Here is a 54,603-nt window from a genome sequence, read left to right as displayed (position 1 = left end):
TACCTTGTTTCAAAGGCCCGCACGCAGCCTTGCTAAAGCTGATTCGATGCTTTCGACAAGCGACGACCGGCCTCTTTGTGAAAGGCCGGCCGCGATTCACCCCGGAAAATAAGGCTAGATCGTCGTGATGCGGCGATCGCGGGTACTTTCTCTCCCTTCTTTCTAAGGAGCGCGACGAGCTTCGCTCGCGCTAGACGCGCTCGATGATGACGGCCGGGGCCATGCCACCGGCCGCGCACATGGTGACGAGACCGCGCTTCAAGTCGCGCCGTTCGAGCTCGTCGAGCAGGGTGCCGATCAGGATCGAGCCGGTGGCGCCGATGGGATGGCCGAGCGCGATCGAGCCGCCATTGACGTTGACCTTGGAGCGGTCGAGCTTGAGGTCGCGGATGTATTTTTCCGCAACCACGGCAAAGGCCTCGTTGATCTCGAACAGGTCAATGTCGTCGATGGTCAGCCCGGCCTTCGCCAACACCTTGCGCGTCGCCGGCACCGGCGCGTTCAGCATCAGCGTCGGCGAGTCCCCCATGTTGGCCATCGCAACGACGCGGGCGCGCGGTTTCAGGCCGTGCGCCCTGGCGTAAGCGGGCGAAGCCAGAAGGATCGCGGCGGCGCCGTCGACGACGCCGGACGAATTGCCGGCGTGGTGCATGAAGTCGATCTCGAGGTCGGGGTACTTCTGCAGGATGAGGCCGCGATAGGTCGTGCCCTTGTCATCGAGCGCATGGTCGGCGACCGCGGGGAATGCGGGCTTCAATGCGCTCAGCCCTTCCATCGTGGTCTGCGGCCGCGGATATTCTTCATGGTCGAGCGCGAGGCTGCCGTCCTCGCGATGCACCGGCACGAGGCTCTTTTTGAAGTGGCCGTTCGCAATCGCATTCGCGGCACGCTTCTGGCTTTCGAGGCCGAGCGCGTCGACATCCCTTCGCGTGATGCCTTCCAGCGTCGCGATCGCGTCGGCGCAGACGCCCTGATGCGACTGCGGATGCTGCGCACGCAGGCGCAGATTGCCGTTGTCCATCATCATCGGGCCGCCGCCGCGGCGTCCTTCCATTGACATCATCTCGCAGCCGCCGGCGACGACGAGGTCTTCCGCGCCCGCCATGATCGAGCTTGCGGCCATGTTGACGCTGGTGATGCCGGAGCCGCAGAAGCGGTCGAGCGTCACGGCACTAGCGCGCACGTCGTAGCCGGCGTCCAGCGCCGACATGCGGCCGAGATCGCCGCCTTGCGTTGCGACCTGTGCGCTGCAGCCCCAGATGATGTCGTCGACGTCGGCGGTGTCGATGCCGGTGCGCGTCGCGAGCGCACGCAGCACGGTTGCTCCCAGCTGCTGCGGATGAATGCTCGAGAGCGCGCCCTTGCCGGCCTTGCCAACGCCCCGCGGGGTCCGGCAGGCATCGATGATAAGTGCGTCGGTCATTGGCGTTATCCTCTTTTTGAATGGTTAGAGGCGTTTTGAATCAGGCGGCGAAGGGAGTCAATGCGCGCTGGCGGAACCCCTCACCCTGTCCCCTCAGCGCGAGCCAAGCTCGTCGCGCCTCCGCAAGAACGGGGCGAGAGAGAGCAATCACACCCCCGCCGCGTTCTTCGCGATCACATTGCGATAGAAGCTGGCGCTGAGTTTCGGCGTACGCACCTGCGTGTCGAAATTGACGTGGTAGAGCCCAAAGCGCTTGTTGAGCCCGAACACCCATTCAAAATTGTCCATCAGGCTCCAGAGGAAGTAGCCGCGCACCGGCACGCCTTCGGCGGTGGCGCGCTGGAGCTGGGCGAGGTAGTTGCGCAAATACATGATGCGGTCGGTGTCGTAGATCTTGCCGTCGGGCGTCACGACGTCTTCGCCGGAGGTGCCGTTTTCGCTGATATAGATCGCATCCGTCTTCCAGATTTTCGCCGCCAGCTTGGGCACCCAGTAGATCGTCTCGGGACCGACGCGCAGCCAGTCCGAATTCATGTGCGGGAACGATTTCGGGATCGGCAGCGGCATGAAGCCCGCGCCCTGGTCGGAGGCCACCACGTAGTTCTGTGGCGCGTAGATGTTGAGGCCGAGGAAATCGACCGGCGAAGAGATGATCTTCAGCTCCGCATCGGTGTATTTCGGCGCATCGCGCCCGGCGAACTTCAGGAAGGCGTCGGTGTACTGCCCCGTCATGATGACGTTGAGGTAGCCGGCGTTCATCTCGCGCAGCGCGATCTCGGCGGCGCGGACGTTCTCGGGCGTGTCGATCGCGGGGGCGCAGGCATCGATGTTCTCGGCCGGCCCCACCCTGGTGCCGCGGCGGCCATGGGCGCGTACCGCCTGGACCGCGAGCCCGTGCGCGAGCGCGCTGTTGTGCCTGATCTGGTTGACCTCGGCTTGCGGCAGCGTCACGCCCGGCGCGTCGATGCCGATGCCATAGCCGAAATAGACGAAGCGGCCGCTCTCGTTCAGTGTGAACACGTTTTTGACGCGATCAGTCAGGTGCGCGGCGACATAGGCCGCGTAGTCGCCGAAGATCTTGCAGGTCTCCGTCGAGCGCCAGCCGCCAAACCGGTCCTGGAGCGATTGCGGCAGGTCCCAATGATAAAGCGTCAGCCACGGCTCGATGCCGTTCTTGAGGAGCTCATCGATCAGACGGTTGTAGAAGTCGAGCCCCTTCGGGTTCGGCTTGCCGTCGCCGTCCGGAAACAGCCGCGGCCAGGCCACCGAGAAGCGATAGGCCTTGCAGCCGAGCTCCCTGATGAGCGCGATGTCCTCCTTGTAGCGGTGATAGTGCTCGTTGGCGCGGTCGCCGGTAGTACCGTCCTCGATCTTGCCGGGGATGCGGACGAACTTGTCCCAGATCGAGGCCCCTCGGCCGTCCTCGTTGACCGCGCCCTCGATCTGATAGGACGAGGTCGCCGTGCCCCAAACGAAGCCCGTCGGAAAGCCGTCCACGCTCCGCGGCGGCGATGCGGGCTTGGCGTCCGCGACCTCAAGAGGATTGGCGATTCCGGCTGCGGACAGTCCCGCCAGCGTGGCGAACTGGCGACGCGAAACCTCGTCCGACATTGATTATGCTCCGGGGCGATGCTCTTGCGGCGGCACCATGGCGAATCGCGGGTCGTTTGAGAAGCGGGCGACCCGAGGGCTGAGGATGCAGAATCGCCGAATGCGACGAAGTGGTCCGAAAGGGGCCACGGCGATCGTCGGCCGAGGTACCCCAAAGCCGAAATACCAGTCCCACCGTTATTCGAAGTCCCAGCCCAATTCGGCGAGGAAGCGTCAGTTCCCCTCGAGACGCTGGCCCGCTTACTTGCAGAATGCCCTAAACCGCTCGGAAATTACGACCAAAGTTCGCAAATATGGCGTATGGTGCGCCATCGCCGCTCCGCTCTGGGCGATTGTCTGTCTGCACCGGTCAACCAAGGGAACGACTGACTTATGACGCGATTTGACCGCATGAGACCGTGGTAACTCTTCCGCTTGACCAAGCGCCTGTCCTGCCAGGGATACAACGACTGACCCCACGTCAGAGCCACTGTGAAGTTCGAGGTAGATATATGTCGTATGCCTACAAGCTGAATGAAGACGTTCGCCACCAGCCGCAAGGCCCGCAAGGACGTGCCGCAACTGAGCCACCGATGATTTACACCATCGTCCAGCATATGCCCATCGAGGCCGATGGACGTCTCCGATACCGCATCAAGTGCAAGTCGGAGAAAATCGAGCGAGTCGTCACGGAAGATCAGCTTTCGTATTCGCAGTGATCTGCTTGATGACGGTGGCACTCCAGCGCGGATGAATTGGCTCGGAGTTGCCATGATCAACGGCGGGACCGTTCTCGTTGCTTGGCGAACCTCAATTCCGGAATGTCTGCCTGGGTCAGGAGCAGACATGAGGTCCTTCCGCCCCACTGGCGCGCGGGCTTCCGCGATCAGCGCGAGCGCTTCGGCGATTTTGGCAGCTTGTCGGGATTGAACGGCGGCATCTGCCGGCTTCGTTCAGGTGCGGGCGTCGGCTGTTCCGTCAGAATCAGCGTACCCTGGAGGACCATTCCCGGCACCTGCACTGCCGTCGCCGTGTAGGTCGCGACCTTGCCCGGGCAGTTTCCCTCGATGTCCAGCGTGAGCTCATCGTCGACGCCGAACACCGTTGCGCGTCCGTCGGTATGGCGCTTCGTCGACACCGTGGCGGTGAAGCGATCTCCGTCGATGTTGCAAGAGCCGTGATAGGTCATCAGGCTGTCGCAGCCCCAGATCTGTCCGTCTGCGACATGGACGATCCCGGTCCCCTGATCGAGCGGCGTCTTGTACCAGGCGGCGTAGGTGCCGTCTTTCAACATGGGAGCAGTCTCCCCGGTATTCCCTCGCACCATCCACACGATCAGCGCTAACAAAGCGTTAATCGCGCGGCCCGTGCCAATCCGGGCTATCCCTGCGCAGCTCGGCTTCCAAGTCCTCGATGATGCTGTGAAGCAGACACGCGGCAAGTGGATCGGTCACTTCGCGCTCCAAACGTCGGTAACGCGCGATCTGGAATTCCTGCTCTCTCAACTGGTGCTCTGTCATCGGACGGGCCCTCCGACAAACCGACGCAGAGACAGCCAAGTCGTTTCGTTACAATTTTAGGATCATTCGCTATGGTTTCCGATCGGTAAAAACAACGCGACGCCAGGCTTCGCCGGCGCGCGGGATCATCGGAGGAGTCACAAGGTCGATACGCTGACAAGCGCGCTGTCACGGCACCTCGCCGGTGTTGCGACTCCCGCCGATGCTGTGCGGCTTGTTGAGGAAGAACTCCCGGTTGCCGAGAGCTGCCTCCGCGTACTGGTCGATCGCGACCTGGATGGCCTCGATGTGCATGCGGCACCAGCCCTCGAGGCAGGACAGGCGCCGCGCATGATGGAGAGCCTTCAGAAATTCCGGGGGCTCCGGCATATCGGAGAAGTAGGTCGGCCTCTCCCCCTTCATGCCCGTGCCATCTCTCGCGGCGGAACAAGGCGGCGCTTCTCAACACCGACGCGCGATGGCATCGGCCGCCGGCGGGGAACGAAGAGGCTGGCGACGACGATCGGGTCAGTGTCACCGAGGGCGGCCCGCTCCTGAACGAGCCCACTCATCACCGTGCGCATCTTCATGACTTCGCCTGCGACGAAGCTGCAGTCCTCGTCCCTGTTGATCTGCTCATGCATGATCGCCTCGGCCTCACGCATGCTGACGCGTAACGCCCTGATGATCCTGCGGATTTCGTTGATGCGGTTGTCCACGGCTCGCTCCCTTTGGCTGGAGAGCAGCATAAGAACAAAACATGAACAATGAGTCAATCGGCTTTAGGTAGAACACACCCGTGCCGGCACGCCGCGTCGGCGCGAACCGGCCTCCTCGTCATCCCACATGCGCCGGGGCTTGCGAGCCGGATCAGAACGTCACCCGCATCCCCGCATAGAATGCACGCGGCCTTGCCGGGCTGAGCGAGCGCGGGTCGGTGAACTCGGCGCCGCCGTTGGTAAAGTTGGGCACGGCTCCGGTGTCGAAGAACTGTCCGTAGGTCGCGAAGCGCTTGTCGAAGATGTTGTCGATCTTGCCGTAGAGCTGGAAGTTCTTGGTCACCTGGTAGGACGTGTGCAGGTTGAACACGGTGTAGGACGGCAGCTTCGCATATTGGTTGGACTCGTCGCCGACCAGATATTGGCTGGAGACGAACAGCGCATTGCCGCCGACCTTCCAGACGTCGGTGACGGCATAGTCGACGCCGACCTTGACGCGGTGGCGCGGGATGGCGGGGAGCTGGTTGCCGGGCGAGACCTGGATGTTGCCGTCACCATCGGCGAACGGGCTGTTGGAGCCGATGGACAACGCGTCGAGGAAGCGCGCGTCGACGAAAGCGTAGCTCGCCTGGAATTGAACCGTCGGCGATTTGATGTTGATTTCGGCCTCGAGGCCTTGCCGCCGGGTGCGGCCGACATTGGAGAAATAGCCAAAGCCGGTGCGGCCGGGAACGGGGATCGCGACGATGTCGTCGTAATTGGTGGCGCGGAAGCCGCCGAGCTTCCAGCCGAGCGTGCCGATGTTCAGCTCCCTGCTGCCACGCAAGCCCGCTTCCACGGTCTTGGACACGACCTGTTTCAGCGGCGGATCGGAGACGAGGAACGCGGCAATGAGACAGGGACGGGCGGGATCGGAGCAGCCGAGCTCGAGCGGCGTTGGAACGCGGTTGGCCTCGGAATAGCCGGCATAGGCCGTCAACCCCGGCGTGATCTTGTAGGTGCCGCCGATCACCGGATTGAAACGGGTGAAGGTGTGATCGCCGTTGAGATCGGCCCCGAGCTGATCCTCCAGCGAGATGCGCGCCACGTTGAATCGACCGCCGCCGGTGACGGCAAAGGCGTCGGTGATATTGAACGTGTCCATCGCATAGAGACCGTTATATTGGTTGACGGTCCGCAGCGAGACAGGGCCGGCAACCGTATCAGGTACGCCGGTTGGCCCCAGGAAGAGGCCGCTGCCGCTGACGACGTAGTTTTCTCCGATCGTGCCGATTTCGGCGGTGGCGTTATAGCGCGTGACGCTGGCGTCATAGGTCGCGCCCATCACGAAGCGGTTGTCGTGGCCGAACAATTGATCGGTGTTGGTGGCCTGCCCCGACACGCCGAAGGTGGTCGAGCGTATCGAGCTGCGGTCGATCTCGCCGAGGATGGTCCCGGACGCGAAAGGATTGGCAAGCGGCAGGCCGTTCACGCCGTTTGCCGGTGTGGCGCCGTCGCCGAAGCAAAGAAGGCCGGCGAGCCCCGGATCGGTGCATTCCTGCGCGTCGGTCGGATTGCCGTCGACCAGCTTCTGCTCGTACCTGCGCACATGCGCGGTGCCTTCGAGCGTCCAGGTCGGCGTCGCATCGACCTTGCCTGTCAGGTTGAGATAGCCGACGCGATTGGAGGTGGTCTGCGGTGTCGTGTAGGTCGCGCCCCAATATCTGTCGAGCAGCTCGGCCGGAACGGTGGCGCTGGCGCCGAAATCGTTCTTGGCGACGCCCATGTTGGCGTGGAATTCGCTGTCGCCGGCCTTGTAGCCGACATCGCCGTAGAAGCGCCGCACGTCCGATTGGGAGAAATTGCGGAAGCCGTTGTCGTGCAGGCCTTCGAGCGCGGCATAGACGGCGTAGTTCTTGTCGACCGTCTTGCCCCATTGCGCCGAGCCCTGGATACGGCCGAACGAGCCGCCCATGAGATCAAGCTCCGCGCCCTGGTAGGTGAAACCGTCCTTCATTTGCAAATTGATCGCGCCGCCCAGCGCGTTGAGGCCGAAGGCGGGATTGTTGGTCACGAGCGTCACCGACCGGATCGCCGCGGTCGGGATCAGGTCCCAGTTGACGGCGTCGGAGAAGGCCTCGTTGATGCGAACGCCGTTCTGATACACAGCCAGGCCTTGCGGCGTGCCCGTCACCGGAGATGCAACGAAGCCGCGGAATTCGACATCCGGCTGAAACGGATTGCCGGTGACCTCGCTGATGTTGACGCCGGCGATGTTGTCGCGAAGCGCATCGGTAATGTTCAGCGAGCCGGTGCGCTTGATCTGGCTGGCGTCGACGGCGTTGATCGCCGACGGGACCTTGTCGACGTCAAGACCTCGGCCGGTACCCGGCGCGGTCGGGTAGACGTAGAGGCGCGTCTTGGGGCTAGCGGATGACGGTGCCCCGATGCGCGCGACCGGACGCGATGACGCGGTGCGCCGCGCCGTTGACGGCGGCGCCGTCACCTCGACCGGCGGCAGGTTCTGGACGTTGGTTTCCTCGTCCGGCGCGGCCCTCGCGGGGAGCGCTAAGACCAATCCCGACACCAGCCCGGTCGACATGGAGGCCATCACCAAACGACGCTTGAACCAAATAGCCTTGAACCAATGAGCCTTGCCCATCCCCTGCCTTCCCATCCGTAACCGCCAGCTGTTTTAATCTTCGCCGGTTGGTTGAGACGAGTGTAATCGGCGGCAATGAGTGCGCCAGCCACAAAAGGTCGGACCATATCCGCACCCGTTTTCCCGACAAAATCGGGAATTTTTCCCGACGCGATCAGGCCGCCGCCGTCGGAACGAGGGCCTCGACGGTCAGACCGCCATCGCCGGACACGACGTTGAGCGTGCCGCCCAACGCCAGGATCCGCTCGCGCATGCCGACGAGCCCGAAGCCGAGCTTCTGGCCCGGCTCCATGCCGCGGCCATTGTCGCTGACCCGCACCCGGGCACAGCCGCGGCCGTCGCTTGCCGCCTGCGCCACCGGCTCGATGACGACGTTGACCGAGGTCGCGCCGGCGTGGCGGAACACGTTGGTGAGCGCCTCCTGCACGATGCGGTAGATGGTGAGGTCGGCGGTCTCCCCCGTGACGCCAAGCGCCGGCGAGATCACGGTCTCGATGGCGACATCGGGATGCGACTCTCGCCACAGCCGCGACAGCGATTCCAGCGCCTGGCGCAGGCCGAGCTCGGCCAGGCCGACGGGCCGGAGGCGCTCCAGCACGCGGCGGTTGAACTGCTGCAGCGCGTTGATCTGCTCCAGCATGGCGCTGCCGTGTTTTCGCACGGCCTCCGCACTCGGGGCGCCTCCGTCCGCCTGCTTCGCCAGCGCGCTGGCATGCGCGCGTAGCGAGAACAGGTATGGCCCGAACTCGTCATGGAGCTCGCGCGCGATCTCCTTGCGCTCGACGTCCTGGAGCGACACCGTTCGCTCGGCGAGGCGCCGCTTGTCCTCGATGGCGTCACTGAGCGTCGCCGCAAGATGGTTGAGCTTGCTGCAGATCGCGGCGAGCTCCGGCGCGCCGCCCGGCGCGACGCGCGCCTGATAGCGCCCGTCTTCGAGCTCGGCCATCACGTCCGCCAGGGACTGGAGCGGCGCCAGTGCCCGGCCGACCACATTCATCATCACCAGGAACAGCGCCAGCGCGATCGCCGAGCCGACCTCGAGCTGGGTCACGATGGCGTCCCAGATCTCGGCGATCTCGTCATCGGGATGGGAGGTGATAAGCAGCGAACCCGGCTTGCCATGGATCGAGACGGGTACGCTCACCGCGGTCTGATCGGGATGAACCAAGCTGACGAACCAGGCCGGCGGCGCGCGGGTGTCATCATCGGCGTCGGTCCGCGGCTGCGTCAGCGGATGGCCGCCTTCGTCCCGCAGCGCGATGCTGACATGGCGCAAGCGGCTGAGGTCGCGTGCGATCTGGTTCAGCCTGGCATCCGGATCGGGCGCCTCGTTGAGGTCCGCAACGATCATTTCGATGAATTCGCGCGCGAGCCGGATCACGCTCTGGTCCTCGGCCTGCACGCGCGGCCCGGCTTCCGCGACCTGGCGGCCGATATTGACGGCGAGCCCCAGCGCCAGCAACAGCGCCAGCAGCAGGTTGATGCGCCCGCGCAAGGATAGATTTTGCCACATTGGTCTCGCCCGTGCCCTTGCGAAGGATTGGCCTGCGCCTGTCCGATGACGTTGACAGAGGCGAAGCGCCCGATATCTAATCGAAAGCGTACAGCAATCCCGGCCGGGCGCGAAACAGGCCAAGACGCTGTCGCGAGGAACGCCTATGCGCATTTTGATCGTCGACGATCATCCCATCGTCGCCTCCGGCTGCCGTGCCGTGCTGGCCGACGAGGGCGAGATCGAGATTTTGGAAGCCGCCGACGCCGAAGACGGCGAGTGCGTCTTCATCGTCGAGCGCCCCGACCTTTCGATCATCGACATCAACCTGCCGACCGTGTCCGGCTTCGAGCTCGCGCGCCGCATCCTCGAGCGCGCGCCCGAGGCCCGGATCATCATGTTCAGCATGAACGACGACCCTGCTTTCGCCGCGCGCGCAATCGAGTGCGGCGCCAAGGGCTACGTCTCCAAGACCGGTGACCCCGACGATCTCGTCGAGGCGATCCGCACCGTCGGCGGCGGCGGCACCTATCTGCCGAGCGCGATCGCGCGCAGCATCGCCTTTGCGGGGCCCGCGCTGGCGCAAAGCCCGCTGTCGAAGCTGAACGCGCGCGAGATGGAGATTTTGCGGTTGCTCAGCGCCGGAAAGAGCCTTTCCGAGATCGCCTGGCTGGTGCAGTCGTCCTACAAGACTGTCGCCAACACCTCGTCCATCATGCGCCAGAAGCTCGGGGTCAAAACCTCTGTCGAGCTGGTGCGGCTGGCGATCGACAGCGGCGTGGCCTGACGGCCGCCACGAATTCGGTCACACAAGCGTTGCAATCCTGATGTGGTTTGATGCCACGGAGCATATGGCATGACGATCCAGACTGTCTCAACCAACACATCCTATGGCGGCGTGCAGGGCGTCTATCGCCATGCCAGCCAGGCGACCGGAACCGACATGACGTTCTCGGTCTATGTTCCCCCGCACGCGCAGGGCGCCAAGCTGCCCGTGGTCTGGTATCTCTCCGGCCTCACCTGCACGCACGCTAACGTCACCGAGAAAGGCGAATTCCGCAAAGCCTGCGCCGAGCTCGGCCTGATCTTCGTCGCGCCCGACACCAGCCCGCGCGGCCCCGACGTGCCGGGCGATGCCAATAATGCCTATGATTTCGGTCTTGGCGCCGGCTTCTATGTCGACGCGACGGAAGCGCCGTTTTCACGCAATTATCGCATGTGGAGCTACGTCACCGACGAGCTGCCGAAACTCGTGGCGGAGAATTTTCCGGTCGATGCGAAGCGCCAATCGGTGATGGGCCATTCGATGGGCGGCCATGGCGCGCTGACGGTCGCGCTGCGCAACCCGCACCGTTTTCGCGCGGCCAGCGCCTTTGCGCCGATCGTGGCGCCATCGCTCGTGCCCTGGGGCATCAAGGCGCTGACCGGCTATCTCGGACCGAACAAGGATACCTGGCGCAGCCACGACACGGTGGCGCTGATCGAGGACGGCGCGAAGTTTTCGGGCTTCCTCGTCGACGTCGGCGAGGCCGATAATTTCCTGAAGGAGCAGCTTCGTCCTGAATTGCTGCAGGCGGCCTGTGCCAAGGCCAACATCCCGCTGACGCTGCGACGGCAGGCGGGCTACGACCACAGCTATTATTTCATCTCGACCTTCATGGGCGACCATCTGCACTGGCATGCGGAGAGATTGAAGGGGTAATGGCTTCTTCTTCTCTCTTGGAAGAACCTACTCCGGCTTGCCGTAATTCGGTGCCAGCAACCGGTTGCGGATCAGATAGCTCATCGTGCGCGTCCAGGATTCATCCGTGTTGCCGCGCATGTCGGCGCTGGCGGCCGTGATCATGTTGCCGGTCTTCACGTCTCGCAGGTAGATGTTCAGATTGATGATCAGGTTCGAGACCTTCTGCACCATGCCGGTGATCTCGAGGTCGGCACCCAACTGCCCGGCAAGCTGGAGATCGCAATTGCCGCAGGCCTGCAAATTGCTGTGTCGGGCCGCGTCCCGGATCGGCGCGATATCGAGCAGCTGGAACCTGCCTGACTCAACCAGTGCCTTGCGCAACTGCTCGCTGATGAGGTCGAGCCTCGCTTCCTCCGGCTTGGAGCCATAGAACTCTCCGGGCAGGCTGGTGTCGATCAGTTCGAAATCGAACACCGCGAGTTTCGGCGGATCGGCGAATGCGACCGAGCCCGTCAACAGCAAAGCGGCGAAACACATCAGCGCTCGCATGATCGTGATTCCCGGCCTCACGCGCGCGAGGACGAAATGCGGGGTTGCATGCCCTGACAAATCGGTCATGCTTTAGCATGAGACAATTCTCCATCGGCGGTCAAGCCGGGGAGTTGTGCGGAGGAAACATGATCCGATGGTTGGTCGGCCTGATCGGCTTGGGACTTGCTGCGACGAGTGCGCTCGCGGGCGACCCTGTCATGATCGGCGTCGGCTATCTCGGAATCGCCGGCGCCAGATCGACGCTGTCGCTGGTCGAGCAGCCCGCGGAGAATGATGGGGTCGCCGGCGCACGCCTCGCCATCGAGGACAACAACACCACCGGCAAATTCCTGGGCCAGCGATTTGCGCTGGAGGAGCGGCGTATCAAGGAGGGCGAGGATGCCGTGCAGGCCGCGACCGATCTCGCCGCACGCAACGGCTTCATCATCGCCGACCTGCCGGCCGACGCGCTGCTGAAAGTCGCCGACGCCCTGCGCGAGCGCGGCACGCTGCTGTTTAACGCCGGCGCGATCGACGAGCGACTGCGCGAGGCCGATTGCCGTGCCAACGTCATCCACACCGCGCCGACGCGCGCAATGCTGGCCGATGCACTCGGTCAATATCTGGTGTGGAAGCAGTGGAAGCGCTGGCTGCTCGTGGTCGGCTCGCATGACGAGGACAGACTGTTCGCCGATGCGCTCCGCCGCAGCGCGACGCGGTTCGGCGCCAAGATCGTGCAGGAGCGCAGCTTCGAAGACAAAGGCGGCGCGCGCCGCACCGACTCGGGCGTGACGCTGATCCAGCGCCAGATGCCGGTGTTCACGCAACAGGCACCGGCCTATGACGTGCTGGTCGCCGCCGACGAAAGCGAGGTGTTCGGCGCCTATTTGCCCTATCGCACCTGGGATCCGCGGCCTGTCGCGGGCTCGGCCGGGCTGGTGCCGCGGAGCTGGGACGCCGCGCAGGATCAATGGGGCGCGATCCAGATGCAGAACCGCTTCGTCAAGCTGAACGCACGGCGGATGACCGCGCTCGACATGCAGGCCTGGACGGCCGTACGCATGATCGGAGAGGCCACCTCGCGCACCAATTCCGGCGACATCAAGAAGGTCACCGATTTCATCAAGGGTCCGGAGTTCTCGGTCGCCGCCTTCAAGGGGACAAAGCTGACCTTGCGCGATTGGAACCTGCAGCTGCGCCAGCCGATCCTGCTGGTCGACGGCCGCATGGTGGTGTCGGTGTCGCCGCAGGAAGGCTTCCTGCATCAGGTCTCCGAGCTCGACACGCTCGGCTATGACCGCCCGGAGAGCAAATGCAAGCTGAAGTGAGGACATTAAAGTGAGGACTTGGACGTTGCGCGCGTGGCGTGTTGGGTTGCTGTCCGGGCTGGCGCTGGCGGCGGCGCCCGCGCATCCGTTCATCGCCTATGTCTCGAACGAGAAGAGCAACACGGTGTCGGTGATCGACACCGAGAGCTGGACGGTGACCAAGACCATCAAGGTCGGCCAGCGCCCGCGCGGCATCGACTTCACGCGCGACGGCAAGTTCGTGATGGTCGCGGTCGGCGACGACGACACCATCCAGATGATCGACGCCAAGACGCAAAGCGTGGTGGACAGCCTGCCCTCCGGGCCCGACCCGGAATTGTTCGCCCAGGATGCCGCCGGCAAGATCCTCTATGTCGCCAACGAGAACGACAACACGGTGACCGTGATCGACCTCGAGAAGCGCGCCCGCCTTGGCGACATCCAGGTCGGCGTCGAGCCCGAGGGCATGACCATCAGCCCGGACGGCAAGACGCTGATCAACACGTCCGAGACCACCAACATGGCGCATTTCATCGACACGTCGTCGCGCCAGATCGTCGCCAACGTGCTGGTCGACGCGCGGCCGCGCTTTGCCGAATTCAAGCACGACGCTTCCGAATTGTGGGTGTCCTCGGAGATCGGCGGCACCGTCTCGATCATCGATCCCGGCAAACACGAGGTGACCGGCAAGATCAATTTCGAGATCCCGGGGTTGAGGAAAGAGGCGATCCAGCCTGTTGGCATCGGCATGACCCGGGACGACAAGACCGCTTTCATCGCGCTCGGACCCGCCAACCGCATCGCCGTGGTCGACGTCGCAACGCGCAAGGTGACGAAATATCTGCTGGTCGGACAGCGGGTCTGGCACATGGCATTCACGCCGGACGAGAAATTTCTGCTTACCACCAATGGCGTGTCGAATGACGTCTCCGTCATCGACGTCGCCGCGCAAAAGGTGATCAAGACCATTCAGGTGGGCGAGCTGCCCTGGGGTATCACGATCGCGCCATGACCAGCCCTGCTCCCATCGCCGAACAACGCGAAACACCAAGGCCCGATCCGGCGGCCGTGCCCGCGCTGTCGATCGACAGCGTCAGCCACGCCTATGGCCCGCGCCGCGCGCTGATGGACGTGTCCTTCAACGTACAGCCCGCGAGCTTCACGGCCCTGCTCGGCCTCAACGGCGCAGGCAAGAGCACGCTGTTCTCGCTGATCACGCGGCTGTTCGGCATCCAATCCGGCCGCGTCGGCATTTTCGGCCACGACATCAGCAGAAGCCCCAGCGAAGCGCTGCGGTTGCTCGGCGTCGTGTTCCAGCCGCGCACGCTCGATCTCGATCTGTCGCTGACGCAGAACCTGCTCTATCACGCCGCACTCCACGGTATCAGCCGCCGCGAGGCCCGGGCGCGAGCCGCCGAGTTGCTTAGCCGCATCGGGCTTACCGAGCGTGGCGGCAGCAAGGTGCGCGATCTCTCGGGCGGGCAGATGCGGCGGCTGGAGATCGCCCGGGCGCTACTGCACCGGCCGCGCCTGCTATTGCTGGACGAGCCCACCGTCGGCCTCGACGTCAAGGCGCGCGCCGACATCATCAGCCATGTGCGCCAGCTCGTGAGCGAGCAAGGCATCGGCGTGCTCTGGGCCACGCATCTGTTCGACGAAATCATGGCCGGTGACGATCTCGTGGTGCTGCACCAGGGCAAGGTGCTGGCGCAGGGGCCGATGAGCCGCGTCGTCGCGGAAGCCGGCGCGCAGGACGTCAACACCGCCTTCATGCGCCTGACCGGCGCGCAGTCCCTGCCGGGCGGCGGCGCATGAGCAGCATCACCACCCGCGAGGCGCCGCGCGGCTTCTCGGCCGCCGAATACATGACCTGCCTCACGGGCATCGTCTGGCGCGAGGGACTGCGCTTCCTGCACCAGCGCGAGCGTTTCGTCTCGGCGCTGGTGCGGCCGCTGGTCTGGCTGTTCATCTTCGCCGCCGGATTCCGCCAGGTGCTCGGCATCTCCATCATCCCGCCTTACGAGACCTACATCCTCTACGAGGTCTTCATCGCGCCCGGGCTGATGGCCATGATCCAGCTCTTCAACGGCATGCAGTCCTCGCTCTCGATGGTCTATGACCGCGAGATGGGGAACATGCGCACGCTGCTGGTAAGCCCGCTGCCGCGCGGCTACCTGTTGTTCTGCAAGCTGCTCGCAGGCACCGCGGTGTCGCTGCTCCAAGTCTACGCGTTCCTGCTGATCGCCTGGTTCTGGGACATCACTCCTCCTCTATCAGGCTATCTCACCGTGCTGCCGGCACTGATCCTGTCCGGACTGATGCTGGGCTCGCTCGGCATGCTGATCTCCTCCGGCATCAAGCAGCTGGAGAACTTTGCCGGCGTGATGAATTTTGTCATTTTCCCGATGTTCTTCGCTTCATCGGCACTCTACCCGCTCTGGCGGGTGCAGGAAGGCAGCCCCTATCTCTACTATGTCTGCGAGGCCAATCCGTTCACCCATGCGGTCGAGCTGATCCGCTTCGCGCTGTACGGACAGATCAACTGGATCTCGCTGGCGGTGGTCGCGACTTGCACAATCGTCTTCATGATCGGCGCGATCTATGCCTATGATCCCTCGCGCGGGCTGGCGCGACGGGGTCCTGCGGGAGGCGAAGGATGACGGTTCGGGTGCTGGCCATGGCCGCTCTGATGCTCGCAGCCGCGAGCACGGCGGCACGCGCGGCCGATCCGCGCTATCCGGATTGGCCCTGCACGCAGGCCAAAGTGCCGGAAATTTCGCTCGCCGCGGTATGGGCTGGCCCTTCACTCGACGACGTGCAGAACAAGTGGAAGGACGACGCCAAAGTCAGCGCGCTGGTCGCCAAACTGTCGGCACGCAAGACGCCGCTGGACGAGGCCGAGAAGCTGGTGAAGGAGTTTTTGGCGGGCTCCGCGGCCGACAAGACTGCGAATGCGAAACTGCTGTTCGCAGGCCTGTTCGACACGCTCAACGCTCAGCGCTCGCAGGTCATGAGCGGGCTCGAACGCGTCAGCCGCAAGCAGCGCGAAGCCGCCGACAAGATCCGTGAGGAGAGTGTCCAACTCCAGGCGCTCCAGGGCGCCACGCCGCGCGACGAGCCCAGGGTCGATGCGCTCAGCAACGAGCTGATCTGGAAGACCCGCATTTTCGAGGACCGCTACAAGGTAGTGCGGTTCGTCTGCGAGGTTCCCACCACAATCGACCAGCGGCTGTTTGCGCTCGGACGCGTGATCCAACAGGAAATGGAATAGCGTCAGCCTCGTTGACCGCTTGCGGCAGGTTCCCGCGCCTCCATTGCGATGATTAACCTGCCGCCGCGCTATATGCCGGAACCAAATCGATCTAGGATGTCTTGTCGATAGGTAATCCAAGGCATCGGGAGGCCTCGATGGGAACCACGAAATTCATCCTCGCAGGCGCTGCGGCCATCAGCATGCTCGCAAGCAGCGCATTCGCTGACGATCTGACCGGAATGGTCACCCGGATCGATCGGCTCAACAGCACGATTTCGATCCAGCAGACACAGAAGGGCACAGTCGGCGGCAGCGCAGGCGGCGCCGGCGCGCTCCAGGAGTACAAGGCCAAGGATGCCGCGATGCTCGATGCCGTCCACGCCGGCGACAGGGTGAGCTACTCTGCGACCGACAATAACGGCACGGGCACGCTGACGAAGTTGCAGAAGCAGTAGGCTTTCCTCGCCTCTTCCCACGTGCGACAGGGCGTCATGGCCGGGCTTGTCCCGGCCATCCACGCATAGCCACGCGGCACGAAGAACGTGGATGCCGGGACAAGCCCGGGCATAACGATCTCTTGCCTACTGCTCCGGCCGCGGCTCCGGCTGCGCCTCCTCGGTCGGAAGCTTGGCGCGCTCCCAGCCGTCGGTGCCATCGGGATACCAGGCGATGTTGGAATAGCCGTACGCGAGCGCGCGCTTGGCGGCGTTCCAGGACATCCAGCAATCGGCCAGGCAATAGATCACGAGCAGCGCGGTCTTGTCGCCGTGTGATGCACGCGCGAGGCCACGCTGAAAGTAGTCGTCCATGGCTTGCGGCAGCGTGCCGTAGCCGGTATCCGGCAGCCAGATGCTGCCCGGAATGTTTTTGCGCGGCGCCTCGCGCCAGACGGTACCCGCGGGAAGGTTCTTCGGCTTCGGCGCGCGCGGCAGCACGTCGATGAAGGCGCCGCTCTTCGCTTGCCAGATCGCCTCGGCTTCTGGCGTCGACAGGACGCGCGCCCCGCCGAGCGTCGCCGGCACAGGCGCGCGGTAGTTATCGGTGCGATAGCCCTCGGGCTCGAACGGCTCCTGCTGCTGCGCAACGACCGGCGCCACCAGCATGGCGGCTACCAGCGCAGCGGCAAGATGCCGCCTCATGGCGTCTGCCTCATGGTGCCTTCTTGGCCGTCTCCGCGCCGAGCGGCCGATTGTTCTCGTCCAGCAGCGGCACGCCGAAGTCGAGCAGGATCTTGTTGATCTCGCCTTGGTTCTCCTGGATCAGCTTGTTGAGTTGCCGCTTCCAGTTCTGGTCGGCGCCACGCACGCCCATGCCGATGCGATACACCAGTTTTGGCCCGGTGGTTTCCTTCACCAGCGGCGTGACATGAAGCGATCCCGCCTTCTTTGCGTAGAACCCCGCCATCGGTCCCCACAGCACGCCGGCGTCGATCTTGCCCGCCGTGAGATCATTGATCATTGCCTGCGCTGAATTGTCGTAGCGCGTGTCGATCATCAGCGGATACGGCTTTGCATCACCCATCAGTCCCGCGATGGCCATGTTGGTCGCAGGCGGCGTGCCGGCGACGATGCCGACATGCTTGCCCTTCAGCCTGGTATCCTCGAGCGTGTCGACCTCCTCGAGCCCGCTTCCTGCTTTCGCGACCAGCGCATAGCTCGTGCGGTAATAGGGATTGGTGCCTTGTACGAGGTCATCCCCTTGGGGGAAGCCCATGATGACGTCGCAGCGATGCGCGCCAAGCGTCATGCGCACGAAGCCGGTGGCCTGCGGAAAAAAGACATAGTCGAGCTTCTTCTGGAGCTTGTCCGCAAACAGCTCGGCAAGCTTGTTCTCGAACCCCTCGCCCTTCTCGTTCGAGAACGGCAGATTGCGCGGGTCGGAACAGACGCGCAGCACCTTGGGATCGACCAATTCGAAGGAGAGGTCGCCGGCGTCGTTGGTCTGCGCGATGGCGACGTCGCCGAACGCGCAAGACGCAACCAGGATACTCAGTGAAAACAACCAGCGACGATGTCGTCCGGCCTCCGTCATCGCGCTTCCTCCTAGGCTTGTTTGAATGCTAGCCATGCAACGCATGACGCGCCATGTTTTGCCAGACTGTGTGCTGGCTTTTTTTGTTGCAGTGCAATGCGCGCAACCCTTTGAACTGAGGCGGAAAAGTGTCTCGCATCGCCCTCGTGATCGCAGCCTTGTCCCTGCTGGTGACAGCGACGCTAGCATGCGCCGCAGCGGCCGAATTGCCTGTGAGCGAAGTCGCTCCGGGAATCTTCGTACACTCCGGGACCATCGCCTTGATGACCCGCGAGAACGAGGGCGACATCGCCAATGTCGGATTCATCGTGGGCGAGGATGCTGTGGCGGTGATTGATACCGGCGGTAGCGTTCGCGAGGGCGAGGCGCTGCTGGCGGCGGTACGGGCCAACACCAGCAAGCCGATCCGCTACGTCATCAACACCCACGGCCATCCGGACCATGTTTTCGGCAATGCGGCCTTCGCCGTCGGGGACGCCATTTTCGTCGGTCACAGCAGGCTGCCGCGGGCGCTCGCTGCGCGCGGGCCGTACTATCTCGACAATTTTAAGCGCATCATGGGCGACGAATTGATATCTCCCGTGAAAATCGTGCCCCCCACAATGCTTGTCACGGACACAATGACGCTCGATCTGGGCGCGCGCCGCCTGACCTTGCGGGCCTGGCCGGCCGGGCACAGCGACAATGACCTGACCGTGTTCGATGAGATGACGAAGACGCTGTTCACTGGCGACCTCGTCTTCCTCCGCCATATTCCGGTGATGGACGGCAGCATTCGCGGCTGGCTCGGCACCCTCGGGGAACTCGAGAGCATTCCGGCGCAGCGCGTCGTTCCCGGTCACGGGCCCGTGAGCGAATGGCCTGCGGCGCTGACCGATGAACGGCGCTATCTGACGGTACTGCTGGCGGACGTCCGGGCATCGAACAAGAAGGGCGAGCCGATCCGAACCGCCGCAGACAAGGCCGCCGCCTCGGAACGGCCGCACTGGGAGCTGTTCGACGACTACAATGCCCGCAACGCAACCGCAGCATTTTCGGAAATTGAATGGGAGTAGCGGACGCGCTACGATGCGCGAAACGTTGCTTCGTCCGCGGGACCATGACCATGACGGGATGCACGCGCCGACTGCCTCTGATCGCCCTGCTCCTCGGCATTGCATTCGCCGTGCCGGTGCAGGCTGAAGAATCTTACGATCCCTGGCCGGGACTGGTGCAGGACATCTTCAGCAACCGTCCGATGAATGACGGCCGCAATGTCATTGGCATCGAGATGCCGTATCGCGCCGAGGACGCGGCCATCGTGCCCGTGACCCTGCGCAGCAAGCTCTCGCCCGGCGATGCCCGCCGAATCCGTTCGATCACGCTGGTGATCGATCGTAATCCAGCGCCGATGGCAGCGAAGTTCGAGCTCGGACCGGATGCCAACGTCACCGAAATCTCGACGCGCGTGCGCGTCAACAACTACACCGACGTCCATGCGGTGGCCGAGCTCAGCGACGGCCAGCTCTATGTCTCGAAGGTCTATGTAAAGGCCTCCGGCGGCTGCTCGGCACCTGCGGGGAAGAATGCCGAGGAAGCCCAAAACCGGCTCGGGCAGATGCGCTACCGGCAATTCGCGCGCGAGGAGGCCCCGGCGAGCCGCATGCGGGAGGCGCAGATCATGGTCGGCCATCCCAACAATTCCGGGCTGCAGATGGACCAGGTCACGCAGCTCTACATTCCCGCCTTGTTCGTCAACCAGCTCAAGCTGACGCAGGACGACAGCCCCGTGCTTTCGATGGAAGGCGGCATCTCGATCTCGGAAGATCCCAATCTGCGCTTCACCTACGTGTCCAACGGCGCCAGGCGTTTCCGCGCGGAAGCCAAGGATACGGACGGACACGTCTTCCGCAACGAGTGGGATGTGGAGAAGCCGGGGACGTGAGGGCGTCCATCATCCTCCCTCAATATCCTTCGCCCCAACGATACTGCCATGCGATACCAACGGCTGTCAGTTCGCTTCCCGTACGGCTGGTGAGGCCGGTGCTGGCAGAGAGCTTGACTGAGTTTTGCCGATCGATCGGAAACGCAACCGTCACGCCCGCGCGCGAAATGGCCTGCTCGTTGTCGTTTTTGATGCCGTTGAGGGTCGTGCTGCCGCCGGCGAAATACAGTCCGTCCAGCGCCATCCATATGCCGGACTGGAACGTATAGATGACATGTCCCTGCACCGCATAGATCGGAGCCTGCGAGAACGTCTTGCCACCGAAGAAGTCGGTGTTGTCGCTGAAGAAGGTCACGCTGGGGGCGAGCTCGATCGTCCATGGTCCCCATGCCTTTGAAATTCCGAGCTCGGGCCGGAACGACCAACGGTTGCCGCCGAGGTTGAGCAGCTTGGTGCTGTCATATTGCCCGAGGGGCGCGGAGACCTGAAGGCTTACGCCCACGATCAGATCCTGATGGTAGCTGGCGAAGTCCTTCGCCGAGAGCGCGGGAGCCCCAAACAGGTTGACCGAGACACGAAATCGCGGATCGCCCAGACCGGACATCTCCCGTTCGCGCGGCTCGCCGTTGACGAGCCCATGCGCGGCAAACGACGATGTCGGCACGATCGCGTCGAACTTGGCCGACTGGCCGGCTACGTCGAAGGACCGAACATAGGCCACCACGCCGGTATCGGAGCGGAATGTGGCATCGGCGATCGCGGTGCTGGGATCGAACGCGAGCTTTCCTTGGGCGTAAACGTAGCCCGAGATCAGGAAATTCAACCCGACAGGCGTATTCGAATACGATCGCGGCTCGGCCTCCTGCGCGCTCGCATTCGAGACCGCCGACAATGCGGCGATCATTCCCAATGCCGGGCCGAGCGGGAGCCGTCTTGCGCGACGCACTAGAGGCGCATCGGCGTTTGCATCATCGATGATGGGCGCATCATCAACCGCCCGGTGCACTCCAACGCCGTGCCGGTCCATCGAGATATCCTACCAAGCAAGCCCGTCGGATCATACCATCGAAGCTCCGCCGGCGACCTTGATGAGGGAAGCAAAGCAGCGCGGCAACGGTCAAAAACACCTCACCTCGGCTTCCGCCTGCGCGCGCCTGAGATCGTTCACCGCGGAATTCGCCTGCTCTGACGTGCGGAACTGAACGCCGAGATTGCCGCGGACCTGGGACATGCTGAGGGCGGTTTCTGCAGTGACGTAGCGCTCATAGGACACAATCGAGGCCACCACGTCGATCGAGCAGGAACATTGTTCAATCGCCTGCCGGCTCTCGCCATTGGCCTTCATGCAGCCATAGACATACTCGGCACGCGCCGACGTCGGATAATCATTGGCCTCTTCAGCCTGCGCAGCGAGCGCGGTCGCAGCCCACACCGCCAATGCGGCGACAATCGGTCGTAGCTGTCCGGCCAGATTCATGAGCGTCCTCCCGCTGGTTGCGACGGAAGCTATGCTATGCGTATTGTCCTGAAAAGCACTCTATCAGAGGAAACGGCTCACAAGGTGATGAGAGCATTTGGTCGATCATTGGCGCTCGCGGTGACGCTGGCGCTGACACTAGCCGGGCCCGGCCGCGCCGCGGATACCATCCGCCTTGCGGTGCAGAAGACCGGAACATTCTCCTGGGAGCTGGCCGCGATCCGCGCCGGCGGCCTCGACAAGGAGGCCGACCTGTCGCTCGACGTCAGCGAGCTTGCGAGCCCCGAGGCCGGCAAGATCGCGCTGCGCGCCGGCAATGCCGACATCATCCTGTCCGACTGGTTGTGGGTGTCGCGCGAGCGCACGCTCGGCGCCAAGCTCACCTTCTATCCCTATTCCAGCGCGCTCGGCGCGGTGATGGTGCCGGCCTCCTCGCCGATCAAGTCGCTGGCCGATTTGAAGGGCCGCAAGCTCGCCGTCGGCGGTGGTCCCATCGACAAGAGCTGGCTGCTGCTCCAGGCGCGCATGAAGCAGGACCGCATCGACCTGAAGTCGGAGGCGACCATTGTCTATGGTGCTCCGCCGCTGATAACCGCCAAGGCGCTCGACGGCGAGATGGATGCGAGCCTCAACTTCTGGAATTTCTGCGCACAGCTTGAGGCCAAGGGTTTTAGACGCCTCGCCGGCATCGAGGACATCCTGCCGAAACTCGGCGCCAAGGGCGCGGTCTCCGCAGTTGGCTATGTCTTCGACGAAAGCTGGGCGGCAAGTCATCGCGAGGCCGTGGCGCGCTTCATCGCGATGACTCGCAAGGCCAAGCAGCTGCTGGTGACCTCGGATGCCGCCTGGGACAAGATCGCGCCGCTCACCGGCACGAGCGATGCCACACTGCTCAAGACCTATCGCGAGCGATATCGCGACGGCATTCCGCGCCGGAGCATCGATGACGAAGAAACGGACGCGCGCGTGCTCTACCGCGTGCTGGCCGAAACCGGCGGCCGCGACCTCGTGGGCTCTGCCGCCGAGCTCGATCCCGGCACGTTCTATCACGCAGTTCCCGGAGACTGAGGTGCTGCGTCTTCTGTCGTTTGCCCTGTTCCTCGCGATCTGGTGGATTGCCGCGCTGTTCGTCGGCGCCACAAAGCTGCCGTCCCCGCCCGCCGTGCTCGACGTCGTCATCGCGGAAGCATCGAGCGGCGCGCTGTTCCTGCATCTCGGCGCTACGCTTGCCCGCGTAAGCCTCGCTTTCGTGCTGGCGATGTCGCTCGGTAGCGCCATCGGCTATCTGATGGGACGGGTGAAGCTCGCCGACCGGCTCGGCGATCCCTGGCTGATCCTGCTCCTGAACCTCCCAGCGTTGGTCGTGATCGTGCTGGCCTATATCTGGGCCGGGCTCACTGAAGCCGCAGCGGTCGCGGCGATCGCCATCAACAAGCTGCCGACCGCCATCGTCACCCTGCGCGAGGGCACGCGCGCGCTCGACCGCTCGCTGGACGAGATGGCGAGCGTGTTCGCGATGCCGCGCTGGCGCGCCTTCCGCCATGTCGTGCTGCCGCAGCTGGCGCCCTATATTGCAGCCTCAGCCCGCTCCGGATTGTCGCTGGTGTGGAAGATCGTGCTGGTCGCCGAACTCCTGGGCCGGCCAAACGGCGTCGGCTTCGAGATCGGCGTTGCTTTCCAGCTGTTCGACACGCCGCGGCTGCTGGCCTATTCGCTGACCTTCGCCGCCGTCGTGCTCGTGATCGAGACCGCGCTGGTGCAACCGTTCGAAGCCCGCGCAACACGGTGGCGACCCCGTGCGGCTTGAGGTCGATATCACAGGCAAGAGGTTCAGGAGTGCCGCGGGCGGAACGCAGGAGGTGCTCGCTCCGGTCAGCTTCGCGCTTCAATCCGGCGAGGTCGGCGTGCTGATCGGTCCGTCCGGCTGCGGCAAGAGCACGATGCTTCGCATCATCCTCGGGCTCGACCGCGATTTCGAGGGGCGCGTCTCGCGACCGCCGGAGGCGCGGATCGGGATGGTTTTCCAGGAGCCGCGATTGCTGCCATGGCGCTCGGTCGAGCAGAATGTGCGGCTTGCGGCCCCCGATGTCACTGATGCCAAGCTCGCCGAGCTGTTCAGGATCTTGGAGCTGGACGCGCATCGCAGCCACTTTCCGGGCGAATTGTCATTGGGCCTCGCCCGGCGCGTCGCGCTCGCCCGCGCCTTTGCCGTCGAGCCCGATCTGCTCGTGCTCGACGAGCCGCTCGCCTCGCTCGACGACGCACTCGCCGGCCGTTTGCGTGACGAGATCGCAACGCTGGTGGCGCGCCGTCCGGTGATGACGCTGCTCGTCACCCACAGCCTGGATGACGCGATCCGGCTCGGCGACCGCCTGTTCTTGCTGTCGCCGCGACCGGCGCGCATCGTGCGGGAGGTGCCGATTGCCATCCCGCGCGCGGGGCGCAGCGAGGCCGAGCTCGGCAGGATCAGGGCCGAGCTCGCGGCGTTGCAGCTTGAATCGAAATGAGAACTCATGGTCAATTGGACCAACGACATCCTCGCGGGAGGTTCACCATGCGGCGTACGCTGATTGCGATCGGCATCCTGTTGGTTGCGATGCCGGGCGCGGCGCTCGCGCAGGCCAAGGGCAAGGGTATCCGGCTCTGGAATCTGACGACGGAAACGATCTCCGGCTTCCAGCTCTCGCCGGCCGGAAAGACCGAGTGGGGGCCGAACCAGTGCCTGAACGACAAGGACAAGGAGGTCGACCACGACGAGCGGCTGCGCATCACCGGCGTCGAGCCCGGCCGTTACGACGCCAGGGTCAGCTATCCCAATGCACGGCAGTGCATCGTGCGCGACATCGAGATCAAGGCGGATGCGGTGTTCTCGATCGCCGACAAGGATCTGAAGGATTGCACGAAGTAACGCCGGCGGCTCACGCCTTGTCGTTCGGGTGCGGATATTCGCAGCGCCACCGCACAGCCTGCCACTTCGGATGGTCACCAACCCATTGCGCGATATAGGGCGGCGCGGCCATCGCGCATTGCGTCGGCGACCCCGCATAGTTGAACACCAGATGCTGCTCCTCGCAGGTCGCAGGCGAGAGCACCGCACACACAGTCACCACCAGGTCGATCGGGTTCATGCCGGGATCCTCGCAGAGGCGATGAAGATTAGCACAAAAGGTTACGCTCCGAGCAGCGGGAAGTTTCAATCCGGCCGCGAGAAATAAAACGGGAATTGCCCCGTCGCCTCTCCCCGCAACCGGGGCGCGAGCGTCAGAAATTGACCCCAAACACCAGCCTCGCCTGGTGGCGCTCGAAATTGACGAGGTCAAGATTGCCGCCCGACCCGGCCGGACGGCCCCAGGCCTGCATGCTCCAGCTCATGGTCAGGCGCGAGCGCTCGGAAATCTGGAAATAAGCGGTCGGACCGACGAAGAGGGCCTGGCCTGCGAACTCGCCGAGGCCGATGCCTTCGTACTGGCGGAAGTAGCGCACCTCGCCGCCGAGCAGCACGTCGGGCCGCACGCGCACGAGGCCGGCGAAGGCCGCGCCGATGGTTGAGCTCTTTTCGGACAGTCCCGCCATCTCGAAGCGCGCCCATTCGGGCTGATAGATCAGGTTGAGCGCCCCGATGGCGAAGTTCGGGATCAGCTCGCGGTCGAAGGCGAGCGTGAAATCGGTACCGTACATCCGCCCTTTCGCGCCCGAGGTCTCGTCGATGCGGTCGCCATGGAGTTCGGCGGCGACAGTCAACCCGAATGGCGCGAGCTCGCGATCGAGCAGGCGATAGCGCAGGTCGAGCGAAGCGCCCTGAAAATTGAACTGGCGGCGGTCGCCGATATCGGGGACGCCGGTGATGTCGTGCAGCGTGGCGGTGCCGCCGACCTCGATCCGGAAGTTCGGCAGCGGCACGATCTCGATCTCGACCTCCTGCGACAGCGCGCGATAGGTCCCGCCGCCTTTGCCGAATCGTCCTGTCGTCTGGGTCTGGAATTCGCGCTCGCCGGGGTTGCCGACATCGGTGCCGATCATGAAACCGAAGATGTGCTCGGTATCAAAGCCGTCTTCGGCGCTGACGCATGCCGGCGCGAGCGCGACGGTACAGGCGACTATGGTCCAGAATGTATGGGCTCTCGCGCGCATCCCGGACACTACCACGGCTTCGACGGTGGTTGCCATCGAAGCCGCGGCAGGTCGTCAGTCTTACTTGTGGTCTTACTTGCGCAAGGCGCAGGCGTACATGTTGATTTCCATGCCGACCGGCACTTCCACGATCTTCGGAGCTTTCCAGGCCATTCGGGGACTCCCAAGGGATTGAGCGCGACATCGCGCCAGCCAAAACCTAGGGCTGCGTCAGTCACAGCGCAAGTCTGGAATCGCGCCGTCGACACAGCGAACTGCCGCATCGCGCTTGCAAATTTCTCTCTCGGGCAACTCGCCTTCGCTCCCAGTCAAGCGCGCTGTTCTCACCGCAACAAGCGCAGCAGCGCACGGCCGGCGCGCGAGTTCAGCTCCTTCCCATCCAGCGTTCCATCCTTGTCGGGATTCGCTGCGTTGAAGCGCTGCTCCACCACCGAGAGATATTCGTCGAGCGTGAGAGTCCCGTCGCGATCGGGATCGGCGGCGGCGAGTTCTTTTGCCGTTAACCGTCCGCGCAACTCGCGGGCGTCGAGCGTGCCGTCGTGATCGGGATCGAGCTTGGCGAACAACGCGGCCGCCGCTTTCTTCACCTCGGCAAGATCGAGCGTGCCGTCATTGTCGGTATCGAACGTCTTGACCGCGTTGCCGAAGGCCGACCATGCCGGACCGGACAGCAGCGCAATTGTGAGCGCAAGTGCAACAGAGCGACGAGACATCATGAAAACCTCCCTCACCAAGGGCTCCGATGCGAGCCGGATCGAGACGACATAAGTCCACAAGTGAGCCTCGGTTCAAGCCCCGAATTGCAGCCTGCGCTCGGCACAACTTGCGGAACCCGTCGCCCCAACCGCTGCCGTCGCGCACGCGCTCTGCTCCATGCCGCGGAATTTCTTCAGCGCCTGCGCACAAGTGAGCATGGCTTGTCAGGTCTCCGTCAGGTGACGACATCCGGTCGCCCACCATATCGGCGTCGCAGATACGACTTTCGTATTGACGCGTTTTGCATTCGGGCGGAGTGTTGCTGTCGCAGCGTCAATAGGCGCGCATATTGGGAGGAACGGATGAAACGCTTTGCGATGGCCGCGGGCCTCGTCATGCTTGCATCGTCTTGTGCAAATGCACAAACCAGCGAGCAGCTGGTCAAAGGTGCGACCGATACATCGAACGTTCTCAACTACGGGATGGGCTACAATCTCCAGCGTTTCTCGACGCTGAACCAGATCAACAAGGACAGCGTCAAGAACCTTGTCCCGGTTTGGAACTACTCTTTCAACGACGATCGCAGCGAGGAATCGCAGCCGCTGGTGTACCAGGGCGTGATCTACGTGACGTCGCACAACGCGACCATGGCGGTCGACGCCAAGACCGGCAAGCAGATCTGGAAGTCCAAGGTCGAGTATCCTGCCGAAACGCCACGCATCGTCTGCTGCGGCATCATCAATCGCGGCGCCGCGCTCTATGAGGGCAAGGTGTTCCGCACCACGCTCGACGCCAACGTGATCGCGCTCGACGCCAAGGACGGCAAGGAGCTGTGGCGGCAGAAGGCGGCCGATATCAAGGAGGGATATTCGATGACGGTGGCGCCGCTGGTCGCCGACGGCATCGTGATCACCGGCATCTCCGGCGCCGAATTCGGCACCCGCGGCTTCATCGACGGCTGGGATCCGGCAACGGGCAAGCATCTGTGGCGCACCCATTCGATCCCCTCCCCCGACGAGCCCGGCGGCGACACCTGGAAGGGCGATACCTGGAAGCTTGGCGGTGGCTCAACCTGGATTACGGGCTCCTATGATCCCGAGCTGAACACGGTCTATTGGGGCATCGGCAATCCCGGCCCGTTCAATTCCGCAGTGCGCCCGGGCGACAACCTCTACACCTGCTCCGTGCTCGCAATGGATCCCAAGACCGGCAAGATCAAGTGGCACTACCAGTTCTCGCCCAACAATCCGTTCGACTATGACAGCGTGGCCGAGATGGTCCTCGCCGACATGAATGTCGAGGGCAAGCCGACCAAGGTGTTGATGGACGCCAACCGCAACGGCTTCTTCTACGTGCTCGACCGCACCAACGGAAAGCTGCTCGCGGCCAATCCTTACGTAAAGGTCAACTGGGCGACCGGAATCGACATGAAGACCGGACGTCCCATCGAGACCGACGTCTCGAAGGACGCGCGTGAGGGCAAGAAGGTGACAGTCTATCCGTCTATTCTCGGCGGCAAGAACTGGGAGCCGATGTCGTTCAATCCGCAGACCGGCCTCGCCTACGCCAACACGCTCGCCTTCGGTGGCAGGTACAAGACCGAACCCGCCACCTTCAAGCAGGGTGAATGGTATCTCGGCATGGACCTCACCGATCTCTGGGAATGGGGTGACGGCCCGCGCGGTCATCTGAAGGCGATCGATCCCATGACCGGCAAGGCGAAGTGGGAAGCACCAAGCGACATCCCGCGCTTCTCCGGCGTGCTGTCGACCGCGGGCGGCGTCGTGTTCTCGGGCGCGCTGACCGGCGAGTTCGAGGCCTTCGATGCCGACACCGGCAAGAAGCTCTGGCAGTTCCAGACCGGCTCGGGCATCGAGGGACAACCGGTGACCTGGCAGCAGGACGGCGTGCAGTATGTCGCGGTGACGAGCGGCTATGGCGGCGTCTACTCGCTGTTCTCCGGCGACGAACGGCTGGCCAAAGTGCCGCCCGGCGGCTCGCTTTGGGTTTTTGCGGTCAAGCAATAACCACGGCACGATGCTGAGAATGCTATCCCACAAGACGGTGGCGATCCTCGCCACCGTCGCGGTGCTGACGGTCGCGCTTGCGGCGACCGTTCGTGCCGCGGATGACTCAACCGGCAATCCCGTGCAGGCGCAGATCGACCACGGCAAGTCGACCTATGCCGAGAAATGCTCGCACTGCCACGGTCCCAACATGATGAATCCCGGCACCATCACGCCGGACTTGCGCGCCTTCCCCGACGACAAGACGCGCTTCGTCACCACCGTGAAGAACGGCAAGAACAACAAGATGCCGCCATGGGCCGATATTCTCAGCGACGAGGAGATCGGGAATCTCTGGGCCTTCATCTCGAGCCGGAGAAAACCATGAGGCGCTGGCTGGTCGCTTGGAGCATTGCCGCGATCCTCGCGGCGGCGGCCACGGCTGCACGCGCGGCCGACGATCCGCTCAAGATTTGTCTCGACGAGGACCGGCCACCGCTCTCGGTGCATCACAAGGGCAAGCCGGATTCGGGGTTCGACGTGCTGCTGGCGCAGGCGCTCGCCGACCGGCTCGGACGGCCGCTGACGATCCAGTGGTTCGAGAGCAAGCTGGATGAGGATTCGAGCCCGCAACTCGAGGCCAATGCGCTGCTGTCCGACAGGCGCTGCTCGCTCGTCGGCGGCTACGCTCTGACGACGGACTCCCTGGTCAAGCCCGGCATGAAAACGGCGCGCCTGCCGGATTTTGCCGGCGCCACGCGCGACGACCGGCGCCGCCGCGTCGCGCTCGGCGTGCTCGCGCCGAGCCAGCCCTATGTCTACTCGCCGATGACGGTCGTGCTCGGACCGAAGGCGCGGGGTCGCAAGATCGGCGATATCGGCGACCTCGCCGGTCTGCGCCTCGTCATCGAGAGCGGCTCGCTCGGCGATGCGATCCTCATGACCTTCAACAAGGGGCGCCTGATCGATGACATCACGCATCTCGTCCCCGGCCGCGATGATCTCCTCGGCGCACTTGCCCGTGGCGACTATGACGCAACGCTGATCGACCTCGGCCGCCTCGACGCCCGTCGCGCCGCGCACCCCGATACGGCGATTACCGCGTCCGGCTACTACTATCCGATCGGGGCCAATCGCGGCTATGTCGGGCTGGCCAGCGATCCCGCGCTGATCGACGCCGTCAACAAGGCGCTGACCGGGCTTGCTGCCGAGGGTAAGATCGCCGAATTCGGAATACAGGCGGGGCTGACCTATCTGCCGCCGCGGGAGCCTGCGGTCCTCGGTGACGTCTGGATGAAGATCATTCAGCGTTGACGCTCTCGCTTCCCGCTGTGTCCAGTCTCGAGACTTAAATCTTCGCCCGCAACTGCATCAACATCGTCATTGCGAGCGTAGCGAAGCAATCCAGAGTCCCTCCAGAGAAAGACTGGATTGCTTCGCTACGCTCGCAATGACGGAGTGTGGAGCGGCGACGGCGCATCTCTTGAATCAACCTGACGGCATCCACTCGCTTAGTGGCGCCCCGCACCGTATGATGTCTGCGTTCTCATTCGCCCTTTCGGTGCCCCGTGAATTCCCCGACCACTACTGCCAACCTGCGCGACCTCCTCGCCCGGGAAATCAAGACCGGCGAGCTGGTGCGGGCGTTGGTCGTCGTCGGCCCGGTGATCGCCGCGTATTTCGTCGCGCGCGAGACGGCGCTGCTGAATCTTGGTTTGGTCGCGGTCTCGTTGCTCATTCCTGCGCTCAGGTTGCACCTGCCGCCGAAAGTCGTCGCGTGGCATTATCTCGCCATCCTCCTCACCTTTGCCGCGCTGTTCCTGGCGAGCCCGATCAAGCCGCTATTCGCAGTGCTGACGGCGCTCGCCGGATTCCTTGCGGTCGCGGTGACACGCCATGGCGAACATTTCCGCACGCTCGGGAATTGGGTGTTCATCCCCGCCGTGTATCTTGCCTGCGAGGTGCTGGAGGGCGTGAGCGCCTCGGAAGCCCTGCGCCATGCCGGCATGATCATCGTGTCCTCCCCGATCGCGCTGGCTCTGGTCTGCGCTATCCAGATTTACGATCAGCGACGGTGCGGCGATGCCGCGACCTCGTTCGGAGCGCCCCGGCCGAGTGGTTTGTGCCCGCGGCGGCAACCGCCCTTGCGGTGTTCGCTGCGGCGGTGCTGGTCGAGATCCTCGGTCTCGCGCAGGGCCAATGGGTGATGTGGTCGGCCGCAAGCGTCGTGGTCGGCGATCTCGCCGCTTCTACCGGCAAGCTGAAGCAGCGGGCGATCGGCGCCGTCGTCGGCGTGCCGCTCGGCTTCCTTGCCGGCATAGTGCTGCCGCAAAGCCGGATCGGCTATGCGCTCGCGGTTCTCGCGGCCACCCTCACGCTGATCTCGTTCTCCCGCTACATCATCGGCTTCGGCCTGCGCTGCTTCTTCATCGCGCTGGCCGCCTCTTTCGCTGGGAGCGCCAGCGGCATCGCGGAGGAGCGCATCCTCAACGTGCTGATCGGCGGCACCTTCGGCTTGCTTGCGGTAGCCCTGACCGAAATCGTCTGGCTGCGTGTCATGCGAAAGGTGCGATCGTCCGGATGACGCCCGAATAGGCACAATGCGGCCCTTCGAATGCGCCAATCTGTCTCGCCTGCCACCCATGGCAGAGGCGACCCGATGCAGTACCGTCGGCGGCAATCCGGGAGAGAATCATGTCCGCAACGCTCGATCGCCGCAACTTCATCGCCGCCGGCACCGCGACGCTCGCGATGCCTTTCGTCTCGCGCGGCGCCTCGGCGCAGGCTGCGTGGCCATCGCGGCAGATCCGCATGATTTGCAGCTATCCCGCCGGCGGACAGACCGACCTGCTCGCGCGCGCCTATGGCGAATTCATTGCCAAGCAGGTCGGAAAGACCGTCGTCGTCGAGAACAAGCCCGGTGCCGCCGGCGCGATCGGGACGGCGGAGGTTGCCCGCTCGGAGCCCGACGGCCACACCATCCTGTGCTCGATCTCGACCACCTACATCATGAACCGGGTGGTGATGAAGGCTCCGGGCTACGACATGGACAAGGATTTGACGCTCGTCAGCGTCATTCCGGGCGCCGGCTTGTTGCTGGTGGCGAACCCGAAAACCGGCGTCAACACGCTGGAGGATTTCGTCGCCTTTGCGCGCAAGAGCGGCAAGGTCAACTTCGGCACCTATAGCGCGGGCTCGGCCCCGCATATGACGGTCCATGAGCTCAACAAACAGTACGGCCTTGCCATCGAGCCGATCCACTATCGCGGCGAAGCCCCGATGTGGACGGGCATGTTGGAGGGTACGCTCGATGTGGCCATGGGCAGCTACACCGCAGCGCAATCGGTTTTGCAGAGTGATCGCGGCACCGTGTTCGCGGTGCATTCGAAGAAGGTCGACGCCATCCCTGATATCAAGACCCTGCCCGAGCAGGGCGCGACGTCGAAATTCTTCACCGTCAGCGGCTTCTCCGGTTGGGCCGTGCCGAAAGCGACACCGCAGCCGGTCGTCGACCGCCTGGCGGAGCTTTGCGTCGCTGCCAACAGCGATCCGAAGGTGAAGGAAGTGCTCACCACGTTCGTGCTCGAACCCGCGATCGGCTTCAAGGAAACCAACGCGCTGTATCAGCGCGAACTGCCGATCTGGATCGAGAGCGCACGGTCGCTCGGCCTCGAGCCCTCCTGAACCGCGAGCAAGACGCCCTTCGCGGCGCAGCATCCGACCAAAGCCTAGTGCCGGAAACGCATTTTCCCGCTATGATTGTGCGACGCTGGCGGGAAGGTTTGACCGGCGCGGAGAAGAAAGGCCGATCCCATGACACCGGATGGCGTTGCCGTAGCCGTCATGATCATCCTGCTCTTTCCGATGGGCTATTTCACGCTGGCGTCTCCGGCCTTCCTGCTGGTGAAGCTGGATATCCAGCCCGTCGCCCAGCTTTTGCGCGGAATGTTCAATGCGCATTTTCTGGTGATGCGCATTGCCGGACTGATTGGGACGGTCGCTTTCCTGCTCGACGGTCGTTTGGTCGCCGCGATGGGCGTTGGCCTCCTTGCAGCCTTGGCGATCTACGGACGCCGCGGGTTCATGCAACGGATGGACGAACAGCTCAGCGCGAGGGACGCCGGCGATGCCGAGGCCCCGCGCCGGCTACGCCGACTGCATTGGAGTGGAATGCTGGGCAACGCGGTGTTGCTCGTCGCTCTCCTGACCAGCATTCCCTACATCGCCATATCGGCGTGAGAGACAGCGCGGGCGCGTGACGGTCAACCGTCGTCGTCGACGCCGAACCTGGCGTTCGCCTAATGCTCGTCCGCCGCAACGGCGCCCTGCTGCGCCTTGTGGATCGAGGACGGCACCACGCCGAAATATTTCCGGAACACCCGGCTGAAATGCGATGAGCTGGAGAAGCCCCAGGAGAACGCGACGTCAGTGATGGTCTTGCCGGCGTGGGCCTCGAGCTCCTGGCGGCAATTCTGAAGACGCGCCTGCCAGATGTAGTCGCTCACCGTTGTGCCGCGCTCCGAGAACAGCATGTGCAGATAGCGCTTGGAGCAACCGAGCTCGTTGGATATCTGGTCGATGCACAGATCCGGATCGCGCAAATGTTCGCGGATGAAGAACTGCGCGCGCACATAGGTCGCTTCGGGCCCGACGCGATCGAGCATCGTGTCCGCCTCGCGCAGCGGCAGCAGCAAGAGGTCGATCAGCGAATCGGCGACGCCGACTGCACTGTTCGCCGACAGCTTGGCCGCCTCGTCGAAGGTCGCATGCACGAAATCGTGGGCGATCCGCCCCGTCCCCGTGCGTGAGGTCAATTTGCAGGCGGGCATCCGCTGCGACGGGAATCCGCGGTCGCGCAGCAGCGCCTTCGGCACGATCACCACGTCGTGGCGCGTGAAAGCCGGGCTGATGATCGAATGCGGACAGGAGACGTCATAGGCGATGATGTCGCCGGGGTTCAGCTCGATGTGGCGGCCTTCCTGCTCGAAATAGGACACGCCGTAAGTCTGGAAATGGATCTTGATATACGGGTGTTCATTGGCCTTGGCGCGCGCCAGCGTGTGCGCGATGCGATGCTGGCTGACCTCGATCTGGCAGAGCTTCAGGCGCGAGACGCTGGTGTAGTCGATGCGGCCTTCGAGCGAAGACGCTTCCAGCGGATCGACGTCGAAATGCCCACACAGGCTCGTCAGCCCGTCGATCCAGCTCTGGATCTGCCGCTTCGGCGTCATTCCCGTCGTCGAGAGCGTGTGAATTGTGTCGGACATTAATCCAGCCACTGGTTTGATCCGGAGATTTTGACGCGAATCGCGAGCCGCGCTGCCGGAGCCCTGAACCGTGATTGCGTGACGTTTACCTCGATTTTGAGCGATCTTGTGGAACGAGCGCCATCGTTCCATTGCCACCCTTGAAAGTTAATCCTCCGCCTTAGTTGCTGCGCCGTCAAGGGGAACCTAAGCGTGGAAGGCGGTCCCAAAGCGCTGCGGAAGCCGCTGAATTCGCTACTGCAAAATCAAAATCTTCGCGGCCGTGCGCTGTCAAGCAAACCAGCTTCTCTCTTGGGCAAGTTTCCCGGTGGCGAAGTCGCTACGGATGCATCAGGAACAACAAAAACGGGCCGCTCCTGCACGTGGACCCGTAGCTCTCATCAGGAGGAGAAAGCACCACAGCATCGTTTCTGGTCCCAAACGTGACCGCCCTGCACGAGCAGACACCGGACGAGAAGCCCGGTGATTGAGCAATGCTTCGGAAAAATAAACGAGACAACGGAGGAATGACTATGCGCAAGGTACTACTGGCGACCTTTCTTGGGTCCGCGGCGGCTCTCGCCGTAGGCAGCGCGTCAGCCAATGACGAGCTGAACAAGATGGCGCAGAACCCGAAAGACTGGGTGATGCCGGCGGGCGATTATGCAAATACCCGCTATTCCAAGCTCAACCAGATCAATGCTCAAAACGTCGGCAAGCTCCAGGTCGCCTGGACCTTCTCGACCGGCGTGCTGCGCGGCCATGAAGGCGGCCCGCTGATCATCGGCAACATGATGTACGTCCACACGCCATTCCCGAACAAGGTCTACGCTATTGACCTTTCGAACGAGAACAAGATCGTCTGGAAGTACGAGCCGAAGCAGGATCCGAACGTCATCCCCGTGATGTGCTGCGACACAGTCAACCGCGGCGTATCTTACGGCGACGGCAAGATCTTCCTGCATCAGGCCGACACCACCCTGGTCGCGCTCGATGCCAAGACCGGTCAGGTTGCATGGACCGTCAAGAATGGCGATCCCGGCAAGGGCGAGACCGGCACCTCGGCGCCGCTCGTCGTCAAGGACAAGGTGCTGATCGGCATCTCCGGCGGCGAGTTCGGTGTTCAGGCCCATATGACCGCCTACGACATCAAGACCGGCAAGCTGGCTTGGCGCGGCTACTCTGAAGGGCCGGATGATCAGATCCTGGTCGACGCAGAGAAGACCACCGCACTCGGCAAGCCGGTCGGCAAGGACTCGAGCCTGAAGACCTGGCAAGGCGATCAGTGGAAGATCGGCGGCGGGGCCACCTGGGGCTGGATCTCCTACGACCCCGAGCTGAACCTCGTCTACTACGGATCGGGCAATCCCTCGACCTGGAATCCGAAGCAGCGTCCCGGCGACAACAAATGGTCGATGACGATCTGGGCTCGCAACCCTGACACCGGCCAGGCCAAATGGGTTTATCAGATGACGCCCCACGACGAGTGGGACTATGACGGCGTCAACGAGATGATCCTCTCGGACCAGGCCATCAACGGCCAGCCGCGCAAGCTGCTGACGCACTTCGATCGTAACGGCCTCGGCTACACGCTCGATCGTGCCACCGGTGAACTCCTGGTTGCCGAAAAGTACGATCCGAAGGTGAACTGGACCTCCGGCGTCGACATGGACAAGAACTCGCCGACCTACGGCCGCCCGAAGGTGCTCGACGCAGCTTCGACCGACAAGGCGGGCGAGGACCACAACGTGAAGGGCATCTGCCCGGCCGCGCTCGGCACCAAGGACGAGCAGCCGGCAGCCTACTCGCCGGACACGCAGCTGTTCTACGTTCCGACCAACCACGTCTGCATGGACTACGAACCGTTCAAGGTGAGCTACACCGCGGGCCAGCCCTATGTGGGTGCGACGCTCTCGATGTATCCGCCGCAGGGTGAAACCCACATGGGTAACTTCATCGCCTGGGACGGCAAGACCGGCAAGATCGTCTGGTCGAACAAGGAGCAGTTCTCGGTCTGGTCGGGTGCGCTCGCAACCGCGGGCAACGTGGTGTTCTACGGAACGCTCGAAGGCTACCTGAAGGCAGTCGACGCCAAGACCGGCAAGGAGCTCTACAAGTTCAAGACTCCCTCCGGCATCATCGGCAACGTCACCACCTATGAGAACGGCGGCAAGCAGTATGTCGCAGTGCTCTCCGGCGTGGGCGGCTGGGCCGGCATTGGTCTGGCGGCAGGTCTGACCGATCCGACCGCCGGTCTCGGCGCAGTCGGTGGCTACGCGGCGCTCAGCAACTACACGGCACTCGGCGGTACGCTGACCGTGTTCTCGCTGCCCAACTAGACCTCTCAGCATCGCTCCGGCGCGTGGATCAACTCCACGCGCCGGCTCGTCTCACCGAATGCCTTCCGAGGAAAATCTCTTGCGTAAAATCTGCTCTGCCATTGCTGCGATGTTCTTGGTCGCGTCCGGAGGAATTGCCGTCGCGGACGGCTCAGGTGACCCGACTGCCGTCAAGCAGAACGAAACCGGCGAATGGTCCGACAAGGAAGGCAACCCAACCTACAAGGTCACCGACGGATCCGTCGACTGGTACACCTATTCCGGATACCGCCGCTATCACTCGGACTGCCATGTGTGTCACGGCCCGGATGGCATGGGCTCGACCTACGCCCCGGCGCTGAAGGATTCGCTGAAGACGATGAGCTACGCCGATTTTCTCGGCGTCGTCGCCTCCGGCCGCAAGAACATCTCGACTGCCGCAGACAACGTGATGCCGGCCTTCGGCGATAACCCGAACGTCGCCTGCTACATGGACGATCTCTACGTCTATTTGCGTGCCCGGTCTAACGAGGCCTGGGGCCGCACAAGACCCGGCAAGCACGAGGACAAGAACGAGGCCTATACCAAGAACGAAGATTCGTGCATGGGCAAGAAGTGAACGTGCGGAGCCCGACCAGGACCTGGTTCTTGGCGCCCTGCTGGAATTTGAGGAGTTTACGATGAAGACACGTGCCGCCGTCGCTTTCGAAGCCAAGAAGCCGCTCGAGATCGTCGAAGTCGATCTGGAAGGACCGAAGGTTGGCGAAGTCCTGGTCGAGATCAAGGCGACGGGCATCTGCCATACCGACGCCTACACGCTCGACGGCTTCGACAGCGAGGGAATCTTCCCGTCGATCCTGGGCCATGAGGGCGCGGGCATCATCCGCGAGATCGGTCCTGGCGTGACCTCGGTGAAGCCGGGCGACCACGTCATCCCGCTCTACACGCCGGAATGCCGGCAATGCAAAAGCTGCCTCAGCCAGAAGACCAATCTCTGCACCGCGATCCGCGCGACGCAGGGCAAGGGCGTGATGCCCGACGGCACCAGCCGCTTCTCCTACAAGGGCAAGCCGATCTACCACTACATGGGCTGCTCGACCTTCTCGAACTTCACCGTGCTGCCGGAGATCGCGGTCGCCAAGATCCGCGAGGACGCGCCGTTCGACAAGAGCTGCTACATCGGCTGCGGCGTCACCACCGGCGTCGGCGCCGTCGTCAACACCGCCAAGGTCGAGCCGGGCTCCAACGTGGTCGTGTTCGGCCTCGGCGGCATCGGCCTGAACGTGATCCAGGGCGCCAAGATGGCTGGTGCGGACAAGATCATCGGCGTCGACATCAACGACTCCAAGGAAGAATGGGGACGTCGGTTCGGCATGACCGATTTCGTCAATCCCAAGAAGATCACCGGCGACATCGTCCCGCATCTCGTGACCCTGACGGACGGAGGCGCCGACTACACCTTCGACTGCACCGGCAACACCACAGTGATGCGCCAGGCGCTCGAAGCCTGCCATCGCGGCTGGGGCACCTCGATCATCATCGGCGTTGCCGAATCCGGCAAGGAGATCGCTACCCGCCCGTTCCAGCTCGTCACCGGGCGAAACTGGCGCGGCACCGCCTTCGGCGGCGCGCGGGGCCGCACCGACGTGCCGAAGATTGTCGACTGGTACATGAACGGAAAGATCCAGATCGACCCGATGATTACCCACACGCTCAAGCTCGAAGACATCAACAAAGGCTTCGACCTGATGCATGAGGGCAAATCGATCCGTTCAGTCGTCGTGTTCTAGCTCGAAAAGCGTCACCCCCAAGGAGGATCGTCCCATGACTGTTGCACTCCATCCCTCGATCGATAACGGCCTCAAACAGGGCAGCGGCAGCTTCGCCGGCGGCACGCTCGCCTGCAAATGCAGCGACCATCAGGTCAAGGTCGCCGTCAAGGGCGACGTCGCGCACAACCACGCCTGTGGCTGTACCAAGTGCTGGAAGCCGCAAGGCGCGAATTTCTCCGTCGTCGCCGTGGTACCGCGCCAGAACGTCACCGTGCTCGAGAACGGCGACAAGCTCCAGATCGTCGATCCATCGGCGGTGATCCAGCGCTACGCCTGCAAGGCCTGCGGCACGCACATGTACGGCCGCATCGAGAACAAGGGTCACCCGTTCTACGGCCTCGACTTCATCCACCCCGAACTGTTCCAGGAACAGGGTTCGCAGGCGCCGCAATTCGCCGCCTTCGTCTCGTCGGTGATCGAATCGGGCGTGAAGCCGGAGCAGATGGGCGGAATACGGGCTCGATTCAAGGAGCTTGGACTTGAGCCCTATGACTGCCTGTCGCCGGCGCTGATGGACGCGATCGCGACCCACGTGGCGAAGGCCAAAGCTGCCTGAGCAAGGCCGCCTAAGCAAAGGCCCCCTGACGTTTGCCGCGCCCCGCCCGCTCGCCGGTTCCACCACAGCCAGCGAGCGGACGGAGCCGGCCCCGGGGACAATCGCGGCGCTGCCGCCGCTTCTCGACTGCGCTTGTGCGGGAGCCGTCAGCTCCCTCAGTCCTGGTCTCTGAATGACTGCGCAGGGCCGCCGGCTTCCTGCTTGAAGTCCGCGGCGCCTGCGTTTCTCCCTCCCTCGACTGAGGCATCCTGCTTCGTCCGCACAGGTCTTCTGGCGGACGAAGCTTTTTTCATTGTGCCCGCATCGAGAGGCGCGCGGCGTGATGCGGCGCCCTGCTTTTGACAAACCTTCGTTGCAATCTTTTCCCATCGAGAACAGCTGACTCAAGAAACTTGGCTGTGAACGCCAGACTGAAGCGATCCCGCTACGATCGCGACGTGACGATGCCGCGCGAATTCAATAATCAAGAACACGACGGGAGGTATCGAACACATCCGGACATGACATTGGCATTCCTGATTCCTGCCGGGATCTGCCCGCGCGGGACGACCGCTGGAATGCGACGCCGCGCAGCGGGCACTGCACCGACCGGCATCTGGAAAATCTGAAATCAGCAAGCTTATGAAGAGCGAGGGACGATCATGATCAAGGTGAAGATCAATGGCCAGGAACAGAGCTGGGACGGCGACCCGGATCTCCCGCTACTCTGGTTCCTGCGCGACGAGGCCGGGCTGACCGGCACCAAGTTTGGCTGTGGCCAGGCCCTGTGCGGCGCCTGCACCGTCATCGTCGACAAGGAAGCCGTGCGCGCCTGCATCACGTCGATCAACGACGTCGCCGGCCGCGAGGTGACGACGATCGAAGGCCTGCATCCGAACGGCGATCACCCGGTGCAGAAGGCCTGGCGTCAGGTCAACGTTCCCCAATGCGGCTTCTGCCAGGCGGGCCAGATCATGCAGGCGGCTGCGCTGCTGATGGACAATCCAAAGCCGTCGCACGACCAGATCCGCGAAGCGATGTCCGGCAACATCTGCCGCTGCGGCTGCTACCAGCGCATCGAGAATGCGGTCCATCTCGCATCGACGGGAGTGTGACATGAATTTCATCGACAACCCGAAGAAGCTTCGTGGCTTCGAGAAGAACATCAAGGTCGAGAAGGTTTCGCGCCGCAGCATCCTGAAGGGGCTCGGCATCACCGGCGGCTTCGTGCTCGCGGCGCCCGTAATGTCGCGCCAGGCGTTCGCCTACGAGACCGGCGCCGGCAAGATGCCGCACGGCGTCGTGGTCGATCCGCGCGTGTTCGTCGCGGTCGCTCCCGATGGCACCGTCACCATCCTCGCCCACCGCGCCGAGATGGGCACGGGCGTGCGCACCAGCCTGCCGCTGATCGTGGCCGAGGAGATGGAAGCCGACTGGTCCAGGGTCAAGGTGGAACAGGCCCATGGCGACGAGGTCAAGTTCGGCAACCAGGACACCGACGGCTCGCGCAGCACGCGGCATTATTTGATGCCGATGCGCCAGATCGGTGCCTCCGCCCGCACCATGCTCGAGCAAGCCGCCGCGAAACGCTGGGGTGTGCCGGCCACCGAGGTCAAGGCCGTCAATCACGAAGTCGTCCACAGCGCGACGAGCCGCAAGCTCGGTTTCGGCGAACTCGCAGCCGACGCCGCCAAGGAATCGGTGCCGAGCATCGAAGGGCTCAAGCTGAAGGACCCCAAGGACTTCCGCTATCTCGGCAAGGGCCAGATCGGCATCGTCGATCTCCACGACATCACCACCGGCAAGGCGCGTTACGGTGCCGACGTGCGGTTGCCTGGAATGAAGTATGCCGTGATCGCTCGCCCGCCGGTAACAGGCGGCAAGCTGGTCAAGTTCGATCCGGACGCGGCGTTGAAGGTCCCCGGCGTCGAGAAGGTGATGCAGGTGCGCGGCTGGCCGTGGCCGTCGAAATTCCAACCGCTCGGCGGCGTTGCAGTGATCGCGCGCAACACCGGCGCGGCGATCAAGGGCCGCGACGCGCTGAAGCTGACCTGGGACGACGGCGCCAACGGCAAATACGACTCCGTCGCCTACCGCAAGGAGCTCGAGGAGGCCTCACGCAAGCCGGGCCTTGTCGTGCGCCAGGAAGGCGACGCCGAGGCTGCTCTGAAGGGCGCCGACAAGGTCGTCGTCGGCGAATATTATCTGCCGCATCTCGCCCATGTCAGCATGGAGCCGCCGGTGGCGGTCGCCGACGTCAAGGGCGACAAGGCGGAGATATGGGCGCCGGTGCAGAGCCCGGGCGGTACGCGCGAGGACGTCGCGAAGACGCTCGGCATTCCCGAGGGCAATGTCACCGTCAACGTCACGCTGCTCGGCGGCGGCTTCGGCCGCAAGTCGAAATGCGACTTTGCGCTCGAGGCCGCGCTGCTGTCGAAGGAGCTCGGCGTGCCTGTCAAGGTGCAGTGGACGCGCGAGGACGACGTCCGCCACGATTTCCTGCACACGGTCTCCGTGGAACGGATCGAGGCGGGGCTCGACAAGAGTGGCAAGGTGATCGCATGGCGCCATCGCAGCGTCGCCCCGACCATCGCTTCGACGTTCGCCGCGGGTGCCAAGAACGAGGCCCCCTTCGAACTCGGCATGGGCTTGGTCGATATGCCGTTCGAGATCGCCAACATCTCCTGCGAGAACCCGGAGGCCGCGGCGTTCACGCGCATCGGCTGGTTCCGCTCGGTCTCGAACATCCCGCGCGCCTTCGCGGTGCAGTCGATGGTGGGTGAGATCGCCCATGCGACCGGCCGCGACCAGAAGGAGACGCTGCTCGCGCTGATCGGCAGCCCGCGCATCGTCAAGCCTGCTGTGAAGGACATGTGGAACTACGGCGAGCCCTTGGACAGCTATCCGATCGACACCGCGCGCCTGCGCAAGGTGGTCGAGCTGGTCGCCGAGAAGGGCGAATGGGGCCGTCAGGTGCCGAAGGGCCATGGCCTCGGCATCGCCGTGCACCGCAGCTTCGTCAGCTATATCGCGACCATCGTCGAGGTGGCCGTCGACGACAAGGGCAAGCTGACGGTGCCGCGGGTGGACACGGCCATCGACTGCGGCACTTATGTCAACCCCGAGCGCATCGCCTCGCAAATCGAGGGTGCTGCAATCATGGGCCTGAGCCTCGCCAAATACGGCGAGATCACCTTCAAGGACGGCAAGGTGCAGCAGAAGAACTTCGACGACTTCCAGGTCCTCAGGATGGACGAATCTCCTGTGGTAACCAACGTCTACATCGTGCCGCCCGGACCCGACACGCCGCCGAGCGGCGTGGGCGAGCCCGGTGTCCCGCCATTCGCGCCGGCGCTGATGAACGCCATCTTCGCCGCGACCGGAAAACGCATCCGCAGCCTGCCGCTCGGCAAGCAATTGGAAGCATAAAGGCGGGAACACAAGGCGGCTTCGCGCCGTTTGCATCGATCTGACAGGAGCAGATCGATGACCAACATCTCAAGGGCGCTCGCAGTCTCGTTGCTGTCGAGCGCCTTTCTTTTGACGGCCACTGGCGCATACGCCCAGAGCAACACCACGCCGCCGACCACGGCGACGCGCCCCAGCACGCCGGACCAGAACTCCCTGCCCAACGCCAATGCCCCGCCCCCTTCGACCACCCAGACCACCGGGCAGAACAATCCCGATCCCAAGGTTCGCGAGATGAACCAGAAGGAAAAGGACAAGGTCGAGCGCGAGGGGAAATAGCGATCTGCGCATCGGCGTTTTGACGCCGTGATTATCGGCTCTACTTCTTCGCCGAAGCGCATCGATGTGCCCTCTCCCCTTGCGGGAGAGGGCAGCGACGCCGGTTGCCACGATCATGCTTGGGTGAGGGGTATGCCTGCGCGAGTCTCGCACATTGCGATGCGCGGATAGAACCCCTGATCCGGCGCTTCGCGCCACCTTCTCCCACAAGGGGAGAAGGGAAGACGCCGACGCAAAATGCGGCGGACGTTGCCGTCCGCCGCATTTGCCCCCTGACACTCCGCTTCTTTCGATCCGCCAGCGGAGCCTACTTCTTCAGCGCGAACACCCAGATCACGCCGCCCTGCGGCACGTTAGCTTCGATCCCGATATTGTTGGTCACGAGTGCATCCTGGATGCGCTGCGCATCCACGCCCCATCCCGATTGAATCGCGATGTATTGCGTACCGTCGATCTCATAGGACACCGGCATACCCATGATGCCGGAGTTGGTCTTCTGCTCCCACAGCAGCTCGCCACTCTTGGCGTTGAAGGCGCGGAAGTTGCGGTCGTTGGTGCCGCCCACAAAGACGAGATCGCCCGCGGTCGCCGTCACTGAGCCGAACAGCTGCGACTTGGGGAAGTTGTGTTGCCACATCTTCTTGCCCGTGACGGGATCCCAGGCCTGGAGCTCGCCGAAATGATCGGCACCCGGCTTCGTCTTCAGGCCTATGTCCTCCGGCTTGGTCCCGAGCCAGAGCTCGCCGGGCTTGAGCGGAACCTTCTCGCCGGTGAACCCGCCGCAGAAATTCTCGTTGGCGGGCACGTAGACGAGGCCGGTCTTCTGGCTGTAGGCCGCCGACGGCCAATCCTTGCCGCCCCACAGCGACGGACAGAATTCCACGCGCTTGCCGACCATCGGCTTGTGCGCGGGATCGACGATCGGCCTGCCACTCTCGGCGTCGATGCCCTTCCAGACGTCGGTGGAGACGAACGGCCAGCCGGCAACGTAGTTGATCTTGGTCGGCGTGCGCTCGAGTATCCAAAAGATCGCATCGCGTCCCGGATGGACCAGGCTCTTGATGTTGCGGCCGTCGCGTTGCAGGTCGATCAACATCGGCGCTTCGACCTCGTCCCAGTCCCAGGAATCGTTCTGGTGATACTGGTGATAGGTCTTGATCTTGCCGGTGTTCGGATCGAGCGCGAGCACCGAGGAGGTATAGAGATTGTCGCCGGGATGCATCTCGCCGGGCCACGGCGCTGCGTTGCCGACGCCCCAATAAATCGTCTTGGTCTCCTTGTCGTAATTGCCGGTCATCCAGGCCGAGCCGCCGCCGTTCTTCCAGTCGTCGCCCTGCCAGGTGTCGTGGCCGGGCTCGCCTTCGCCCGGAATGGTGTAGGTCCGCCACAGCTCCTTGCCGTCCTTGGCATCATAGGCGGCGACATAGCCGCGCACGCCGAACTCGCCGCCGGAGCCGCCAACGATGACCTTGCCGTCGACGACCAGCGGCATCAGGGTCATGTACTGGCCCTTCTTGTAGTCCTGCACCTTGGTGTCCCACACCACCTTGCCGGTCTTGGCGTCGAGCGCGACGACATGGTCGTCGGTGGTGGCGAGATAGAGCTTGTCCTCCCACAGGCCGACGCCGCGGCTGGTCGGATGCAACTGGAACAGGTCGTCGGGGAGCTGCCGCTTGTAGCGCCAATATTCGTCGCCGGTCTTGGCGTTCAGCGCGATCACCTGCCCCATCGGGGTCGCCACGAACATCACGCCGTTGTTGACGATCGGCGGCGCCTCGTGGCCCTCGACGACGCCGGTGGCGAAGGTCCAGACCGGCGTCAGGTTCTTCACGTTGGAGGCGTTGATCTGGTCGAGCGGGCTGTAGCCCTGCCCGTCATAGGTCCGCCGGTAAAGCATCCAATTGGCGGGCTCCGGATTTTCCAATCGCTGCGCGGTAACAGGAGAATAATTCTCGATCGGGCCTGATACGGCGGCGGTCGAGGCAAGAGTCGATGCAAGACACGTGAAGGCGACGAAGCCGGACAGTAACCACTGCTTCCTGGTCATGGCGTTCCCCTTTTTCATCCGTTTGAATTCTTGTTTTGAATTCTTGTCGTTCGTCCCGTCGTCCGCCCATCGGCGGATGCGGTCTCTCGTGACGCGGGCACAACCCGCACGCCCATCATCCCGGCTGCGCGCCACCTACCTTTCCGATGAAGTTTCCGGCGACGCTGAGCGAGCCGTCAGCCAGCGTCAGCGGCAGCGCAGCGAGCCGTCGCGGCGCCGGCCCGAATACGACCTGCGCGCCCGCGCGAGGATCGTATTCGGAGTTGTGGCACATGCATTTGAGCACTTCCTTGTCGCCGACATCGCTCTTCACCCAGGCCGTGACCGGACAGCCGGCATGCGAGCAGATTGCCGAATAGGCAATGATGCCGTCGACAGCGCGCGCTTTCGTCTGCTCGTCGAGCTCGGCGGGATCGAGCCGGATGATCAGAATCTCGTTGAGGCGCGAGGCGCTGCGCACGACCGACGTCTTCGGATCTTTCGGCCAGGCATGCACCGGCGGTCCGCCGGCCGGCAGAGCGGCCGCGGTGACGGGCTTTCCCTCCTGATCGCCTTCGGAGAATACGAGCAGATCGCCTTTCTGAGGCCGCTCGTCGGAGCCAGGCGCATCCTCGCCCGCTTGGACCTGCTTGGAACAGGCGAGGCACGCCGTGGTGGCCAGCGCACTCATCAGGAGCGCCCGCCGGGTTTGCGCCCTGCAGGCGTCAGCTTCGGATTCCGCTGTGTTGTCGGAGGATGAAGAGGATGTGTTGAACGATGCACGCGACATGCGTGCAAGCAGGCGCTGGAACTCTGCCGAAAAAAAGGCAGAGATTTTTTCCCGCAGTGCATCAATACAGCTTTGCTCGCACTGATTGAACGCGAACAGGCGCATTTGCGCGCATATTTTGAATTGCAACGTCACGCTACGCGACCGGCATGATGATTTTGCAGATCAGGTCAATGCTGTCGGTATTGGTGCAATGGGCCGACGCTCGGCGCGATCGTAGCGAGATCAGTGCGGCTTGTGCATTTCTCAGGCAGGCATTCTGTATTCTAGGAGCGGAGCACGTGGCGCGGCGAAGCGATGCGACCGGCCAAGGTCGCCGACGCCATCTCGAAGCTGTCGGCGATGCGGCGCGCCCTGTCGATGAACAGAGCGGCTGCCTGCGGCGGGCAGACCTCGCGCGCGGTCTGTTCGAACAGATCGAGCCAGCGGTCGAAATGATCCCCGACGAGGCTCAGTGGCACATGCGCCCGCATCGGCGAGCCGTGATAGCGGCCGCTCATCAGCACGACCGACGACCAGAAATCCCGGAGCTTGGCCAGATGCTCGTCCCAATTCTGCACGACCGCGAACACCGGCCCCAACAGCTCATCCTCGCGCACGCGTCCGTAGAAGCGGGTGACGAGTTCCCCGATCATCTCTTCGGTGATCCCCGTGCGCTCGATTGCATCCTGGGTCAGCAAATTCCGCCGCGCGGCCGCAGCCTCGCGCTCGGCCTTCAGTCGATCCGACATATCCCTTGTTATCCGTTCTGTTGTTCCCGCAGGGCGCCCGTTCGACATTGTCGGGCCGATTGCGCGCGGCGTCTTTGTCGCAGCGCAAATCGCGGGGTCTGGCGGCGAGCACTCAACACCCGCCGCCCGCGCTATTGTCAGGCGCTGTAGGTGTAGAAGCCCTGCCCCGTCTTGCGGCCGAGATGGCCGGCGTCGACCATTTCCCTGAGCAAGGGGGCCGGACGGTATTTGGGGTCGTTGAAGCCTTTGTAAAAGACCTCCATCACCGACAACATAGTGTCGAGCCCGACGAGATCGGCGAGCGCCAGCGGCCCGATCGGATGGTTGCACCCGAGCTTCATGCCGGCATCGATCTCTTCCGCCGTCGCAATCCCCTCCTGAAGCGCGAAGATCGCCTCGTTGATCATCGGGCACAGGATGCGGTTGACGGCGAAGCCGGGGCTGTTCTTGGCCGTGATCGCCACCTTGCCGACGCGCTTGGCGAAATCGAGCGCCTTGGCGTGGGTGTCATCCGAGGTCTGCAGGCCGCGGATCAGCTCCAGGAGCGCCATCACCGGAACCGGATTGAAGAAGTGCATGCCGATGAAGCGGTCGGGGCGGTCGGTCGCTGCGGCGAGCTTCGTGATCGAGATCGACGAGGTGTTCGTGGCGAGCAGCGTGCGCGGCGACAGCGTCGCACAGAGATCCTTCAGGATCTTGACCTTGAGTTCCTCGTTCTCGGTCGCGGCCTCGATGACGAGGTCACAGTCGACGAGCTTGGCGCGGTCGGTGGTGCCGGTGATGCGCTTGAGCGTGGCGTCGCGATCGCCCGCCGACATCTTCTCCTTTTTGACCAGACGCTCGAGGCTGCCGCCGACCGTCGAAATCCCGCGGTTCACCGCCGCATCGGAAATATCGACCATCACGACCGAAAGCCCGGCCGCGGCACAAATCTGCGCGATGCCGTTGCCCATTGTCCCTGCCCCGATGATGCCAACGGTTTGGATCATTGCCTCAAATCCTTCATCCTTGCGGACGTGCCATACCGGCCCCGTCCCATTGTTCCTGGATCAGGGTCTAGCACCGCCCCCGGCCGGGTGCGACCCGATCCTGTCCTTCCTTAAAGCATCCAAGGCGGGAATAAAGCCGCCTTCCGGTCGCGAAACGGCATGATTTCGCGCCCCGGCCCGTTTGGCCCGGCCTATCTGCGGCATCCCTTGCCCCGGGAGCCGGGCTCGCGGCGGTAACGGCTTAACCGAGACGAAGCACCTTGCCCGGATTCATGATGTTCTTGGGATCGAGCGCCCGCTTGATCGTGCGCATGATGTCGAGCTCGGTCCGGGAGCGATAGTGCTGGAGCTCGTCGAGCTTCTCGATGCCGATGCCATGTTCCGCCGAGATCGAGCCGCCCATCGAGGTGATGAGGTCGTTGACGGCCCGTGTGATCGCCGCGGAATACTGGGAGAGCGTATCGCGGTCCATGCCCTTCGGGCCCATGAAGGAGAAGTGTACGTTGCCGTCTCCGATGTGGCCGAGCGGATAGGGGCGGATCGCGGGCAAGATTGCGAGCACGGCCTCGAGACCGCTGTCGATAAACTCGGGAATCCTGGAGACCGCGACCGACACGTCGTAGCTCAAGCCCGGACCTTCGGTGCGCGATGCCTCGGCGACAGCCTCGCGAATCCGCCACATGTTGCGCGACTGCGCTTCGGTTTGCGCGATCACCGCATCCAGCACCCGGCCCGCCTCGAGTTGGTCGGCCAGGAACTGCTCCATCCTGTCCGACATGCCTGTGCCGCCGTCCTGCCGTGGCCTGGCCGACGACCATTCGAGAAGGAGATACCATTCGGTCTGAGCCTTGAGAGGATCCTGGGTGCCGGGAATGTGGCGCAGCACCATGTCGGTGCACGCACGGCTGATGAGCTCACACGAGCCGACATTGTCATCGGAAGCGGCATGCGCCTCCGACAGCAGGTCGATGGCTGCCTTGGGATCGCGAATCGCAAGCCATGCCGTGCACACGTCTTTCGGCGCCGGCCAGAGTTTCAGCACCGCCTTGGTGATGATGCCGAGCGTCCCTTCGGCCCCCATGAACAGATGCTTGAGGTCATAGCCGGTGTTGTCCTTCTTGAGTGCGCGCAGGCCGTCCCAGATATCGCCGTTAGACAGCACGACTTCGACACCCAACACCAGATTTCGCGCATTGCCATAACGCAGCACCTGCACGCCGCCGGCATTGGTGGACAGATTGCCTCCGATCATGCACGAGCCCTGAGCACCCAGGCTGAGCGGAAAGAGGCGATCGTGGCGCGCAGCTGTGTCCTGAAGCGTCTCGAGAATGCAGCCTGCCTCCACGGTCATGGCATAGCCGACGGGATCGACATTCAGCACCTGGTTCATGCGACCGAGCGACAGCACGATGCCGCGGTGCATGGGCCACGGCGTGGCACCGCCCATCAGGCCGGTGTTGCCACCTTGCGGAACGATGGCAATGCCGTTGTCGTAGCAGAGCTTGGCGACAGCGGAGACTTCCGCGGTGCTGGCCGGACGCACGACCGCCGCGGCCTGCCCCGCCAGTTCGCCGCGCCAGTCGGTCACGAAGGGCTGTTTGTCTTGCTCATCCAGGATCAGGCCTTTGTCGCCGACGATGGTCCGCAAGCGGTCGAGAACGGCTGACGTCACGGGCGCGGTCGGAATCGAGGGAGCGGTGGGAAGGGCTGCACCCGGCATGTGTTCCTCTCTTTTCGGCCGTTCAGCGCCTTGGGGCGCGCCAGCCTTCGTTCTTGTTTTCATTCTGGGCGGTGGTGCGACGACCCTAGCATAGGGGTCGCGCTTGCGGGAACGTCCCCGGCAGTAAGCCTCGTGCGGATTTGCCCGGAATGCTGAACGCAGGTGCACTTCCGCCGAGCTCCCGCATACCCTACTGTGCCCGATGAAATTCGGATTGGAGATCATGAGCCGTTTCTGGAGTCCGGTCGTCCACACGCTTTCGCCCTACGTTCCCGGGGAGCAGCCGAAGCAGGACGGCAGCGTCAAGCTCAATACCAATGAGAACCCCTACCCGCCCTTGCCGCGCGTGCTGGCGGCGATCGCATCGGCCGCGGAGCGGCTGCGCCTTTATCCCGATCCGCGCGCAACGCGCCTGCGCGAGGCGATCGCGGCCCATTGCGATGTGGCGCCGGAGCAAGTGTTCGTCGGCAACGGCTCCGACGAGGTTCTGGCCCACACCTTCCAGGCTCTTCTGAAGCACGACATGCCGCTTCTATTCCCCGACGTCACCTACAGCTTCTACCCCGTCTATTGCGGCCTCTATGGCATAGCGCATGACGAGGTACCGCTCGATCGTGCGATGAGGATCGATATCTCCAACTACAGGCGACCATCGAGCGCCATCCTCCTCTGCAATCCGAACGCGCCTACCGGCATCGCGCTTCAGCGCGACGCAATCGCATCGCTGCTGGCCGAACAACCGGACCGGCTGGTGGTGGTGGACGAGGCCTATGCCGATTTCGGCGCCGAGAGCGCCGTGCCACTGGTTGCACGCCACGACAATCTGCTGGTCATCCAGACCTTCTCGAAATCGCGCTCGCTCGCTGGCCTGCGGGTTGGTTTTGCCATCGGCCAACGACCGCTGATCGAAGCGCTGGAACGGGTGAAGGACAGCTTCAACTCCTATCCCGTCGATTGCCTCGCGATCGCCGGCGCCGTTGCCGCGATCGAGGACGACGGCTGGTTCAGAGAGACTCGTACCCGTATCATCGCAAGCCGCGAAACCCTGGCCCGTGACCTCAGACAACTCGGCTTCGAGGTGTTGCCGTCGCTCGCCAACTTCGTCTTCGCGCGCCATCGAAACCGGAGCGGAGCCGATCTCGCGGCAGCGCTTCGCCAGCGTGGCGTTCTGGTGCGGCATTTCGGAAAGCCGCGCATCGAGGACTTCCTGCGCATCACGGTCGGAACGGAGGCCGAGTGTGCCCGGCTTGTTGAAGTGCTGCGCGGCTTGATCTGAGCCCCGACGGTCCCTGCATCGGCCAACGTCAAACGATGGGGCCGAACGCCACCTCGTGCCATGCCGCGCGAGGCTTTGATTTCCAGTCAAATTCGGGTTACCAAACCGCTCCGCCGCCGACTTGCACGACGATGCCCTCGGGGAAATATACGTGAAACACCTCCGCAGTCCCGGAATCGACGCACCCGAGACATCGTGGCGGGCGCCGAAGCTTAGGCACGGATGAACGACTTCGCGCGATCCGTCGGCGCCGCATTCACGCTGATCGGCGAGGCCGACGCAGAGCTTCTGGGCATCGTCGGACTGTCGGTGCGTGTCAGCCTGACGGCCAGCATCGTCGCGCTTCTGATCGGGGCGCCGTTGGGGGCGCTGCTTGCGATCACCCGGTTCCGCGGGCGGCAGGTCATCATCGTCCTGACCAATGCCTTGCTTGGTCTTCCGCCGGTCGTGGTGGGGCTCGCCCTTTATCTTCTCCTGTCGCGGTCCGGCCCGTTCGGGGCGGCCGGCCTGTTGTTCACGCCGACGGCCATGGTGATCGCGCAGGCGCTGCTCGCCACACCGATCGTGGTCGCACTGGTGCACCGGCCGGCGAGCCTGCTGTGGGCGGAGTATGGCGACCTGGCGCGGATCGACGGGCTGTCAACGCTGCGCAGGATCGGCTTGCTGTTCGCGCTGGGCCGGACCTCGCTGCTGACGGCTTTTCTCGCGGCCTTCGGGCGCGCGATTGCCGAGGTTGGCGCCATCCTCATCGTTGGTGGCAACATCCGCGGTTTCACGCGCACGATGACGACGGCGATCGCGTTGGAGACCAGCAAGGGCGACCTGCCGCTGGCGCTCGGGCTCGGGCTGATCTTGCTCGCACTCAGCGTCGCAGTGTCGACCGTCGCCTTCCTTCTAGTGGGACGCGTTGGGGAAAAATAGCTGCTCGCCGCCGACCTTATAGCCGGCAATGGCCTCCTGCCCCTTTGAAGAGATCAGCCAGTCGATGAAGGCCTGCCCGTCCCGCGCCTTCACGTTCGCATGCTTGGCTGGATTCACCAGCATGACGCCGTACTGGTTGAACAGCCGCTTGTCGCCTTCGGTCAGGACGGCAAGGTCGCCGCGGTTCTTGAACGACAACCAGGTACCGCGGTCCGACAGCAGATAGGCATTCGACGACGAGGCCATGTTCAGCGCCGGGCCCATGCCCTGGCCGATCTCGCGATACCAGCCGTCTTTGCCGGCACCGAGGTCGATGCCGGCCTCCTTCCACAGCCGCAGCTCGGCCGCGTGCGTGCCGGACTTGTCGCCGCGCGAAATGAACGGCGCCTTCGCGGCGGCGATCTTGCGCAGTGCCTCGGCCACGTCCTTGCCGCCGGCGATCTTCGCGGGATCGCTCTTCGGCCCGACAATGACGAAGTCGTTGTACATGACGTCGAAGCGCTTCACGCCCTCCCCTTCGGATATGAACTTGTCTTCGGCAGGCCTGTCATGGACGAACACGACGTCTGCATCGCCGCGCCGTCCGATGTCGAGCGCCTGGCCCGTGCCGACGGCCACGACCTTCACATCGATGCCTGCGGCCTTCGAGAACAGCGGCAGCAAGTAACCGAACAGCCCCGACTGTTCCGTCGACGTCGTCGAGGCCACGGTGATGGCGCGCTCCTGCGCGATTGCGATCGTGGACCAGAGCAGAACCGCTCCGAGAGTCAGTATCCTTTTCATGCCTCGTCCTTACACCAGATGCCGGATGTTCCAAACTCTACCGTCGATAGAGCCGTACAGGGAACCCTGACAAGCGCCGCAACGCGCCTGGTCATGACTCGCGGCGCTCCCCGGTGAGGAACGTCCGCTCCGCGCGTAAGTTGTGCCCAAGTCAACCCAGGAGGAAACCAGATGAAGAAGCTCATTTTGGCATCCGCGTGCATCATGGCGCTGGCGACCGGCGGCGCCACCGCGCAGACACAACCCGCCCCCGGCGCATCCGGCCAGGGCGACGTTGGCCCCTCGTCGCGGGGCCCCGCGACCAAGGGCATGACGACCGGCACGTCGTCGAACATGCAGAACGAGGCCGCCGACAGCAAGGGCAAGCAGACTCCGTCGGCCGGTGGCACCAACACGAACAACATGGGTAGCCAGGCCGGCGGCGGCGCAGGCTCCGGCTCCGGCTCCGGCGCCGGAAAGTAGGCCGGTATCGATTGAAAATCCTGGAGAGGGGGCGATCGTCCCCTCTCCAGAAGCCTACGTACGTGCCGTCAAAGCTTGTCGACGTCATGTGCGGAGGTGTTGGTGTCGAACGAAGCGTATTGGCGGGGCCGCACCTTGCTTACAGTCACGCCGGCAAAATCGCAGCCGCGCGCTCTGAAAGCGCGGATGTTCTGCAATTGGTCCCACCCACATTGACATCAGTGTGACAGCCGGGGATTTTTACATTGCTGGCGAATCAGCGATGGCCTCAAGCCGAGTACCTCTTGGACAACTCCCTGTGCTTTCGAGACTGATATCGTTGCTGCGCCGCATCCCCGCGGTGAAATGGGCGTTCACCCGGCTTCGCCCCGCGCCGCATGGCGGCAGCATCGACGTCGCGCCTGATGCCGTAGACGCCTCACCCGCCATTGTTGCCGAAATTGCACAAGCCGCCCCGGCTATCGACACTACCATTGGCGCGGATACCTTGAACTCCGACGCGGCGGTCGCGGCTTCAGCCGCCGAAGACGACACCGCCAGCCTTATTATCGCGGAGAGCCCGTCGGAAGCGCCAGCCGATGTCACCGGCAGCGACGAACCATCCCGGGAGACGGGGGCGGACGTCGAGCCCGTCGTTGTGGAGGAAGCGTCGGTCGCGACCATCGACGTCGTGCGCGAGCCGGTCGACGTCCCCGTACTCATCATCAACAGCGATCCATCTCCCGAACTCGCGGCCGACCTTGAGCCTGTTGTCGTGGAGAAGGCCTCGTCTGCCGAGGTCGAGTTGGAGGTCGTCCCGGTCGATGCCCCCGCTCTCGCTGTCAACGAGGAGCATTCCTCTGCCATCGACGTGGATACTTGCTCAACTCTCGACGACACGTGTGTCGCGTTCGCCGATCGCGGCATCTCGCCGGAGCATGTCCCTGAAGACAGCATCGACAGCGATCCGTCCCCCAGCGGCGCGGACGTCCTCGCCGACACGCCCAGCGTCGTCACGGATGTTGCGCCGGAGCCGGCCCTCGTGTCTCCGGCTCCGGACATCCCGAGTGCACCGAAAGCTCGCGCGAAAGCCGCAGAACCCGCCGACCGCGCCGCGCTGATCCGGCAGCGCTGGGCGGAGACCGGGATCAGGATGTGGAATCCCCGCCTCTACGGCGCCGGTGATGCCACGCTGAACATCCAGGGAAGCGTCGGGCTGTTGCCGCCCGGGCTCGGCGAGACGATGCCGCGCTACGACAAGCTGGAATTCCGGATGCTCGGCGGACAGATCGTCTGCGAGGGCGTGATTGTCGAAGCACCCGCGCATGCAAGCCAGCGCAGTTTTACGCGGCTGGCCGAGCCCGGGAAACCCGACCGGGTCCGCGAACCAATGCGGGAACGCCAGGCCGCTCTCGCCTGACCCTTTTTTTCCCTGCGACGACCAGCCCATATGCTAGGCTCACGCCCTGAATTTGGGAGATCGCATGCCCGTAAAATCATTGCGACTGGTCGTGATTGCCGCCCTCTGCGTCTCGCAAGGAGCCTTTGCCGCATCCAGTAAACGGCCGCACCATGCGCCGGCTACCGATCAGGCCTCACCCTACAAAGCCGACCGCCTCTCCTCTTCGCGCGGAGAGACGATCCTCAACACGCCCGGCCAAGCCACCGTGCTGACGCGAGAGATCCTCGACGACAAGCACGCGACGAGCCTCAAGGACGCCATGCGTTCGACCGCCGGCGTGACGATCGGGCGCTAGGCCACTTTCGCTCAGGGGATAGGATAGCCCTTCCAGACCCACTCCAGCGCCGACGGAAGCGTCTGCGCGATCGTGGGGCGGTCGACGTGCTTGGCATTGCGCACGAACAGAAACTGATAGTGGTAGCCCTTCTCGGCCAGCACCTTGGCCATCAGCGCGTTGGAGAGGGTCCAGTCGTGCATGCCGTCGGGGATGGTGGGGTTCGGATAGAACAGGTCCTGGTCGCCGCCGAAGAACCAGAAACGGATCGGCTTGGTCGGCGCAGCGACGATCAGCGGCACGCCGGGCGGCTCGGCCGGCGTGAGCACGCCCGCCTTGGAGATGAGGTTGGGTGTGGCCGGCCCCGTCCATGCGCTGTGATATTCCCAGGCGCCGCCACGTAGCGACGGGTCATGCGGCCATTGCTGGTTGACCATGGTCGGCGAGAACGCCAGCACGCGGCGATAGAGATCGGGATAGAACCACGCCATGGTGAAGGCTGCCACGCCGCTCGAACTCAGCCCCATGGTCGCACGCCCGTCGGGATTTCTGGTCAGCTTGACGTCGGCGTTCTTTTCGACCAGCGGCAGCACTTCACGCTCGACGAACTGCGCGTAGGCGCCTGACACCGCGTCATATTCGCGGCCGCGCTGACTGCCCTGCGCGTCCTGCCCGCCATTGCCGATCTGGATCGCGATCATCGGCGGCACGCGGCGCTGCGCGATCAGATTGTCGAGCGTGACGGCGAGATCCTTGTAGGCGTTCGAGCCGCCGTCGCCGACCACGATGAACGGCGCCTCGCTGCCGCGCACATATTGCGCCGGCACATAGACGTCGATGGTGCGCGACCAGACGCCGGGATGGCTGGTGGTCACGATCATGTGCGACTTGTCATCCGGCGCCGTAACGGTCGTCATAATGGAGGAATTGGTGCAGCCGGCAAGATCGTCGCGGATCAGACCCGGATTGTAGATGGTGCTCTCCTTCGACGACAGCGTGAAGGATTTTGTCGTCCCACGCGGCACGCCCTCCTTCGCGATCGTCTCCGGCGCAGGATTGTGGGTGGGACCGATGATGAAATTGCCCTCGGCACCCGGTGGCGGCAGCG

60 protein-coding genes (1 of these 60 cut by a window edge) are annotated in these 54,603 nt (G+C 63.8%); 35 read left to right on the top strand and 25 right to left on the bottom strand.

Features of this window, described 5'->3' with window-relative positions:
- Positions 1-190 precede the first annotated feature (190 nt).
- Together ABIC03_RS37075 and ABIC03_RS37070 are read right to left on the bottom strand one after the other, a co-directional pair.
- On the bottom strand, positions 191-1,423 hold the full coding sequence (locus ABIC03_RS37075; RefSeq protein ID WP_354065603.1) for an acetyl-CoA C-acetyltransferase: 1,233 nt from the start codon (positions 1,421-1,423) through the stop codon (positions 191-193).
- Positions 1,424-1,570: 147 nt separating this feature from the next.
- Positions 1,571-3,034 carry a GH1 family beta-glucosidase gene (locus ABIC03_RS37070; RefSeq protein ID WP_354065601.1) on the bottom strand — a complete coding sequence of 488 codons (1,464 nt, stop codon included), beginning with the start codon at positions 3,032-3,034 and terminating at the stop codon, positions 1,571-1,573.
- Positions 3,035-3,525: 491 nt separating this feature from the next.
- Between ABIC03_RS37070 and ABIC03_RS37065 the strand changes: the two genes are divergently transcribed.
- Positions 3,526-3,732 carry a hypothetical protein gene (locus ABIC03_RS37065; RefSeq protein WP_007601421.1) on the top strand — a complete coding sequence of 69 codons (207 nt, stop codon included), beginning with the start codon at positions 3,526-3,528 and terminating at the stop codon, positions 3,730-3,732.
- Positions 3,733-3,899: 167 nt separating this feature from the next.
- Here ABIC03_RS37065 and ABIC03_RS37060 read toward each other — a convergent pair whose 3' ends face one another.
- From ABIC03_RS37060 to ABIC03_RS37035, 6 genes are all read right to left on the bottom strand, one after another.
- Positions 3,900-4,307, bottom strand: coding sequence for a hypothetical protein (locus ABIC03_RS37060; protein WP_354065599.1), 408 nt, complete (start codon positions 4,305-4,307; stop codon positions 3,900-3,902).
- 58 nt (positions 4,308-4,365) lie between these two features.
- Positions 4,366-4,533 (bottom strand): hypothetical protein, encoded by a 168-nt coding sequence (locus ABIC03_RS37055; RefSeq protein WP_007612915.1) that lies wholly within the window; start codon positions 4,531-4,533, stop codon positions 4,366-4,368.
- A 168-nt stretch (positions 4,534-4,701) separates the two neighbouring features.
- A complete protein-coding gene (locus ABIC03_RS37050; protein ID WP_275173174.1) occupies positions 4,702-4,935 on the bottom strand; it encodes a hypothetical protein in 234 nt (77 codons plus the stop codon).
- Positions 4,932-5,231: a hypothetical protein gene (locus ABIC03_RS37045; protein WP_007601417.1), complete on the bottom strand. Its 300-nt coding sequence runs from the start codon at positions 5,229-5,231 to the stop codon at positions 4,932-4,934. Before ABIC03_RS37045 ends, ABIC03_RS37050 begins: the two co-directional genes overlap by 4 nt.
- 151 nt (positions 5,232-5,382) lie before the next feature.
- The gene (locus tag ABIC03_RS37040; RefSeq protein WP_354065596.1) at positions 5,383-7,872 is read right to left on the bottom strand and encodes a TonB-dependent receptor; all 2,490 of its coding nucleotides are present in this window, start codon (positions 7,870-7,872) and stop codon (positions 5,383-5,385) included.
- A 154-nt stretch (positions 7,873-8,026) separates the two neighbouring features.
- Complete coding sequence (locus ABIC03_RS37035) at positions 8,027-9,385, bottom strand: histidine kinase (RefSeq protein ID WP_354065594.1); 1,359 nt, start codon at positions 9,383-9,385, stop codon at positions 8,027-8,029.
- A 145-nt stretch (positions 9,386-9,530) separates the two neighbouring features.
- On the opposite strand from ABIC03_RS37035, the gene ABIC03_RS37030 reads away from it, so the two are divergent.
- Together ABIC03_RS37030 and fghA are read left to right on the top strand one after the other, a co-directional pair.
- The gene (locus ABIC03_RS37030; RefSeq protein ID WP_018460280.1) at positions 9,531-10,151 is read left to right on the top strand and encodes a response regulator; all 621 of its coding nucleotides are present in this window, start codon (positions 9,531-9,533) and stop codon (positions 10,149-10,151) included.
- Positions 10,152-10,220: 69 nt separating this feature from the next.
- Positions 10,221-11,066: an S-formylglutathione hydrolase gene (gene fghA / locus ABIC03_RS37025; protein ID WP_275173185.1), complete on the top strand. Its 846-nt coding sequence runs from the start codon at positions 10,221-10,223 to the stop codon at positions 11,064-11,066.
- Positions 11,067-11,093: 27 nt separating this feature from the next.
- On the opposite strand, the gene ABIC03_RS37020 is transcribed toward fghA, so the two are convergent.
- Positions 11,094-11,666: a DUF3280 domain-containing protein gene (locus tag ABIC03_RS37020; protein WP_354065591.1), complete on the bottom strand. Its 573-nt coding sequence runs from the start codon at positions 11,664-11,666 to the stop codon at positions 11,094-11,096.
- Positions 11,667-11,725: 59 nt separating this feature from the next.
- On the opposite strand from ABIC03_RS37020, the gene ABIC03_RS37015 reads away from it, so the two are divergent.
- The 6 genes from ABIC03_RS37015 (at position 11,726) to ABIC03_RS36990 (ending at position 16,594) form a co-directional block, all read left to right on the top strand.
- A complete protein-coding gene (locus ABIC03_RS37015; protein ID WP_354065589.1) occupies positions 11,726-12,907 on the top strand; it encodes a lanthanide ABC transporter ABC transporter substrate-binding protein PedA1 in 1,182 nt (393 codons plus the stop codon).
- Between the two features lie 10 nt (positions 12,908-12,917).
- Positions 12,918-13,898 (top strand): YVTN family beta-propeller repeat protein, encoded by a 981-nt coding sequence (locus ABIC03_RS37010; protein WP_354065587.1) that lies wholly within the window; start codon positions 12,918-12,920, stop codon positions 13,896-13,898.
- Positions 13,895-14,701 carry a lanthanide ABC transporter ATP-binding protein PedB/LutE gene (locus tag ABIC03_RS37005; RefSeq protein ID WP_354065585.1) on the top strand — a complete coding sequence of 269 codons (807 nt, stop codon included), beginning with the start codon at positions 13,895-13,897 and terminating at the stop codon, positions 14,699-14,701. Before ABIC03_RS37010 ends, ABIC03_RS37005 begins: the two co-directional genes overlap by 4 nt.
- Positions 14,698-15,546 (top strand): lanthanide ABC transporter permease protein PedC, encoded by an 849-nt coding sequence (locus ABIC03_RS37000; protein ID WP_007612935.1) that lies wholly within the window; start codon positions 14,698-14,700, stop codon positions 15,544-15,546. Before ABIC03_RS37005 ends, ABIC03_RS37000 begins: the two co-directional genes overlap by 4 nt.
- Positions 15,543-16,157: a hypothetical protein gene (locus ABIC03_RS36995; protein WP_354065583.1), complete on the top strand. Its 615-nt coding sequence runs from the start codon at positions 15,543-15,545 to the stop codon at positions 16,155-16,157. Before ABIC03_RS37000 ends, ABIC03_RS36995 begins: the two co-directional genes overlap by 4 nt.
- A gap of 137 nt (positions 16,158-16,294) precedes the next feature.
- Positions 16,295-16,594, top strand: coding sequence for a copper-binding protein (locus tag ABIC03_RS36990; protein ID WP_007601401.1), 300 nt, complete (start codon positions 16,295-16,297; stop codon positions 16,592-16,594).
- Between the two features lie 126 nt (positions 16,595-16,720).
- Here the strand turns inward: ABIC03_RS36990 and ABIC03_RS36985 are convergent, their stop codons facing one another.
- Both ABIC03_RS36985 and ABIC03_RS36980 read right to left on the bottom strand, forming a co-directional pair.
- Entirely contained in the window at positions 16,721-17,278 is a 558-nt protein-coding gene (locus ABIC03_RS36985; protein WP_354065580.1) for a PQQ-dependent catabolism-associated CXXCW motif protein, read from the bottom strand.
- 10 nt (positions 17,279-17,288) lie between these two features.
- On the bottom strand, positions 17,289-18,170 hold the full coding sequence (locus tag ABIC03_RS36980) for a substrate-binding domain-containing protein (RefSeq protein ID WP_354065578.1): 882 nt from the start codon (positions 18,168-18,170) through the stop codon (positions 17,289-17,291).
- 128 nt (positions 18,171-18,298) lie between these two features.
- Here ABIC03_RS36980 and ABIC03_RS36975 point away from each other — a divergent pair, with 128 nt between their 5' ends.
- On the top strand, positions 18,299-19,225 hold the full coding sequence (locus tag ABIC03_RS36975; protein WP_354065576.1) for a quinoprotein relay system zinc metallohydrolase 2: 927 nt from the start codon (positions 18,299-18,301) through the stop codon (positions 19,223-19,225).
- Between the two features lie 50 nt (positions 19,226-19,275).
- On the top strand, positions 19,276-20,094 hold the full coding sequence (locus tag ABIC03_RS36970) for a quinoprotein dehydrogenase-associated SoxYZ-like carrier (protein ID WP_354065574.1): 819 nt from the start codon (positions 19,276-19,278) through the stop codon (positions 20,092-20,094).
- A gap of 19 nt (positions 20,095-20,113) precedes the next feature.
- Here ABIC03_RS36970 and ABIC03_RS36965 read toward each other — a convergent pair whose 3' ends face one another.
- A complete protein-coding gene (locus ABIC03_RS36965) occupies positions 20,114-21,121 on the bottom strand; it encodes a transporter (protein WP_354065572.1) in 1,008 nt (335 codons plus the stop codon).
- A gap of 90 nt (positions 21,122-21,211) precedes the next feature.
- Complete coding sequence (locus tag ABIC03_RS36960; protein WP_027566550.1) at positions 21,212-21,571, bottom strand: hypothetical protein; 360 nt, start codon at positions 21,569-21,571, stop codon at positions 21,212-21,214.
- Positions 21,572-21,658: 87 nt separating this feature from the next.
- Here ABIC03_RS36960 and ABIC03_RS36955 point away from each other — a divergent pair, with 87 nt between their 5' ends.
- From ABIC03_RS36955 to ABIC03_RS36940, 4 genes are read left to right on the top strand one after another with little or no spacing between them, the layout of a single operon-like run.
- Positions 21,659-22,639, top strand: a complete 981-nt coding sequence (locus tag ABIC03_RS36955) for an ABC transporter substrate-binding protein (RefSeq protein ID WP_354065658.1) — start codon at positions 21,659-21,661, stop codon at positions 22,637-22,639.
- A 1-nt stretch (position 22,640) separates the two neighbouring features.
- The gene (locus tag ABIC03_RS36950; protein WP_275173206.1) at positions 22,641-23,378 is read left to right on the top strand and encodes an ABC transporter permease; all 738 of its coding nucleotides are present in this window, start codon (positions 22,641-22,643) and stop codon (positions 23,376-23,378) included.
- A complete protein-coding gene (locus ABIC03_RS36945; RefSeq protein ID WP_354065569.1) occupies positions 23,368-24,078 on the top strand; it encodes an ABC transporter ATP-binding protein in 711 nt (236 codons plus the stop codon). Before ABIC03_RS36950 ends, ABIC03_RS36945 begins: the two co-directional genes overlap by 11 nt.
- Positions 24,079-24,125: 47 nt before the next feature.
- On the top strand, positions 24,126-24,479 hold the full coding sequence (locus tag ABIC03_RS36940) for a hypothetical protein (protein WP_085350566.1): 354 nt from the start codon (positions 24,126-24,128) through the stop codon (positions 24,477-24,479).
- 10 nt (positions 24,480-24,489) lie between these two features.
- Here ABIC03_RS36940 and ABIC03_RS36935 read toward each other — a convergent pair whose 3' ends face one another.
- From ABIC03_RS36935 to lanM, 4 genes are all read right to left on the bottom strand, one after another.
- Positions 24,490-24,699 carry a hypothetical protein gene (locus ABIC03_RS36935; protein ID WP_027566545.1) on the bottom strand — a complete coding sequence of 70 codons (210 nt, stop codon included), beginning with the start codon at positions 24,697-24,699 and terminating at the stop codon, positions 24,490-24,492.
- A 133-nt stretch (positions 24,700-24,832) separates the two neighbouring features.
- The gene (locus ABIC03_RS36930) at positions 24,833-25,738 is read right to left on the bottom strand and encodes a DUF6662 family protein (protein WP_354065566.1); all 906 of its coding nucleotides are present in this window, start codon (positions 25,736-25,738) and stop codon (positions 24,833-24,835) included.
- Between the two features lie 36 nt (positions 25,739-25,774).
- Entirely contained in the window at positions 25,775-25,855 is an 81-nt protein-coding gene (pqqA, locus tag ABIC03_RS36925; RefSeq protein ID WP_018460299.1) for a pyrroloquinoline quinone precursor peptide PqqA, read from the bottom strand.
- Positions 25,856-26,025: 170 nt separating this feature from the next.
- Entirely contained in the window at positions 26,026-26,418 is a 393-nt protein-coding gene (lanM, locus tag ABIC03_RS36920) for a lanmodulin LanM (RefSeq protein WP_354065564.1), read from the bottom strand.
- Between the two features lie 342 nt (positions 26,419-26,760).
- Between lanM and ABIC03_RS36915 the strand changes: the two genes are divergently transcribed.
- The 7 genes from ABIC03_RS36915 to ABIC03_RS36885 all read left to right on the top strand — a co-directional run bounded on the left by ABIC03_RS36915 (position 26,761) and on the right by ABIC03_RS36885 (position 32,643).
- On the top strand, positions 26,761-28,425 hold the full coding sequence (locus ABIC03_RS36915; protein ID WP_354065562.1) for a methanol/ethanol family PQQ-dependent dehydrogenase: 1,665 nt from the start codon (positions 26,761-26,763) through the stop codon (positions 28,423-28,425).
- A 10-nt stretch (positions 28,426-28,435) separates the two neighbouring features.
- Positions 28,436-28,792 carry a c-type cytochrome gene (locus ABIC03_RS36910; protein ID WP_354065560.1) on the top strand — a complete coding sequence of 119 codons (357 nt, stop codon included), beginning with the start codon at positions 28,436-28,438 and terminating at the stop codon, positions 28,790-28,792.
- Positions 28,789-29,718 (top strand): substrate-binding periplasmic protein, encoded by a 930-nt coding sequence (locus tag ABIC03_RS36905; protein ID WP_354065558.1) that lies wholly within the window; start codon positions 28,789-28,791, stop codon positions 29,716-29,718. The genes ABIC03_RS36910 and ABIC03_RS36905 overlap by 4 nt, the downstream gene beginning before the upstream one ends.
- Before the next feature lie 332 nt (positions 29,719-30,050).
- On the top strand, positions 30,051-30,611 hold the full coding sequence (locus ABIC03_RS36900; RefSeq protein ID WP_354065556.1) for a hypothetical protein: 561 nt from the start codon (positions 30,051-30,053) through the stop codon (positions 30,609-30,611).
- A complete protein-coding gene (locus ABIC03_RS36895) occupies positions 30,569-30,988 on the top strand; it encodes an FUSC family protein (protein ID WP_354065554.1) in 420 nt (139 codons plus the stop codon). Before ABIC03_RS36900 ends, ABIC03_RS36895 begins: the two co-directional genes overlap by 43 nt.
- 110 nt (positions 30,989-31,098) lie before the next feature.
- Complete coding sequence (locus ABIC03_RS36890) at positions 31,099-32,088, top strand: Bug family tripartite tricarboxylate transporter substrate binding protein (protein WP_354065552.1); 990 nt, start codon at positions 31,099-31,101, stop codon at positions 32,086-32,088.
- Positions 32,089-32,217: 129 nt separating this feature from the next.
- On the top strand, positions 32,218-32,643 hold the full coding sequence (locus tag ABIC03_RS36885) for a hypothetical protein (RefSeq protein WP_354065550.1): 426 nt from the start codon (positions 32,218-32,220) through the stop codon (positions 32,641-32,643).
- Positions 32,644-32,702: 59 nt separating this feature from the next.
- Here the strand turns inward: ABIC03_RS36885 and ABIC03_RS36880 are convergent, their stop codons facing one another.
- Positions 32,703-33,671, bottom strand: coding sequence for a helix-turn-helix domain-containing protein (locus tag ABIC03_RS36880; protein ID WP_106946412.1), 969 nt, complete (start codon positions 33,669-33,671; stop codon positions 32,703-32,705).
- A gap of 512 nt (positions 33,672-34,183) precedes the next feature.
- Between ABIC03_RS36880 and xoxF5 the strand changes: the two genes are divergently transcribed.
- The 8 genes from xoxF5 to ABIC03_RS36840 all read left to right on the top strand — a co-directional run bounded on the left by xoxF5 (position 34,184) and on the right by ABIC03_RS36840 (position 42,082).
- A complete protein-coding gene (gene xoxF5, locus ABIC03_RS36875) occupies positions 34,184-35,989 on the top strand; it encodes a lanthanide-dependent methanol dehydrogenase XoxF5 (protein WP_275173221.1) in 1,806 nt (601 codons plus the stop codon).
- A gap of 109 nt (positions 35,990-36,098) precedes the next feature.
- On the top strand, positions 36,099-36,587 hold the full coding sequence (locus ABIC03_RS36870) for a c-type cytochrome, methanol metabolism-related (RefSeq protein ID WP_354065656.1): 489 nt from the start codon (positions 36,099-36,101) through the stop codon (positions 36,585-36,587).
- A gap of 61 nt (positions 36,588-36,648) precedes the next feature.
- Complete coding sequence (locus ABIC03_RS36865; protein WP_027566533.1) at positions 36,649-37,758, top strand: S-(hydroxymethyl)glutathione dehydrogenase/class III alcohol dehydrogenase; 1,110 nt, start codon at positions 36,649-36,651, stop codon at positions 37,756-37,758.
- A 34-nt stretch (positions 37,759-37,792) separates the two neighbouring features.
- Positions 37,793-38,356 (top strand): S-(hydroxymethyl)glutathione synthase, encoded by a 564-nt coding sequence (gene gfa, locus ABIC03_RS36860; protein WP_275173223.1) that lies wholly within the window; start codon positions 37,793-37,795, stop codon positions 38,354-38,356.
- A gap of 398 nt (positions 38,357-38,754) precedes the next feature.
- Positions 38,755-38,964 carry a hypothetical protein gene (locus ABIC03_RS36855; RefSeq protein ID WP_354065544.1) on the top strand — a complete coding sequence of 70 codons (210 nt, stop codon included), beginning with the start codon at positions 38,755-38,757 and terminating at the stop codon, positions 38,962-38,964.
- A gap of 33 nt (positions 38,965-38,997) precedes the next feature.
- Positions 38,998-39,450 carry a (2Fe-2S)-binding protein gene (locus ABIC03_RS36850; protein WP_007612984.1) on the top strand — a complete coding sequence of 151 codons (453 nt, stop codon included), beginning with the start codon at positions 38,998-39,000 and terminating at the stop codon, positions 39,448-39,450.
- A 1-nt stretch (position 39,451) separates the two neighbouring features.
- Positions 39,452-41,764: a xanthine dehydrogenase family protein molybdopterin-binding subunit gene (locus tag ABIC03_RS36845; RefSeq protein ID WP_354065542.1), complete on the top strand. Its 2,313-nt coding sequence runs from the start codon at positions 39,452-39,454 to the stop codon at positions 41,762-41,764.
- Positions 41,765-41,821: 57 nt separating this feature from the next.
- On the top strand, positions 41,822-42,082 hold the full coding sequence (locus ABIC03_RS36840; protein WP_354065540.1) for a hypothetical protein: 261 nt from the start codon (positions 41,822-41,824) through the stop codon (positions 42,080-42,082).
- Positions 42,083-42,389: 307 nt separating this feature from the next.
- Here ABIC03_RS36840 and ABIC03_RS36835 read toward each other — a convergent pair whose 3' ends face one another.
- The 5 genes from ABIC03_RS36835 to ABIC03_RS36815 all read right to left on the bottom strand — a co-directional run bounded on the left by ABIC03_RS36835 (position 42,390) and on the right by ABIC03_RS36815 (position 48,338).
- Positions 42,390-44,129, bottom strand: a complete 1,740-nt coding sequence (locus ABIC03_RS36835; protein ID WP_354065538.1) for a methanol/ethanol family PQQ-dependent dehydrogenase — start codon at positions 44,127-44,129, stop codon at positions 42,390-42,392.
- A gap of 115 nt (positions 44,130-44,244) precedes the next feature.
- Entirely contained in the window at positions 44,245-44,898 is a 654-nt protein-coding gene (locus tag ABIC03_RS36830) for a QcrA and Rieske domain-containing protein (protein ID WP_354065536.1), read from the bottom strand.
- Between the two features lie 266 nt (positions 44,899-45,164).
- Entirely contained in the window at positions 45,165-45,629 is a 465-nt protein-coding gene (locus ABIC03_RS36825; RefSeq protein WP_354065534.1) for a group III truncated hemoglobin, read from the bottom strand.
- Between the two features lie 137 nt (positions 45,630-45,766).
- Positions 45,767-46,618: a 3-hydroxybutyryl-CoA dehydrogenase gene (locus tag ABIC03_RS36820; RefSeq protein WP_354065532.1), complete on the bottom strand. Its 852-nt coding sequence runs from the start codon at positions 46,616-46,618 to the stop codon at positions 45,767-45,769.
- 241 nt (positions 46,619-46,859) lie between these two features.
- The gene (locus ABIC03_RS36815) at positions 46,860-48,338 is read right to left on the bottom strand and encodes an FAD-binding oxidoreductase (protein WP_354065530.1); all 1,479 of its coding nucleotides are present in this window, start codon (positions 48,336-48,338) and stop codon (positions 46,860-46,862) included.
- A gap of 223 nt (positions 48,339-48,561) precedes the next feature.
- On the opposite strand from ABIC03_RS36815, the gene hisC reads away from it, so the two are divergent.
- The gene (gene hisC / locus ABIC03_RS36810; RefSeq protein ID WP_354065528.1) at positions 48,562-49,614 is read left to right on the top strand and encodes a histidinol-phosphate transaminase; all 1,053 of its coding nucleotides are present in this window, start codon (positions 48,562-48,564) and stop codon (positions 49,612-49,614) included.
- A 222-nt stretch (positions 49,615-49,836) separates the two neighbouring features.
- The gene (locus ABIC03_RS36805) at positions 49,837-50,535 is read left to right on the top strand and encodes an ABC transporter permease (RefSeq protein WP_354065526.1); all 699 of its coding nucleotides are present in this window, start codon (positions 49,837-49,839) and stop codon (positions 50,533-50,535) included.
- On the opposite strand, the gene ABIC03_RS36800 is transcribed toward ABIC03_RS36805, so the two are convergent.
- Positions 50,509-51,318: an ABC transporter substrate-binding protein gene (locus ABIC03_RS36800; RefSeq protein WP_354065524.1), complete on the bottom strand. Its 810-nt coding sequence runs from the start codon at positions 51,316-51,318 to the stop codon at positions 50,509-50,511. The two genes, ABIC03_RS36805 and ABIC03_RS36800, sit on opposite strands and share 27 nt — an antisense overlap.
- A gap of 171 nt (positions 51,319-51,489) precedes the next feature.
- On the opposite strand from ABIC03_RS36800, the gene ABIC03_RS36795 reads away from it, so the two are divergent.
- The 3 genes from ABIC03_RS36795 to ABIC03_RS36785 all read left to right on the top strand — a co-directional run bounded on the left by ABIC03_RS36795 (position 51,490) and on the right by ABIC03_RS36785 (position 53,516).
- The gene (locus ABIC03_RS36795) at positions 51,490-51,780 is read left to right on the top strand and encodes a hypothetical protein (RefSeq protein ID WP_354065522.1); all 291 of its coding nucleotides are present in this window, start codon (positions 51,490-51,492) and stop codon (positions 51,778-51,780) included.
- Between the two features lie 319 nt (positions 51,781-52,099).
- Positions 52,100-53,179, top strand: coding sequence for a hypothetical protein (locus ABIC03_RS36790; protein ID WP_354065520.1), 1,080 nt, complete (start codon positions 52,100-52,102; stop codon positions 53,177-53,179).
- A gap of 64 nt (positions 53,180-53,243) precedes the next feature.
- Positions 53,244-53,516 carry a Plug domain-containing protein gene (locus ABIC03_RS36785; RefSeq protein WP_275173244.1) on the top strand — a complete coding sequence of 91 codons (273 nt, stop codon included), beginning with the start codon at positions 53,244-53,246 and terminating at the stop codon, positions 53,514-53,516.
- 11 nt (positions 53,517-53,527) lie between these two features.
- On the opposite strand, the gene ABIC03_RS36780 is transcribed toward ABIC03_RS36785, so the two are convergent.
- On the bottom strand, positions 53,528-54,603 hold the 3' portion of the coding sequence (locus tag ABIC03_RS36780; protein ID WP_354065517.1) for an alpha/beta hydrolase. It continues 241 nt past the right edge of the window; 1,076 of the gene's 1,317 nt are visible here — the last part of the coding sequence; the start codon falls outside the window, past its right edge; it ends in the stop codon at positions 53,528-53,530.

The organism is Bradyrhizobium sp. RT6a (genome assembly GCF_040547675.1).
GTDB lineage: Bacteria > Pseudomonadota > Alphaproteobacteria > Rhizobiales > Xanthobacteraceae > Bradyrhizobium.
The sequence above is the reverse complement of the archived record's forward strand: the minus strand, read 5'-3'. Positions and strand labels throughout refer to the sequence as shown.

Bases quoted from the DNA above. Each gene is read 5' to 3' on its own strand.
- ABIC03_RS37075 (WP_354065603.1), bottom strand. From the start codon at position 1,423: ATGACCGACGCACTTATCATCGATGCCTGCCGGACCCCGCGGGGCGTT.
- ABIC03_RS37070 (WP_354065601.1), bottom strand. From the start codon at position 3,034: ATGTCGGACGAGGTTTCGCGTCGCCAGTTCGCCACGCTGGCGGGACTG.
- ABIC03_RS37065 (WP_007601421.1), top strand. From the start codon at position 3,526: ATGTCGTATGCCTACAAGCTGAATGAAGACGTTCGCCACCAGCCGCAA.
- ABIC03_RS37060 (WP_354065599.1), bottom strand. From the start codon at position 4,307: ATGTTGAAAGACGGCACCTACGCCGCCTGGTACAAGACGCCGCTCGAT.
- ABIC03_RS37055 (WP_007612915.1), bottom strand. From the start codon at position 4,533: ATGACAGAGCACCAGTTGAGAGAGCAGGAATTCCAGATCGCGCGTTAC.
- ABIC03_RS37050 (WP_275173174.1), bottom strand. From the start codon at position 4,935: ATGAAGGGGGAGAGGCCGACCTACTTCTCCGATATGCCGGAGCCCCCG.
- ABIC03_RS37040 (WP_354065596.1), bottom strand. From the start codon at position 7,872: ATGGGCAAGGCTCATTGGTTCAAGGCTATTTGGTTCAAGCGTCGTTTG.
- ABIC03_RS37035 (WP_354065594.1), bottom strand. From the start codon at position 9,385: ATGTGGCAAAATCTATCCTTGCGCGGGCGCATCAACCTGCTGCTGGCG.
- ABIC03_RS37030 (WP_018460280.1), top strand. From the start codon at position 9,531: ATGCGCATTTTGATCGTCGACGATCATCCCATCGTCGCCTCCGGCTGC.
- fghA (WP_275173185.1), top strand. From the start codon at position 10,221: ATGACGATCCAGACTGTCTCAACCAACACATCCTATGGCGGCGTGCAG.
- ABIC03_RS37020 (WP_354065591.1), bottom strand. From the start codon at position 11,666: ATGACCGATTTGTCAGGGCATGCAACCCCGCATTTCGTCCTCGCGCGC.
- ABIC03_RS37015 (WP_354065589.1), top strand. From the start codon at position 11,726: ATGATCCGATGGTTGGTCGGCCTGATCGGCTTGGGACTTGCTGCGACG.
- ABIC03_RS37005 (WP_354065585.1), top strand. From the start codon at position 13,895: ATGACCAGCCCTGCTCCCATCGCCGAACAACGCGAAACACCAAGGCCC.
- ABIC03_RS37000 (WP_007612935.1), top strand. From the start codon at position 14,698: ATGAGCAGCATCACCACCCGCGAGGCGCCGCGCGGCTTCTCGGCCGCC.
- ABIC03_RS36995 (WP_354065583.1), top strand. From the start codon at position 15,543: ATGACGGTTCGGGTGCTGGCCATGGCCGCTCTGATGCTCGCAGCCGCG.
- ABIC03_RS36990 (WP_007601401.1), top strand. From the start codon at position 16,295: ATGGGAACCACGAAATTCATCCTCGCAGGCGCTGCGGCCATCAGCATG.
- ABIC03_RS36985 (WP_354065580.1), bottom strand. From the start codon at position 17,278: ATGAGGCGGCATCTTGCCGCTGCGCTGGTAGCCGCCATGCTGGTGGCG.
- ABIC03_RS36980 (WP_354065578.1), bottom strand. From the start codon at position 18,170: ATGACGGAGGCCGGACGACATCGTCGCTGGTTGTTTTCACTGAGTATC.
- ABIC03_RS36970 (WP_354065574.1), top strand. From the start codon at position 19,276: ATGACGGGATGCACGCGCCGACTGCCTCTGATCGCCCTGCTCCTCGGC.
- ABIC03_RS36965 (WP_354065572.1), bottom strand. From the start codon at position 21,121: ATGGACCGGCACGGCGTTGGAGTGCACCGGGCGGTTGATGATGCGCCC.
- ABIC03_RS36960 (WP_027566550.1), bottom strand. From the start codon at position 21,571: ATGAATCTGGCCGGACAGCTACGACCGATTGTCGCCGCATTGGCGGTG.
- ABIC03_RS36955 (WP_354065658.1), top strand. From the start codon at position 21,659: ATGAGAGCATTTGGTCGATCATTGGCGCTCGCGGTGACGCTGGCGCTG.
- ABIC03_RS36940 (WP_085350566.1), top strand. From the start codon at position 24,126: ATGCGGCGTACGCTGATTGCGATCGGCATCCTGTTGGTTGCGATGCCG.
- ABIC03_RS36935 (WP_027566545.1), bottom strand. From the start codon at position 24,699: ATGAACCCGATCGACCTGGTGGTGACTGTGTGTGCGGTGCTCTCGCCT.
- ABIC03_RS36930 (WP_354065566.1), bottom strand. From the start codon at position 25,738: ATGGCAACCACCGTCGAAGCCGTGGTAGTGTCCGGGATGCGCGCGAGA.
- pqqA (WP_018460299.1), bottom strand. From the start codon at position 25,855: ATGGCCTGGAAAGCTCCGAAGATCGTGGAAGTGCCGGTCGGCATGGAA.
- lanM (WP_354065564.1), bottom strand. From the start codon at position 26,418: ATGATGTCTCGTCGCTCTGTTGCACTTGCGCTCACAATTGCGCTGCTG.
- ABIC03_RS36915 (WP_354065562.1), top strand. From the start codon at position 26,761: ATGAAACGCTTTGCGATGGCCGCGGGCCTCGTCATGCTTGCATCGTCT.
- ABIC03_RS36910 (WP_354065560.1), top strand. From the start codon at position 28,436: ATGCTGAGAATGCTATCCCACAAGACGGTGGCGATCCTCGCCACCGTC.
- ABIC03_RS36905 (WP_354065558.1), top strand. From the start codon at position 28,789: ATGAGGCGCTGGCTGGTCGCTTGGAGCATTGCCGCGATCCTCGCGGCG.
- ABIC03_RS36890 (WP_354065552.1), top strand. From the start codon at position 31,099: ATGTCCGCAACGCTCGATCGCCGCAACTTCATCGCCGCCGGCACCGCG.
- ABIC03_RS36885 (WP_354065550.1), top strand. From the start codon at position 32,218: ATGACACCGGATGGCGTTGCCGTAGCCGTCATGATCATCCTGCTCTTT.
- ABIC03_RS36880 (WP_106946412.1), bottom strand. From the start codon at position 33,671: ATGTCCGACACAATTCACACGCTCTCGACGACGGGAATGACGCCGAAG.
- xoxF5 (WP_275173221.1), top strand. From the start codon at position 34,184: ATGCGCAAGGTACTACTGGCGACCTTTCTTGGGTCCGCGGCGGCTCTC.
- ABIC03_RS36870 (WP_354065656.1), top strand. From the start codon at position 36,099: ATGTTCTTGGTCGCGTCCGGAGGAATTGCCGTCGCGGACGGCTCAGGT.
- ABIC03_RS36865 (WP_027566533.1), top strand. From the start codon at position 36,649: ATGAAGACACGTGCCGCCGTCGCTTTCGAAGCCAAGAAGCCGCTCGAG.
- gfa (WP_275173223.1), top strand. From the start codon at position 37,793: ATGACTGTTGCACTCCATCCCTCGATCGATAACGGCCTCAAACAGGGC.
- ABIC03_RS36850 (WP_007612984.1), top strand. From the start codon at position 38,998: ATGATCAAGGTGAAGATCAATGGCCAGGAACAGAGCTGGGACGGCGAC.
- ABIC03_RS36845 (WP_354065542.1), top strand. From the start codon at position 39,452: ATGAATTTCATCGACAACCCGAAGAAGCTTCGTGGCTTCGAGAAGAAC.
- ABIC03_RS36840 (WP_354065540.1), top strand. From the start codon at position 41,822: ATGACCAACATCTCAAGGGCGCTCGCAGTCTCGTTGCTGTCGAGCGCC.
- ABIC03_RS36835 (WP_354065538.1), bottom strand. From the start codon at position 44,129: ATGACCAGGAAGCAGTGGTTACTGTCCGGCTTCGTCGCCTTCACGTGT.
- ABIC03_RS36830 (WP_354065536.1), bottom strand. From the start codon at position 44,898: ATGTCGCGTGCATCGTTCAACACATCCTCTTCATCCTCCGACAACACA.
- ABIC03_RS36825 (WP_354065534.1), bottom strand. From the start codon at position 45,629: ATGTCGGATCGACTGAAGGCCGAGCGCGAGGCTGCGGCCGCGCGGCGG.
- ABIC03_RS36820 (WP_354065532.1), bottom strand. From the start codon at position 46,618: ATGATCCAAACCGTTGGCATCATCGGGGCAGGGACAATGGGCAACGGC.
- ABIC03_RS36815 (WP_354065530.1), bottom strand. From the start codon at position 48,338: ATGCCGGGTGCAGCCCTTCCCACCGCTCCCTCGATTCCGACCGCGCCC.
- hisC (WP_354065528.1), top strand. From the start codon at position 48,562: ATGAGCCGTTTCTGGAGTCCGGTCGTCCACACGCTTTCGCCCTACGTT.
- ABIC03_RS36805 (WP_354065526.1), top strand. From the start codon at position 49,837: ATGAACGACTTCGCGCGATCCGTCGGCGCCGCATTCACGCTGATCGGC.
- ABIC03_RS36800 (WP_354065524.1), bottom strand. From the start codon at position 51,318: ATGAAAAGGATACTGACTCTCGGAGCGGTTCTGCTCTGGTCCACGATC.
- ABIC03_RS36795 (WP_354065522.1), top strand. From the start codon at position 51,490: ATGAAGAAGCTCATTTTGGCATCCGCGTGCATCATGGCGCTGGCGACC.
- ABIC03_RS36785 (WP_275173244.1), top strand. From the start codon at position 53,244: ATGCCCGTAAAATCATTGCGACTGGTCGTGATTGCCGCCCTCTGCGTC.